Annotated in this window: 46 protein-coding genes, 1 tRNA gene, 1 other RNA gene and 2 pseudogenes (1 of these 50 only partly in view); 26 read left to right on the forward strand and 24 right to left on the reverse strand. The window is 70.6% G+C overall.

The window, feature by feature from the left end; genetic code table 11:
• Positions 1-689: 689 nt before the first annotated feature.
• Positions 690-1,172, forward strand: coding sequence for a hypothetical protein (locus ABZ098_RS38655; RefSeq protein WP_356598602.1), 483 nt, complete (start codon positions 690-692; stop codon positions 1,170-1,172).
• A gap of 1,612 nt (positions 1,173-2,784) precedes the next feature.
• Complete coding sequence (locus tag ABZ098_RS38660) at positions 2,785-3,168, forward strand: hypothetical protein (RefSeq protein ID WP_356598604.1); 384 nt, start codon at positions 2,785-2,787, stop codon at positions 3,166-3,168.
• Between the two features lie 99 nt (positions 3,169-3,267).
• Here ABZ098_RS38660 and ABZ098_RS38665 read toward each other — a convergent pair whose 3' ends face one another.
• From ABZ098_RS38665 to ABZ098_RS38685, 5 genes are all read right to left on the reverse strand, one after another.
• Positions 3,268-4,245 carry an endonuclease/exonuclease/phosphatase family protein gene (locus tag ABZ098_RS38665; protein ID WP_356598606.1) on the reverse strand — a complete coding sequence of 326 codons (978 nt, stop codon included), beginning with the start codon at positions 4,243-4,245 and terminating at the stop codon, positions 3,268-3,270.
• A 145-nt stretch (positions 4,246-4,390) separates the two neighbouring features.
• Positions 4,391-5,473, reverse strand: coding sequence for a M14 family metallopeptidase (locus ABZ098_RS38670; protein ID WP_356598608.1), 1,083 nt, complete (start codon positions 5,471-5,473; stop codon positions 4,391-4,393).
• Positions 5,474-5,475: 2 nt separating this feature from the next.
• Positions 5,476-5,796, reverse strand: a complete 321-nt coding sequence (locus ABZ098_RS38675; protein ID WP_356598610.1) for a hypothetical protein — start codon at positions 5,794-5,796, stop codon at positions 5,476-5,478.
• Positions 5,793-7,349 (reverse strand): S8 family serine peptidase, encoded by a 1,557-nt coding sequence (locus tag ABZ098_RS38680; protein WP_356598612.1) that lies wholly within the window; start codon positions 7,347-7,349, stop codon positions 5,793-5,795. Before ABZ098_RS38680 ends, ABZ098_RS38675 begins: the two co-directional genes overlap by 4 nt.
• Before the next feature lie 266 nt (positions 7,350-7,615).
• On the reverse strand, positions 7,616-8,005 hold the full coding sequence (locus ABZ098_RS38685; protein WP_356598614.1) for a hypothetical protein: 390 nt from the start codon (positions 8,003-8,005) through the stop codon (positions 7,616-7,618).
• A 336-nt stretch (positions 8,006-8,341) separates the two neighbouring features.
• On the opposite strand from ABZ098_RS38685, the gene ABZ098_RS38690 reads away from it, so the two are divergent.
• The 4 genes and pseudogenes from ABZ098_RS38690 to ABZ098_RS38705 all read left to right on the forward strand — a co-directional run bounded on the left by ABZ098_RS38690 (position 8,342) and on the right by ABZ098_RS38705 (position 11,973).
• Positions 8,342-9,187 carry a BTAD domain-containing putative transcriptional regulator gene (locus ABZ098_RS38690; protein ID WP_356598616.1) on the forward strand — a complete coding sequence of 282 codons (846 nt, stop codon included), beginning with the start codon at positions 8,342-8,344 and terminating at the stop codon, positions 9,185-9,187.
• A gap of 270 nt (positions 9,188-9,457) precedes the next feature.
• Positions 9,458-10,252: a peptidoglycan-binding protein gene (locus tag ABZ098_RS38695; protein ID WP_356598618.1), complete on the forward strand. Its 795-nt coding sequence runs from the start codon at positions 9,458-9,460 to the stop codon at positions 10,250-10,252.
• A gap of 30 nt (positions 10,253-10,282) precedes the next feature.
• A pseudogene (locus ABZ098_RS38700) lies at positions 10,283-10,530 on the forward strand (hypothetical protein); the annotation flags it as partial.
• 846 nt (positions 10,531-11,376) lie between these two features.
• Positions 11,377-11,973 carry a hypothetical protein gene (locus ABZ098_RS38705; protein ID WP_356598620.1) on the forward strand — a complete coding sequence of 199 codons (597 nt, stop codon included), beginning with the start codon at positions 11,377-11,379 and terminating at the stop codon, positions 11,971-11,973.
• Between the two features lie 40 nt (positions 11,974-12,013).
• Here ABZ098_RS38705 and ABZ098_RS38710 read toward each other — a convergent pair whose 3' ends face one another.
• Positions 12,014-14,092 (reverse strand): serine protease, encoded by a 2,079-nt coding sequence (locus ABZ098_RS38710; RefSeq protein ID WP_356598622.1) that lies wholly within the window; start codon positions 14,090-14,092, stop codon positions 12,014-12,016.
• An 829-nt stretch (positions 14,093-14,921) separates the two neighbouring features.
• Between ABZ098_RS38710 and ABZ098_RS38715 the strand changes: the two genes are divergently transcribed.
• Positions 14,922-15,107 carry a hypothetical protein gene (locus tag ABZ098_RS38715; RefSeq protein WP_356598624.1) on the forward strand — a complete coding sequence of 62 codons (186 nt, stop codon included), beginning with the start codon at positions 14,922-14,924 and terminating at the stop codon, positions 15,105-15,107.
• 1,104 nt (positions 15,108-16,211) lie between these two features.
• Positions 16,212-17,015: a hypothetical protein gene (locus ABZ098_RS38720; RefSeq protein ID WP_356598626.1), complete on the forward strand. Its 804-nt coding sequence runs from the start codon at positions 16,212-16,214 to the stop codon at positions 17,013-17,015.
• An 886-nt stretch (positions 17,016-17,901) separates the two neighbouring features.
• On the opposite strand, the gene trxB is transcribed toward ABZ098_RS38720, so the two are convergent.
• The 9 genes from trxB to ABZ098_RS38765 form a co-directional block, all read right to left on the reverse strand.
• Positions 17,902-18,849, reverse strand: coding sequence for a thioredoxin-disulfide reductase (gene trxB / locus ABZ098_RS38725; protein ID WP_356598628.1), 948 nt, complete (start codon positions 18,847-18,849; stop codon positions 17,902-17,904).
• Positions 18,850-18,878: 29 nt separating this feature from the next.
• Complete coding sequence (locus tag ABZ098_RS38730; protein ID WP_356598630.1) at positions 18,879-20,402, reverse strand: FAD-binding oxidoreductase; 1,524 nt, start codon at positions 20,400-20,402, stop codon at positions 18,879-18,881.
• 156 nt (positions 20,403-20,558) lie between these two features.
• Positions 20,559-21,353: a serine O-acetyltransferase EpsC gene (epsC, locus tag ABZ098_RS38735; RefSeq protein ID WP_356598632.1), complete on the reverse strand. Its 795-nt coding sequence runs from the start codon at positions 21,351-21,353 to the stop codon at positions 20,559-20,561.
• Positions 21,350-22,294, reverse strand: a complete 945-nt coding sequence (locus ABZ098_RS38740) for a 2-oxoglutarate and iron-dependent oxygenase domain-containing protein (protein WP_356598634.1) — start codon at positions 22,292-22,294, stop codon at positions 21,350-21,352. Before ABZ098_RS38740 ends, epsC begins: the two co-directional genes overlap by 4 nt.
• Before the next feature lie 27 nt (positions 22,295-22,321).
• Entirely contained in the window at positions 22,322-22,990 is a 669-nt protein-coding gene (locus tag ABZ098_RS38745) for a class I SAM-dependent methyltransferase (RefSeq protein WP_356598636.1), read from the reverse strand.
• Positions 22,974-24,038, reverse strand: a complete 1,065-nt coding sequence (locus ABZ098_RS38750) for a pyridoxal-phosphate dependent enzyme (RefSeq protein WP_356598638.1) — start codon at positions 24,036-24,038, stop codon at positions 22,974-22,976. Before ABZ098_RS38750 ends, ABZ098_RS38745 begins: the two co-directional genes overlap by 17 nt.
• A complete protein-coding gene (locus ABZ098_RS38755) occupies positions 24,035-24,997 on the reverse strand; it encodes an SUMF1/EgtB/PvdO family nonheme iron enzyme (RefSeq protein ID WP_356598640.1) in 963 nt (320 codons plus the stop codon). Before ABZ098_RS38755 ends, ABZ098_RS38750 begins: the two co-directional genes overlap by 4 nt.
• Positions 24,994-25,626 (reverse strand): GTP cyclohydrolase II, encoded by a 633-nt coding sequence (gene ribA / locus ABZ098_RS38760; protein ID WP_356598642.1) that lies wholly within the window; start codon positions 25,624-25,626, stop codon positions 24,994-24,996. The genes ABZ098_RS38755 and ribA overlap by 4 nt, the downstream gene beginning before the upstream one ends.
• Positions 25,623-27,545: a WD40 repeat domain-containing protein gene (locus ABZ098_RS38765; protein WP_356598644.1), complete on the reverse strand. Its 1,923-nt coding sequence runs from the start codon at positions 27,543-27,545 to the stop codon at positions 25,623-25,625. Before ABZ098_RS38765 ends, ribA begins: the two co-directional genes overlap by 4 nt.
• A gap of 276 nt (positions 27,546-27,821) precedes the next feature.
• Here ABZ098_RS38765 and ABZ098_RS38770 point away from each other — a divergent pair, with 276 nt between their 5' ends.
• Genes ABZ098_RS38770 through ABZ098_RS38785 form a run of 4 tightly spaced genes read left to right on the forward strand, consistent with a single transcriptional unit; the run spans position 27,822 to position 34,309 of the window.
• Complete coding sequence (locus tag ABZ098_RS38770; protein WP_356598646.1) at positions 27,822-31,238, forward strand: ATP-grasp domain-containing protein; 3,417 nt, start codon at positions 27,822-27,824, stop codon at positions 31,236-31,238.
• Positions 31,235-31,780, forward strand: coding sequence for an NADPH-dependent FMN reductase (locus ABZ098_RS38775; RefSeq protein ID WP_356598648.1), 546 nt, complete (start codon positions 31,235-31,237; stop codon positions 31,778-31,780). Before ABZ098_RS38770 ends, ABZ098_RS38775 begins: the two co-directional genes overlap by 4 nt.
• Positions 31,781-31,794: 14 nt before the next feature.
• Positions 31,795-33,090 (forward strand): ATP-grasp domain-containing protein, encoded by a 1,296-nt coding sequence (locus tag ABZ098_RS38780; protein ID WP_356598650.1) that lies wholly within the window; start codon positions 31,795-31,797, stop codon positions 33,088-33,090.
• Complete coding sequence (locus ABZ098_RS38785) at positions 33,083-34,309, forward strand: MFS transporter (protein WP_356598652.1); 1,227 nt, start codon at positions 33,083-33,085, stop codon at positions 34,307-34,309. Before ABZ098_RS38780 ends, ABZ098_RS38785 begins: the two co-directional genes overlap by 8 nt.
• 76 nt (positions 34,310-34,385) lie before the next feature.
• On the opposite strand, the gene ABZ098_RS38790 is transcribed toward ABZ098_RS38785, so the two are convergent.
• The 3 genes from ABZ098_RS38790 to ABZ098_RS38800 form a co-directional block, all read right to left on the reverse strand.
• Complete coding sequence (locus tag ABZ098_RS38790; protein ID WP_356598654.1) at positions 34,386-35,018, reverse strand: disulfide bond formation protein DsbA; 633 nt, start codon at positions 35,016-35,018, stop codon at positions 34,386-34,388.
• On the reverse strand, positions 35,005-35,385 hold the full coding sequence (locus tag ABZ098_RS38795; protein WP_356598656.1) for a hypothetical protein: 381 nt from the start codon (positions 35,383-35,385) through the stop codon (positions 35,005-35,007). Before ABZ098_RS38795 ends, ABZ098_RS38790 begins: the two co-directional genes overlap by 14 nt.
• Positions 35,386-35,612: 227 nt before the next feature.
• Entirely contained in the window at positions 35,613-36,062 is a 450-nt protein-coding gene (locus ABZ098_RS38800) for a GNAT family N-acetyltransferase (protein ID WP_356598658.1), read from the reverse strand.
• Positions 36,063-36,189: 127 nt separating this feature from the next.
• On the opposite strand from ABZ098_RS38800, the gene ABZ098_RS38805 reads away from it, so the two are divergent.
• The 5 genes from ABZ098_RS38805 to pcaB all read left to right on the forward strand — a co-directional run bounded on the left by ABZ098_RS38805 (position 36,190) and on the right by pcaB (position 43,238).
• Positions 36,190-37,167 carry an NADPH:quinone reductase gene (locus tag ABZ098_RS38805; protein WP_356598660.1) on the forward strand — a complete coding sequence of 326 codons (978 nt, stop codon included), beginning with the start codon at positions 36,190-36,192 and terminating at the stop codon, positions 37,165-37,167.
• A 214-nt stretch (positions 37,168-37,381) separates the two neighbouring features.
• The gene (locus tag ABZ098_RS38810; protein WP_356598662.1) at positions 37,382-37,936 is read left to right on the forward strand and encodes an SRPBCC family protein; all 555 of its coding nucleotides are present in this window, start codon (positions 37,382-37,384) and stop codon (positions 37,934-37,936) included.
• 96 nt (positions 37,937-38,032) lie between these two features.
• Complete coding sequence (locus ABZ098_RS38815) at positions 38,033-39,601, forward strand: AMP-binding protein (protein ID WP_356598664.1); 1,569 nt, start codon at positions 38,033-38,035, stop codon at positions 39,599-39,601.
• A 263-nt stretch (positions 39,602-39,864) separates the two neighbouring features.
• On the forward strand, positions 39,865-41,844 hold the full coding sequence (locus tag ABZ098_RS38820) for an FAD/NAD(P)-binding protein (protein WP_356598666.1): 1,980 nt from the start codon (positions 39,865-39,867) through the stop codon (positions 41,842-41,844).
• Positions 41,841-43,238 carry a 3-carboxy-cis,cis-muconate cycloisomerase gene (pcaB, locus tag ABZ098_RS38825; protein ID WP_356598668.1) on the forward strand — a complete coding sequence of 466 codons (1,398 nt, stop codon included), beginning with the start codon at positions 41,841-41,843 and terminating at the stop codon, positions 43,236-43,238. Before ABZ098_RS38820 ends, pcaB begins: the two co-directional genes overlap by 4 nt.
• Before the next feature lie 210 nt (positions 43,239-43,448).
• On the opposite strand, the gene ABZ098_RS38830 is transcribed toward pcaB, so the two are convergent.
• The 3 genes from ABZ098_RS38830 to ABZ098_RS38840 all read right to left on the reverse strand — a co-directional run bounded on the left by ABZ098_RS38830 (position 43,449) and on the right by ABZ098_RS38840 (position 45,560).
• The gene (locus ABZ098_RS38830; RefSeq protein ID WP_356598670.1) at positions 43,449-44,099 is read right to left on the reverse strand and encodes an HdeD family acid-resistance protein; all 651 of its coding nucleotides are present in this window, start codon (positions 44,097-44,099) and stop codon (positions 43,449-43,451) included.
• 93 nt (positions 44,100-44,192) lie between these two features.
• Positions 44,193-44,789 (reverse strand): HhH-GPD-type base excision DNA repair protein, encoded by a 597-nt coding sequence (locus ABZ098_RS38835; protein WP_356598672.1) that lies wholly within the window; start codon positions 44,787-44,789, stop codon positions 44,193-44,195.
• A 33-nt stretch (positions 44,790-44,822) separates the two neighbouring features.
• A complete protein-coding gene (locus ABZ098_RS38840) occupies positions 44,823-45,560 on the reverse strand; it encodes a siderophore-interacting protein (RefSeq protein WP_356598674.1) in 738 nt (245 codons plus the stop codon).
• A 76-nt stretch (positions 45,561-45,636) separates the two neighbouring features.
• Here ABZ098_RS38840 and ABZ098_RS38845 point away from each other — a divergent pair, with 76 nt between their 5' ends.
• From ABZ098_RS38845 to ABZ098_RS38865, 5 genes and pseudogenes are all read left to right on the forward strand, one after another.
• Positions 45,637-47,976: a penicillin acylase family protein gene (locus ABZ098_RS38845; RefSeq protein ID WP_356598676.1), complete on the forward strand. Its 2,340-nt coding sequence runs from the start codon at positions 45,637-45,639 to the stop codon at positions 47,974-47,976.
• Positions 47,977-47,984: 8 nt separating this feature from the next.
• Entirely contained in the window at positions 47,985-48,596 is a 612-nt protein-coding gene (locus ABZ098_RS38850; RefSeq protein WP_356598678.1) for a GNAT family N-acetyltransferase, read from the forward strand.
• Positions 48,586-49,053: a cupin domain-containing protein gene (locus ABZ098_RS38855; protein WP_356598680.1), complete on the forward strand. Its 468-nt coding sequence runs from the start codon at positions 48,586-48,588 to the stop codon at positions 49,051-49,053. The genes ABZ098_RS38850 and ABZ098_RS38855 overlap by 11 nt, the downstream gene beginning before the upstream one ends.
• Positions 49,050-49,817: pseudogene (locus ABZ098_RS38860) on the forward strand (SDR family NAD(P)-dependent oxidoreductase). Before ABZ098_RS38855 ends, ABZ098_RS38860 begins: the two are co-directional and overlap by 4 nt.
• 123 nt (positions 49,818-49,940) lie before the next feature.
• Positions 49,941-51,935, forward strand: a complete 1,995-nt coding sequence (locus ABZ098_RS38865) for a copper resistance protein CopC (RefSeq protein WP_356598682.1) — start codon at positions 49,941-49,943, stop codon at positions 51,933-51,935.
• On the opposite strand, the gene ABZ098_RS38870 is transcribed toward ABZ098_RS38865, so the two are convergent.
• A complete protein-coding gene (locus tag ABZ098_RS38870; protein ID WP_356598684.1) occupies positions 51,901-52,743 on the reverse strand; it encodes a DUF72 domain-containing protein in 843 nt (280 codons plus the stop codon). The two genes, ABZ098_RS38865 and ABZ098_RS38870, sit on opposite strands and share 35 nt — an antisense overlap.
• 31 nt (positions 52,744-52,774) lie before the next feature.
• On the opposite strand from ABZ098_RS38870, the gene ABZ098_RS38875 reads away from it, so the two are divergent.
• Positions 52,775-53,554 (forward strand): SDR family oxidoreductase, encoded by a 780-nt coding sequence (locus tag ABZ098_RS38875; RefSeq protein WP_356598686.1) that lies wholly within the window; start codon positions 52,775-52,777, stop codon positions 53,552-53,554.
• 33 nt (positions 53,555-53,587) lie between these two features.
• On the opposite strand, the gene ABZ098_RS38880 is transcribed toward ABZ098_RS38875, so the two are convergent.
• Positions 53,588-54,010 (reverse strand): hypothetical protein, encoded by a 423-nt coding sequence (locus ABZ098_RS38880; RefSeq protein ID WP_356598688.1) that lies wholly within the window; start codon positions 54,008-54,010, stop codon positions 53,588-53,590.
• Between the two features lie 120 nt (positions 54,011-54,130).
• On the opposite strand from ABZ098_RS38880, the gene ABZ098_RS38885 reads away from it, so the two are divergent.
• Positions 54,131-55,180, forward strand: a complete 1,050-nt coding sequence (locus ABZ098_RS38885) for a helix-turn-helix transcriptional regulator (protein WP_356598690.1) — start codon at positions 54,131-54,133, stop codon at positions 55,178-55,180.
• A 77-nt stretch (positions 55,181-55,257) separates the two neighbouring features.
• On the opposite strand, the gene ABZ098_RS38890 is transcribed toward ABZ098_RS38885, so the two are convergent.
• A tRNA-Ser gene (locus ABZ098_RS38890) sits at positions 55,258-55,345 on the reverse strand.
• A gap of 72 nt (positions 55,346-55,417) precedes the next feature.
• Here ABZ098_RS38890 and ffs point away from each other — a divergent pair.
• An RNA gene (ffs, locus tag ABZ098_RS38895) (signal recognition particle sRNA small type) lies at positions 55,418-55,516 on the forward strand.
• A gap of 78 nt (positions 55,517-55,594) precedes the next feature.
• Positions 55,595-57,027, forward strand: the 5' portion of a protein-coding gene (locus ABZ098_RS38900; RefSeq protein WP_356598691.1) for a DNA polymerase III subunit gamma and tau. The gene runs 1,036 nt beyond the window's last position; the window shows 1,433 of its 2,469 coding nt (coding positions 1-1,433); it begins with the start codon at positions 55,595-55,597; its stop codon lies off the right edge, out of view.

The following is a 57,027-nucleotide window of genomic DNA, read 5'->3' on the forward strand; positions in this document are numbered from 1 at the left end:
GACCGAGACCTCCACGCGGTGCGGGCGCCCGTCGTTGAGGATCCCGGCGAAGGGGCCCGCGGAGCGGGTTATGCAGCGCTGGCGCGCTGCATAAGAAACGGCTCCGCTGACGCTCCGCCAAATTCCCTCGCAAGCGAGGGAATCGAATTCCGCAAGCGGAATTCTGAGTGCGTGTCAATTCACGCAAGCGCGAATTGACGGAATCCCGCAAGCGGGATTCCTGGAGCTGGCAGCAAGGGGGGCTGCATCATGCGCGGGCCTGTGTAAGGCTTGGGATTCCCAGCCCCCACTCCTGCAACGGATGTGACGGATCATCGGGCTGACGGAGTGCCAGCCTCACTGCAGTGACAGGCTCCGCTGCGCTTCACCCGAACCCATCCCCAACTCCCGATGCTATCCACGCTTGCGACCAAAACCCGGCCAGCATGCACGTCAAACCGCCAAGGTAAGGCAGAATCCGTCGACGCATCATCCGGGGGGGGTGGACGCGCATAGTGGGTAATGCACCATCTTTGTTACCTGTGTAGCGTTTGGGCTCCAGCAAGCTGCCTACGGTCCGCACTGTGCTCACGGAGCCGCACGCGAAGCTGCGCGCGCCACGATGGGGTCCGGGCGTTCCGGGCGATGGCCGACCCCGGCGCAAAACTGGAAGTGCGCAAGGGGTCGGATGGGGAAGGGAAGGCCACGTCATGACGTCCTCTGCCGAGGAATGGGTACCTCGCCGGAACGTGCTGTGGGGCAGCTTCAACGGTCTCGCGTACGTGCCGAGGCTTCCTCCCACCACCTACACGCTGCTGCTGCACATGATGACCGAGCAGGAACCGGGCGGCTTGGTCGTCGCCACGCACGACGAACTCGCCCACGGTCTCGCCATGGAACGCGGCATGATCAGCCGCGCGATGCCGCACCTGGTCGCCGCCCGGCTCGTCACCGTGGTCCGCCGCGGATGCTTCCAGCTCCATCCTGCGATCGCCGCCTTCAACGATCCCCGCGAGCAGCAGCGCGCCCTCAAGGCCCTGCCCCGGGACATGCAGCTGGACGTCGGCGACTTGAAGGATGAGTACGAGCGCCGCTTCCAGCTCCACCTGGATAAGAAGGTCCGCAAGGCCGAAGCGAAGGCCAAGGGAAACGTCACGCCCATCACCAAGTCGACGCTCAAGCGCGTTCACTGACCCGGCCGCATCGTGCAGCTGGGAGTCCGGCTTCAGGTTGCTCGACGAACGCCTGATCGCACCAAGCACTGTACGGAACTGCTTGGCGATGTCCGGTGGAGCACTCGCCTGCATTTGCTCACCCATAGGAACTATCACGGCAGCCGGCGGCCGGGCCCACGTGTTCGGTTCATCGTCGGGTGGGGCGCTCGCGCTGGAGGCAGCTGGCGCCAGCGTGCCCATCGACAGGATCGCCGCTCATGAGGTGTCGTATCTCCTCGGCGACGAACTGGTCGCCACCTGGCGGGCCTACATCAGAGATCTCGCTGTCGATAGCGCTGGATGAGCCGCCTGCGCCGTACCGGTGAGGTCTTCTGGGCCGGCTGAAGGCTGGACTGGCCGCGACTGAGTCATTCCGCCTCCCCCGCGCGCCGTCGATGCCTCAGTCATCACTCGCCTGCCCACTCGCCAAACCGCAACACTCAGTCACAGTAATTGCTCGCCATTCAAGGCCCCAAGTTCAGTAGTCGAAATCCATGTAGTCGATGTGCTGCTCACTTTTCTTTCTACCTCTGCCATGGGACTCCTGCGTCAACGACGTTCCGTGGACGCATTGGGAACGCGTACGCGGCACCTGATTAACCCAGGGCCAATGTCACCGGAACGGGGACGGAGAATGCTCAGGTAAGGCGACTTAGAACCTCGGCCCAGGCGGCTTGTGAACAAGATCCTCTGTGCCGCTGGTAGGGCAGGCGAGTCCTAGCCGCGCGAGGTGTACGGCTTTTCAGTCAGCTTCCTTTGGGAGAGAAATCATGAGTGAAGGTCCTCGAGTTACCGTGGACGAGGCGACGCAGGCGGCCCTATCCGGCGCCATCAGAGCCTTGGAGGAACGCAATTCCGACCGCAGTGGAATGTTCCCTGCCCTCACACTCGGAATAGTAGTCAATTTGCAAGAATGGGATGGGTCGCAAAGCACGGAAAATCCCTCACCCCCCGCGCCCGAAGGATAGACATGTCTTCCAGGGAACACGCTGCGGATGACCGTAACAGGGGCCATGATCCCTACTGCCCCAGCGCCCAGCCAGATATGTCCGGGGCCGTGGTGTTCGGCGTGGTAGCCGGAACAGCCAATGAGCCGCATGTGCGCTATCTGGACCAGCTGATTCCCGTAACGACAGAGGTTACGGATCTGGCCCAGCCAGTTGAGCCCGCCGAGGTGTTCCGTATCGGCGCCCCATGCGCAGGAAGTAGTTGTCGTCACTTCGACGGTGCCCAGTGCAGCTTGATTCAGAGGATCACACGTGTCTTGCCGCCAGAGACAGGTAGCTTGCCGGCCTGTCGCCTGCGGCCTCGTTGCCGCTGGTGGCAGGAACAGGGAGCAGAGGCCTGCCACCGCTGCCCCATGGTTGTAACCCTTCAACATCATCCGTCTCCTGACGTCATCGAGGTCGCGAGACCGCCCGATGAATCTCCTCCTGATCACACCCCATGAAGTGGTGTGTCCGGGCCGTGGCCCGGAACGCGCGGGTGTCTACTCGAGGCGCACATCCGCCTTTCAGGTGACCCGAGAATGAGGGGGCGGCGCTATGAACCCAGTCGGCAGACTGCCAACCAACCCTCCCAGGAGGAAGCGATGAGCGAAATCGTCAGTTATCTCCTAAGCGGGAACAACATCGAAGTCGAGTACCAAGATGGGGAACTCCGTCTCGATGGCGATGACCATTTTTTGAAGAGTTCTCGTCAATTGTCCGAGATAGATCTTACGCGAACGGAGACCGAGATCGGCACTCTTATCACAGGCGTGCTTCTCGATTCGTCTCGTAATGGCACCAAGGTCACAATTAGCGTGCTCCTGCCCGACACGCAATTTCCAGCAGAAGTGAATACTGCTGAAATAAAAAGTGTGGCCATCATCACGGATGACTATCACCACGTACTGGGGTCGCCGCCTCCCGTGCTGTATGACTACGAAATTCGACCACTAACTGGTACTGCGTTTCGAACCCCTCAGGGGTAGCACAGGGCTCGTGTTGGCTTGATGGGTGGATTCGGTGCCCGCGTCATGATTCGGGCCGTAGTGGCCGACAGCGTCCACGTCCGAGGACCGCGATATGGCTCAGCTGGCTGGAATCGCGAACTCTATCCAGAGGGGGAAGTGGTCGGAGACGTGCCAGGACAGGTCGTTGCGGGTGCCGTCGCCTTGGAGGGCGTCGACGAAGTCGACCTGGCCTCCGGCGACGGCTTCCAGGTTCAGGACGGGGCGGTGCTGCTGGCCCTTGGTGAACCAGGCGATCTGATCGTAGAAGTGCGCGGCGCCGGGCTTGTCGAAGATCGTGCGGGGCAAGCCTTCCAGCTGCGGGGCCGGGGTGAGGCCGGTGGAGGTGAAGGCCTCGAAGAGTGGGTCGCCGGCGCGGTCGATGTTGAAGTCGCCGAGCGCGATGAGGTTGTGGTCCCAGCCGAACTCACGTTCCGCCCAGCCGGCCAGCCACTTCGCGATCGCTTTGAGTTCCGGTACCCGGTCGACGGCCGCCGTGCCGTAGTCGACGTGCAGGGTGACGAGGGTGAAGGTCTGACCGGAGGAGAGGAAGCTGACGGCGTAAGGGGTGCGGGCGAACTGTCGCTCCAGACCGCTTGCGCTCACCCTGGCGTCCTGTTCGAGCGGCACCACCAGCTCGCAGGCCAGGCCTGACGGTTTGACCCGGTGGGTGTCGAACAGGAACGCCAGGCGCTCGTTGTTGCCGTCCTTGCCGAGGGTGACGTCGGTGAGGATGAACGCCCAGTCCTCGCCCAGGACCTTCAACAGGTAGCGCAGGGCACGTAGGTTGCCGCGGACCTCCTGCACCGCGACCACGTCGAACTGGCGGATCACCGTCGCGATCGCGTGGATGTCGGTGAAGTTCCGCTTCGGGGAAATGCCCTCGCCGGTCTTCCATGCCTTGGTCAGGTCCCCGAAGGCGCGCAGGTTCCACGTCGCGACCAGGAGATTCGAGCCATCCGCCTTTGCCGACACGAGGCCGTCGACCATCGCGTCCCACTGCGCGAGGTGTGTCGCGACTGTCTGCGGCGGGGCCAGGTTGTCCACTTCAGGCGGCATGCTCTCCTCCTCAATTGGACAGGGGCTTCTTGAGCGTGCACGTTTTTGGATCGGCACGGCTTCCTCGATCTCGGCAAGCCGATGGACGCGGACGGTGTCGGTTCACTCCGGGACGCGAGGCGAGCCGGTCCAGGACCAGCGCCCGCTACGTGCCGTCAGTGACCTCGGGAGCGTTCAGCGCGAGTGCCAGCAACGCGGCGGAAACCTCCTGGATCACCTGTTCGGCCTCGCTGAACGCTGGTTGGAAGCTGTCACCGCACTCGATCGTGTAGCCAAAGACTTTCGTAGCGGCGGGGTTGGTGAGGTGCCGGCTGTAGGCGTAGTCGTCGCTCGTCCCCGAGGTGGGGTACAGCCCGTACGCTGCCTGGACTTTGTAGTCGACACCGCGCACTGCACGTACCGCGTCATTCATCCGTTCCGCCAGTTCGACCGAGATTTTCAGATCTCGTTCGGGGATAAATTCGCCGATGCTGTCGTCCGGTCGCCCTCGAATGCCGTCGAGACTGGGGTTGCGGAAGTTGTCCGCCGGGGTTGTGCACTGGTTCTGGTCGGAGCCCCAGTTGTGCAGGATCACCGGGACGGCGCTGTGGACGTCGGTCATCCACTGGATCTGCGGATAGGTGTCGAGAGCCCAGACCACGTTGCGGGTCTCGGGCTCCGATGCAGCGGCTGGCCCTCGGTAGACCTGCGGATTGCATGGTTCGCTCGACGTGTGGACGTCCGCGTCCGGGGCGAACTTCGAGGTGTGATCCCACAGGAAGTCGAAGTTCCGGTTCAGATCCACGCCAATGCAAGAGGAGCCTGTGGACCCGGCAGGTGCCGGTCGGCGGTTCTTGCGCCACGTTGCGGAAGTGGTTTGGCTGAAAGCCCGGCCGTCGGGGTTGACGCAGGGGAAGAAGAACAGGTTGAGGTTCTGGACGACCTGTGTGACCTGCGCCGCCGTAAACGTCGATGCCCCGTACCCGAGCCCTGTGGCACGGTCGTGTGCCTCGAGTACGTCTGCTGCCAAAGAAACCAGCGCGTCGGGTGGAACCCACTCCCGGGCGTGGATCCCGCCCAACAGCAGGATGGCCGGTACTTCGTCGGCCTGGCGTGTCCCGACGCGCAACAGCCTCGTTGTTCGGCCCTCGTGGGTGAGGTGGGGCGGGGTGATGACCTCCGAGGCGTCGGGGTAGGCGTCGTGCAGGCTGGTGATCGCCGATTCGATCTCGGCCACGCTGAGATACACGTTCACTCCTTCCGACCGAGGCCGTGTGGGACTGCGTCCCGCTGTGCGAAGCGGTCACCGTCGCCCACCTCTTCCTTGAGGCTGCGCCAGATTTCCGTAACGTTTTCGATCACGGTGATGTCCACCAGCGGTGCCGATCTGGCTGCTCTGGCCTGTTCAAGCTGCTCCTGGCGGAAGTAGAGGTCCAGGCCCACGCCCGCCTGAGTGTGGCGCGCGATGGCGCGACAGCCGATATCGGGCTGCGTGTCGTGGAGGAACTCTCTGAGGGCTTGGGCGTTCTCGGCGAGAACGTGGCAGCGGATGACATCCTGTTCCTGGCTCATGGCGTCATCCCGTCCGCGAGCGCAACGGCCCGGGATGCGTTGACCCGTCCGAAGCCGTAGTCGTCATTGTGGCCGGCTGCGTCGTAGTGGACTTGTGGTCCTCCGATCTTGTCGGCCGACTCGTGCATCACCTCGCGCAGTTGGTCTCTGGTGAGGTGGGGGTTCACCGACAGTGCCAGGGCGGCGCACCCGGCCGCGCACGGAGCGGCGAAACTGGTGCCGGTGCTGGTTCCATATCCGCCGCCGGACTTGGTGCTGAAGACCTTGACACCGGGTGCGATCAGTTCGACCTCTGGGCCTCGTGCCGCGTTGTCCTCCCGATCCTGATTGTTGGAGCGCACAACGGCGATCACGTCCGGGTGGGAGACCACTTCGTCCTTGGTGACGTCGGCGTTCTTGCCGTTGCTCGCGGCCCAGAAGATCGCCAGCCCTTTTCCTTGGCGGCCGTTAGTGGCCGCGAATTCGAGCGCGAGGTCCAGGGCGCTGGTCAGATCCCAGTCCGCGCCGTCCGGGCCCAGACTGCTCACCAGGATGTCTGCCCCCCTGTCAGGGGCAATCCCGGGGACTTCCGTGGAGGGGACGGCCGCGTATGCCACTGCGCGGGCGAGCGTTGTCTGCGTACCGACCTGGTCTTTGAGACATGCCAGGAGCATCAGGCTGCACTCGGGTGCGGCGCCGGTACCGCCAGCACCGTTGTTGTGTCTGGCTCCGACCATACCGGCGCAGAAGGTGCCGTGATCCTTGTCAGGCATCCCCGAGGTGCCCGGGACGAAGACTGTGTCTGCTGCTGTGTCGTCGAAGAATCCCGACAGCGGATCCACGCCGGGGGCGAGGTCTGGGTGCTCCGTGTCAAAACCGTTGTCTATGACAGCGACTCGTATCCCAGCCCCGAAGGTGCGGTCCCAGGCCGACTCGATATGGACGTCGGCGTCCGGGGTGCCGCCGCCTGTGCCGGCGTTCCTCCATTGCCACTGCTGGGCGTACCGGGCACCAGCGGGCCTGAATCGCGCGGGAACGTGTTCGATGAACGATGGTTCAGCGAAGACGAAATGGTCGTTGTTGTGGAGGGCGACGGAGGCCTCGAGGGCGTCGTGTGACGCCGTGGCGCGCACCTCATAAAGGTTCTCCGCGAAGCGGAGTTTGTTGACGATGGTCAGACCCACCGATTCGATCTCGCGTCTGGCCTCTTCCTCCGAAAATATCGGCTGCAGTTGCACAGTCAGGGCGTCGGTCGCGATACCGATCCTGCCGTTGGAGCGCCGGATGACGTTACCAGTCGCCTCCGTGCCGGGGATCTCCTCCCCTGCGGTGAACGCTTCGCGCGTCTCCGGGTTCGGCCTGACAAATCGCCAGTTCGCACGGGCGAAGGCGTCGCTCGTCTCGTCGTCGACGCCTGCCTCGCGTACCTGCTCGCGGGCGCTGCTCCCCAGTGCCACCGCCTCGGCGGCTTCTTCGCCAAGGGTGTGAAAGTCAAAGCTAAACTTGACCGCGATTACATCGTCGAGTTGTTCCGCCTCGACGAGGTGACCACGCTGATAGTACTGACGTGACATGATGCCTCTTTAATGTCGGGGCAAATCCCTGGCCGGTGACGACAGGCTCCTGCCCCACAGCGCGAGGTGCAATTCCGCTCTGCCGGGTCAGAGTTCTGCGTCGTGCGCCCAGTGCACGAACGGCGCAGGGACCGGATCACCTGTCCTGGCTTCCGGTCCCTGCTTTGACTTCTCCAACGCACCGACCTTTCCGGAGGTCCGGAAAGGTCGACAGAATTCCGGAAACTGATCCCCGTGATGCGTTCAGGCGCTGGTCAGATGGCTGCCTACCAGCTGACTCCGACACCAATGCCGAAGGCACTGACGCCCAGGGAGAACCTTTCCTGGTCATCAGGCGGCTTGATGGATTCTGCGATCAGGGCAGAGCGGACAGGAACTCCGGAGCTGCTTCGCCACTGCATTTCCAGGTCGAGGCCGTTGGCCAGCCTCCAGAATGGTTCGAAGAGGTCTTCTGCGCGCACGTCGTCCCTCGTGACGCCTTGAGCGTCCGCAGCGTCCCTGACATGGGCAACGAAGGTTTCCTGGTTCTTGAGTTTGCTGAGGGATTCCAGGATCGAGTCCGACATTGCCTTGCTCATGAGCTGGACGACTTTCTCATAAGCCTCGTAGTCGGCGTCCGTTTCCGCTGCTCGCGCGGGTGCCTGTGTGGCCGCCATAACGTTTCCTTTCTGGTGCCGCTCCCCCGGCGATGTCACGCGACGCCAGCTTGGCGATATAAAGCGGCGGTTCCGCGTAACTGCTACCTGGGAGGGAGCTCCTGATGCTTCACTCCTGAGCATCCCCCGCCCCTGTTCGGGCGATATGGACGGCACATGCTCATTAGCGTGACGTGAGCGTTTCCTAGGTATCAACGGCACGTCATCGCCGCAGGCAGCGGCCTCGGGTACAGAGGTCAAAGAAAATGTGAGCGGCAGGCTTGTCCGGGCTCCACCTGCGGCAATGAGCTGACCAACCGGATGCGCTCGGCACATGCCGACGGCACAGTGGTGCACGTGCTTGGAAACGAAGCTTCGGCCGGGGTCTCCCTCGAACTGCTGGGTGCCTTCGAGCTCACCTGCTGTGGCAGCAGGGTGCCGGCACCTCTTGGAGCTCAGCGACTGCTGGCGTTCCTAGGTCTCAGACCCGACGGCGTCCACCGCAGCGCCGCAGCGGAGCAGTTGTGGCCCGACTACCCGTGCCACCGGGCCGCAGCCAACCTCCGCTCGGCGCTGTGCCAGGGTCGGCGTGCCTGCTGTGTCACTCTGATCGAATGCGTCGGGCAGCGCCTGCGGGTATCGCCAGTGGTCCAGGTTGATGTGCTCCGAAGCCGCGACGTGGCACGACAGATCATCGACGGGCCGGCACCACCACCCGCCGAGAGCGAAACCCTCATAGAAGAGTTCGCCCGGGAGCTGTTGCCGGGCTGGCCTGATGAGTGGCTGCAGTCGGACCGCGGACGCTGGGACCAAATGCGCCTGTACGCCCTGGAAAGCCTGGCGCAGCAGCTGCTGACCGCCCATCAGTATCTGCCCGCCCTCCAGGCTGCCCTGACAGCCACCGCAATCGATCCGATCCGGGAGACCGCCCACCGCACCGTCATCGAGATTCATCTCGCCGAAGGCAACGTCGCCAGCGCGGTGAGGTGTTACCAGCAATACGAGGCTTACCTTCAGCGGGAGCTCAGGGTCAGCCCGTCGCCTCAAATGACCGATCTGCTGCAGGGGCTGCCGTGCATCCAGGCGGACCGGTACAGAAAGCAGCTCAGTGCGCCGCCACAGGCCGCAGCACCGGCATCCGACCGGCTGCGGGGACAGGCCGGCGGCTCACGCGCACCAGGACGTGGCCGCAACGCTTCGTGAACGCCACGGCAAACACAGAGCTGACGGCAGGAACCTAGGATGGTGAGCCATCCAGAAGAGGGATAAGCCTGAGCAATCCGGGCCCGCCGAGAAACCTGGCACCCAGGACCGCCGGGTGACACCGATGGCGGGCGGCGTGCCGAGTCGGACACGTCCGGCGAACGTTGGCTCATATTTTCCCACGCACAACCAAGGCCCGGTCGGCACGAGCAACGCCCTGGGCGGCCCTTCACCGGGCGACTCAGATCGGTAAATCGAACGTGCCAGACGATGCAGCGCACCCTCTCGCTTTTCCTATCAAACTCGGAGGTACCCATGCCCTGGGAAATGACTCAAGAGATGGAATCCGGTGACGTGGTCAGCATACTGGGGATAGATCACGTGTTCTACGAAGACGTGATGCGAACGAGAGGGACTCCCTCCTGGAACAACAATAATCCCGGAAACATCGTCTCCTCCGGAGAAGCAGAGAATTACGGCGCCTACCACGGAAAGCGCAACGACATATTTGCGATTTTTCCAAGTGAAGAGCAAGGGCTCTCCGCTGTTCGGCAGTTCCTGTTGAGGCGCAAAGAGAAGACGATTCTGCAAATGATGCACATTTACGCTCCCAGCGGACACGGTTCAAACAATCCCGAGGTCTATGCCCTGCAAGTCGCGACAGCCTTGGGTGTGAGCACGAATACGCTCGTAAGCCAGATGAGCCAAGACCAAGTAGCCGATTTCGCCAGGGAGATCAAGCGCATCGAGGGATGGCGTGAAGGACAGGTCCATGGTCCGGATGACCTGCCGGACGACGTGAACCATTGGCTGGCCAAGTTTTCCACGCGAGCCGAGCGCCGAGCGGCCGACCAGCCCTTCGCCAAGCAAGGGTCTCCAAAATCGGAAGGAATCAAGAACATTCAACAGCGCTTGAATGATCTCGGACGGGTGCCCGCTCTTGTCGCCGATGGAATATTCGGCCCCAAAACCGAAGCGGCCGCGAAATGGTTCCAGGCGGGACATGGACTCTCTGTAGACGGCATCGTAGGAAACAACACGTGGAAAAAGCTTGCTCAAGGATGACCAGCATGCGCAACGGGCAGATACCGCCTCATCTCAGCCTTTGCGCGCTGCGGGCCGCCGAGAAGAAGACAGACCTGCCTCACCAAGTCCCCTCGGTCCCTCGGTGCGTTGCTCAGGCTGCTGCGTCGGCAGGAGGCGGGTGTGTGCCGTCCGGGGCGGCCCTGGTCGCCGCTGGAGGATCGGGTGCTGCTGCTGGTCGCGTACTGCGCACAATCCTCACGCTGCAGCAGTCAGCCCCGCCGTTCGGGGTGTCGAAGTCTGCAGCCGCTCGGATCGTCCGCTGCACCTGACCGCAAGGTGGCGGAGGCTCACTGCGGACCACGCACCGCCACCGCATTCGCCGAGGCCCGGCGGCGTCGCCGCTCATCGCCACCACTGCCGTGGCCGCGGTCGCGAACGCGACGGCGGCGCTCATCACCTTGCGCATGTTTCCCCCCTAGCGGGTGGCCTGAGTCGTCGCAGGCCGAGCTTCGATTTGACGGGATCAGCCTGTTCCGGGGGACTGTCGGGGTCGACGGGTTTCCTGTTGCCCGCTTGGGGGGCGGCCGGGAAACCCGGTGTGAGCTGGGGATTCGCGGACGATGGTCGACCGGTGGGTCGGACGAGGCGACCGGCCGGGGTCAGAGGGTGATGACTCGGCGAGCAGGAGCCTGCGCGCGTCCCGGAGGGCGCCATCGTGGCCTCAGAATCGCTGACCCGCTGGAGCGGTTCCCACAACTCATTCGGCACGAGCCGCTCAACGGTCGAGACCACGTCCGACAGCCTCGCCCTACCGGGGGAAGCGAGCAGGCTCGTGATGATCAACGTGGACGTGGGCGGCGGGGACCGGCTGGGCTCTGGCCGTACGAGGGCCAGGTCAACCGGATCACGCTGATGCAGTCCGGACGGCGAAGGGTGTGGTTCCCCACCTCGTTCAAGGTGCGGCTCGCCTGGGAGTGGCCAGAGCTGCGCGAGCGCCGGCCCTCCCGCGCGGCGTCCGACCCTAACCGCCGTACGCCCCGCGGTAGGACACGGGTTGACGGGCTTGAAGTGAACGAAGCCACCCCACGTGGCCGGAGGGGCGAATGGGGGAACCTAGCATCCCCTCGGCTGACAGATGGCAGATTATTGGAATCCATGACTGCATGGATGATGGACATGCAACCAGCGAAGAGCCCAGACCGAAGCCGCTGTCAAAGCGTCTCGGAACATGGCTGGGTGTGACGGCGAGCGCTGCTGGCGTCCTAGCCGGGGTGCTACTCGTGATGGACCGCTGGGGGCCCAAGGACATCTCTCTTACCGAGTGGCGGACCCGAGCCAATACTGTTTGCGATAAATCCCTGAACCTATCTCCAGCACTCAACGCGTACGCGTCATTCTGGGAACTCGCAAATGAATCCGATTCACTTCCAAGCGATCAATTCGAGAGCCGGAAAGAATCGGTTGCAAATTCATTTACCCAATTGGCCGATAGAGCGCGCAGCGTCAAGGCCGACCTGAGCAGCATCGAGAGACCCAAGGGGCACGAGGCCGAGGTCGATCAACTCATCGAGAGCATTAATCACGGCAGTGAAATGACCTTTAAGCTTGCAGACGATCTGCGGGATACCGCCAATCCAAGCGAGGTCATGGCCATCTATGGCGATCGAGTTGAAGTTCTTAGCTCGACTGGAGATGAGCAGCGAGATCTTTTCGAAAAGCTCGGCGCCAAGCAATGCTATGTTGATAGCTCGGCAAACTGAAAAGCGTGCTGGAAGGCTGGTTCGCGGCAACTACGAGCGGTCACGGAGTTGACGGGCGGAGAAATTCGTCGATCGCCTTGGCGACTTCCGGGTGGGCGAGGTATTCCTCGATGCTATGGGCTCGCTCGCTCGCGTTCACCACGGCGTGTTCCTCCGTCAGCTTGCCCCAGCGGCGCTCCAGCGGACAGCCGATGGCCACCGCATCAGTCGGGCACCATGCGTTGACCCAGTTCTCGACGGCGTCGGAGCGGCGGGTGCCCGGTGGGATCAACCGGCTGTAGACCGCGTCCATCCCCAGCGGGCTGCCGGCGGTGACCAGCAGAGTGACTTTCGTTCTCTTGGGGAGTCGGTTGGCAACGAGGTCCATGCCGACCACCGTGCCGAGGCTGTGGGTGACCAGGACGAGCTCGCCGTCGGGCGGAAGCGTCTCGGCCACGCAGTCCAAAACAGCCGTGCGAATGGCGTCGTCCCGGAGGTACGTGTCCACATCTCGGAAAATGGTCGCAATGGTCAAGGCGTCGACGCCGGTCTTGGCCGCCAGCCAGCTCAGGGCGCCATGGAGGGATCCGACCACTGTGCTGCCCAGATTCTCACTGGCTGGCTGGCCGTTCTGCGGCATGCCGTCCAGGGCCGCTGCTTCCAGGACGAGCTTTTCATACGTACCGTTCACGGACTCCGTGGCGTACGCCTCCGCGGCCGCCACGGCCGGCGCGTCGGCATAGGAGATGGGAATGGCCTCGTGCTGCCCGATGGCTTCGGCAATGCGGTCGCCGTAGAACGGGAACCAGACGTTCTCCGGAGCGACGGTGGAACGGCCCGCGCGGGTGAGGCCGTGGTTCAGTCCCCCGGTCCAGCGGCGGCGAAGGTCTGCAGGGTTCTTCCCATGTTGGCTTCGGCCGTGCAGGAAGATCAGGTGCCGCCGCCCTCCGAAAGCATCCTCCGGGGCTTTCAGACCGATGTGAGGCGCGGCGGAAGCGCGGGCGGCTGCGAGGTGTGAAGGGCTACCGACTGCGGCGGCCTCCTGCGGGGGGCGGCTAGCCGGCGCAACCAGTGCCTCCACCGGACCGGCCGCGAATTCTTGCTGGAGGCCGGATTCTGGACCCATCTCGGCCAGCAGCGCACGCTGCTCGGGAGCCAATGGCAGCGCGGCCAAGTGCTTGAGGATCGAACTGGTGCGGGCGCCCTCGTTCGAGACGTAGTCGACGGTGTCGTCACTGTCGATGCCCTTCCGCCAGGGCTGACCGTCCTTGCGCAGGATGTGGCCTTGGCTGTCCGTGTTCGGCACGCCTTGGTGGTGCAGTGCCACGACCTCCCACTGGTCGTTGTAGACCGGAGAGCCGGAGTTGCCGGGCTCGGTGTCGGTCCGGTAGTGGAGGAAGTCCTCCAGCCTCTGCACCACCGCGTTGTCCCGGACAGCGATCTCCTTGAGGCGGCCCATCGGGTGCCCGATGACGTTCACCGGGTCGTTCACAACGATCTTGCCCTGCTCGATGATGAGCCGGTTCCATCCGAAAATCTCGCCCGGGAGGCGACCGTCGGCGGCGGGTTTGACCGCCACCAGCGCGTAGTCGAGGTGCTTGTCCGCCACAAAGAATGTGTCGGAGTCGAGTTGGTACCGGATCACGGTGTCGCGTGCATTGTCGATGGTGACCTGGGCGTTGAACTCCAGGAAGCAGAGCTGCGCCGTCTCCGCGTTCGGGAACACGTGGTGGTTGGTGAGCAGTAGCCGCGGTGAGACCAGGAATCCGGTGGCGTGCGGTTGTTCCAGGCCGTTGCGGAGGATCGAGATCCGGGCGACGGTGGAGCCCGCGCGGACGCCTCTCGGCAAGAAGCTCCACGGCTGGAGGTCCATGGTGAGCCCGACGATTCGCTCCAGAGTCTCGGACCCGTCCAGCGCCTCCGCGTAGATACTCTCCACCGCCGCTGTGGGCGGGACCCCACCCTGGTCAAGAAGCCGTTTGGCCCGGTTGGCGATCGCCTGCGGAGTATCGGGGTACTTCACACCCGCCGCCAGCTTGTCCTCGATCACCTCCCGCTCCGCGGTCGCGTCGCGATACCGCTTCGCCGCCGCGGCGGCCTGCTGTTCTTGCAGTTGCCGGGTTTCATCCGTTGCTGGCATGTCGGTCACCGTTCTGTACGGGCGAGGTGCGGATTTTCTTCTAGAACGTCAATCGCCGAGTCCGGCATTACTCAGGGAGCGGACCGCGGTTTTGCCGACTCAGGATTTCGCCCTGTCAGAAATGACGCAGATGTCCTGGCGAGGCTGTGCACGCTGAGCGCCGACCTGCCTCAGATCACGGCGATCAAGCGCCCCGAGCGCAGATAGGCCTGCCATCGGGACGGGCCCGAAAGACAATCCGTCCGTCCGGTATCGCTCACCGAACAAGCCCGGCTTGCCCGCCTACCGTCGCCCCCACGAGCATGCCCCGACCCTGTGAGGCCAACGTTGCCCGGATGGGGCAACAGGCGTTCCTCAAACGTCGCCCACGCGCCAACTGCGCGTCGTTGACGCAGATGGCGCTCGCCTCGACCATGCAGGTGGAAAGGCCGGAAAAGCCCCGGCGGCCCGGGCAGGGCCACAGCAGCTCCTCGCGAAGGATCGAGGCTGACGCTGCCCGACCTCCACAACCAGCGCAGTCGGCCGTCAGCCGACGTCGGAAATGGCGGCCCGGCAAGGCTCGACGCAGCAGCCAACATCTGCTCGAGCGTGGGATCGTCAGGGCGTCTGATCAGTCCGTAGGCACCTGATCTGCGCAGCTAGGAACTTGAAGCCGCTTCAGCTGGTCGGTCGCCATCCGCTCGTGCGCGGAGTCGACGGCCGGAGAGTCTGTTGCATCGCGATTGGGCCACTGGCCGCCGCGGAAGTACGGGGCCCCCACCAGGTAAGCCTGGCCGGCACTGGCCGGGGCCCTTCACGGATCGAATCCAACGATGCAAGGCGACCCGTCATGGACGACGGTAACAAGAACGACGACACGAACAACATGAGCGGCGAGCCGGAGAACCGCACGGCGCGCCTTCGCAGCCGACTGCGGGAGTGGCAGATCAGGCAGCAGGCCGCCCGCGGCTTGGCCTACGGCATCGGGAGCGGCGCGGTCAGCCTGCTCGTGCTCTGGGCACAGCACCGGTACTGACGGCGGCCGGGCGGGCCCCGCTCCCGAAAAGGCCCGCCGGCATCGTCGAGGAGACCGGCACCCGCACCTATGCGCTCAGCGAACTGATGGTGCGCGTCCCGTGGCGCAAGACCGGCGCCGCCCGCCACCTGCACGACGCCCTACTCGAGGCCGCCCCGAGGGGCGCCCCCAGGAGCACCAACCTCCATGCGCTGTACGAGTCATGGGGCTGGCGCACGCTGAGAGACCTGCGCCCCCGCATCCCCGAGGCCGCTCTTCCACGCCACGCTGCTCGACCTCCCGCAGCCCTGACGCGTGCGGCCGCGAGCTGGGGTGTAACAGAATCCGGCCGCCGACGTTTCCCTGCTGTGATGATGCGAATGACGTCCCGCTCCGTACAGCCAAGCCCAGCACAACGCATTCCACGACTGCGGGCCCCAGCCACACACAGCAGTCTGCATCCATGGGGCGCTCGGTTACCCGCTCGCGCCCCCCAGAAATGGGAACGTCGGCGGTGACCTGGGAAGACAACCCGGAGCCCAAAAATGGGAACGTTCCGAAACCGGCCCTCATTCCCTCCGTAGCTTCCCTCGAGTACCTCTCATGAGCATCCTTTGATCAAGCGTCTCGGGTGTCCGGGGTAGCGGACTCAGCGGAAGCGAAGCCGCAGAGCTGAAGACGCCTTGCGCGAGAACGGAACAAAGGAAGGAAGCGGTGTCCCGAAATCTGAGGCTCCTCGTCATACTCGCGACATGTGGTCTAGTCACGTTCACCGCCCTGACGGTCACTCTCTTAGCGATGGGCGTAAACCCGACTTTGATCGGCACGCTCATCCTGGCGATCGTGGTGGGCGTGAACCATCTCCTCCAGTCCATCACCACCAGCAGCAGGGACGTGTCCCGGTCCGTCGAGAGCAGCTCCGCGAGCCGCAACGCTCTGGGAGAGGAGACAGAGCAGCAGGCTCAGACCACAGGACACCCACGTATGACGCCTGGGGTGGTCAGGAGCGAGTCGAAGGGGACCGTCATACCGGAAGACAGCCGGGTTGACCCTTGTGACGCAGAAGACGGTTTCCCCAACCACTCGTTCCCGGAGCGCTAGATGCCAGGTCCGACCCTCGGAGCTATGCGCGAGGGCATCTCCCCCGCACACCAGTTCTGGCTCGACCTGATTCGCTGTCACGTCCGGTTGGCCAATCTGAGTTGTCAAGACATTGCAGAAAAGGCGAAATGCTGTCACGGGGAGCAGGTTTTCGCCAGCAAAGGGAAGGTGTCTGAATTCCTCCGCGCAGTACCGAAAAGACACCCCAACTGGAAGTACGCGTTCGCGGTCCAACAGATCTTGGGATCCTCGACAGTGTCCAGAGAAACCCTTGCCCGGCTCTGGGTCGACGGCGCCCGCAGCGACAAGAGGGACGACAAGTGGATTGCGCGTTCCTTCCATGACGTCAGGCTTTGGTCACCCGAAACCAGTAAGTTCGAGCAGGAGTTCCTGACGAGGTATCCGCGGAAGCCCGTGCGGGCCGGAGCTGCCGTCGGTGGTCTGGCTGCCGTCCTGCTCATGACGAGTGTTGCTGGTTTCGGGTACTTCGACCGGAACCAGCCTGACCCGCCTCCCCGCAACATCCGCATGTACATCCAACCGGAGACGGTCGGCAGCACTCTCGGGCTCCAGAAGGTCACCCTGCACGGGGATCTGGCCGTCGACATCCCGGGCTCCGAGGAGACGGCCTACATCAGGCGAGGAGAGACCATCTACCTGGGCTGCTTCCGCCCGGACAACGCCTTCGGGATCGCCGGCACGACCGCCAGCGTCGGTCCGCAGGCACTTGCCCGCGCCGGAGTCCGTGACTCCGACTGGTACTTCACGAAGTGTCAGGGCCCCTCCGTCATGCCCTCCAGCGACTCCCCCTCCCAGGAGGCGAAGTAGGAGGCAGGGCAAGGCCGGTCACAGAGCGACGGAAATCTTGCGGACCTCCCCGTACACATGGGGAGGGTCCTCACAGAGCATCGCGAGGGGGCTTTGTTGTGCTCAGTACGGTGGCGGGCCTGGCGCTGGTCGCGGAGGCGGGCCGGCGCCGCGGCGGCGATGCCGCCTGGGCTGCGTACGCAGCACCCGAGGTCGACGAACAGGTGAGCTCGGAGGCCTGTTGCGGATCCTCCAGATCAGCCCGTGCCGCGACCACCAGGTCGACGGCTTCCGCAACCAGCACATCCGTACGCCGGGCGTACGAGCACGCCGGGCACAAACCCGCCGCCTCCGCCAGCCCGCAGTCCGCGCACGGCGCCAACTGCCGCGACCGCTACCCGCCGCTCCTGCGCCGCGGCGGTCGCACGGGCATGCCGGACCTGGGCGCGATCGGCCTCCGCCGCGGTGTGGGCGCGCAGCCGCCGCTCGTAGACGGCCCGGAGCTCGGCAGTGCCCACGTCCCTCAGGTCCGCCGCGGTCTCCCTGCGGATCCTGGCCCGCACCGCGCGCCGGTCCGCGATCACCGAGGCGCAGCAGGGGCAGTCCTGCCGGGTGTCCAGGCGGACCCCGTCGTCGCACCGCACGTCCGTACGGGCGGGCCGCCGTACCAGGCCCCGCCGGATCAGCCACCTCTACGCGCTGTCGACCAACGCCGCGCCGCCGGTCTCCTCCAGCCGGTCCGCCAGCAGACCAGGTTGCGGATCCGGATGCGGCAACAGGCCTGCCAACCGGGTCAGTTCCTCCGCCACAGCAGCCTGGGGCTGGTCCTGCTGCCAGCTGGACAGCTGCTCCCGCAGCCCCGTGACCGGCTCCAGAGCCTCTCGCAGACGACGGAACGCGGTGCGGGTCAGCGGGTGGTGGACAGGTGGCGTTCGGTGTCGAGGGCGGCTGTGCAGCCGGTGCCGGCGGCTGTGATGGCCTGGCGGTAGGTGTGGTCGACCGCGTCGCCGGCGGCGAAGACGCCGGGGAGGCTGGTGCGGGTGGAGGGGGCGGCGACCTTGAGGTAGCCGGCGTCGTCGAGTTCGAGCTGGCCCTTGAAGAGGTCGGTGCGCGGGTCGTGGCCGATGGCCACGAACAGGCCGGTGACGGGGAGGGTGCGGTGTTCGCCGGTGACGGTGTCGCGCACGGTCAGGGAGGTGAGGCGGTCCTCGCCGTGGAGTTCGGTGACCTCGGTGTTCCAGGCGAAGGCTATTTTCGGGTCGGCGAAGGCACGTTCCTGCATGATCTTGGAGGCGCGCAGGGTGTCGCGGCGGTGGACGATCGTCACGGACCTGGCGAAGCGGGTGAGGAAGGTCGCCTCCTCCATCGCCGTGTCGCCGCCGCCCACCACCGCGATGTCGCGGTCCTTGAAGAAGAAGCCGTCGCAGGTGGCGCAGGAGGATACGCCGCGGCCGGAGAAGTCGTCCTCGCGGGGCAGGTTCAGTTTGCGGTGCTGGGAGCCGGTGGCGACGATCACGGTGCGGGCACGGTGTGTGGTGCCGGTGGTGTCGGTGACGGTCTTGATGTCGCCGGTGAGGTCGACCGCGGTGACGTCGTCGTCGATGATCTCGGCGCCGAATCGTTCGGCCTGGTCGCGCATGCGGTCCATCAGGTCGGGGCCCTGGACTCCCTCGGGGAAGCCGGGGAAGTTCTCCACCTCCGTGGTGGTGGTGAGGGCGCCTCCGACGAGGAGGGAGCCGGCGAAGACGAGGGGGGCCAGCTGGGCGCGGGCGGTGTAGAGGGCGGCGGTGTAGCCGGCGGGGCCGGAGCCGATGATGATGACGTCGCGTACGTCGTGGTCGCCGGTGCGGGTCACGGTGGGTCCTTCGGTCGGGTGGGATGGGTTCAGTCGATGGCCTGGGCGAAACGGAAGAAGCGGGCGGGGTCGTAGGTCCGCTTGACGGTCTGCAGGCGGGCGTAGTTCCTGCCGTAGTAGGCCTGGCGCCAGGTGGTGAGGGCCGGGTCCATGTAGTTCTGGTACGACTCGTGGTTGGAGTGGGCGTCCATGGTGGCGTGGGCCTTGTTCACCCAGGCCTGGGCGCGCTCCCGGTCGTTCTGGGCGGGGTCCGCGGTGGGCAGGGTGACGGCGTAGCCGGCGTTGAGGACCGCGTCGCGGTGGACGAACGCGGTGGCGGTGGGCGAGATCTCGTTGATGCGGCCGCCGTAGGGGAACAGGCCCAGGAAGCGGAACTGGCCGGGGCTGGGGTCGGCGGTGAAGGCGTCCAGGGCGGCCTGGGCCGCGGCCGGGGTCCAGGGCTTGGCGAAGTACTGGTTGCGCTGGGTGGTGTGGCTGTCGCGGGGCAGCTGGGCTTCGGGGGTGAAGCCGATGCGGTGGCATTCGGCGGCGGTTTTGTCGCCGCATCCGAACACCTGCATCATCGCCTGGGTGTAGGGCAGTTCACTGCTGGTGCGGCTGGTGCCGGGGTGGCCGATCGCGGTGGTGAGGCGGTCCAGGAGGCGGTCGCAGTCGCTCTTGGTGCCGTGGTAGCCGCCGGTGAGCACCACGGTGGGCTCGGTGCCGGCGGGGGCGTCGGTGGAGTGCAGGAACATCAGTTCGCCGGCGAGTTCGCGGGGTGCCGACGCCATCCAGTCCTGCCAGGCGAGGATCACCTGGAGGGCGTCGCTGTAGCGGAAGTTGAGGTTGAAGAGGGTCAGGACCGGGATCTGCACGGGCCGTACCTCGTAGTCGGTGACGATGCCGAAGTTGCCGCCGCCGCCTCCGCGCAGGGCCCAGAACAGGTCGGGGTTGTCGGTGGCCGAGGCGCGTACCGTGCGGCCGTCGGCGAGGACGACGCGGGCGGAGACGAGGCGGTCGGCGCCCATGCCGTACTTGCGGGAGGCGTAGCCGAGGCCGCCGCCCTGGATCCAGCCGCCCATGGCGACGGTGGGGCAGGTGCCGCCGGCCACCTGGATGCCGTACGGGGAGAGGGTGTTGACGATGTCGACGCCCTGGCTGCCGGGGCCGAGGCGGACGGTGGATTTGTCGACGCGGACGGTGTTGATGCGGGAGACGTCGATGACGAGACCGGGGCTCGTGGAGTAGCCGGCGGCGCTGTGGCCGCCGCTGCGGACCGCGGTGGGCAGGCCGTTGTCCTGGGCGAAGCGCACGCACGTGGCGACGTCGCTTTCGGTGGCGCAGTAGGCGACGGCCTGCGGGTGGACGGCGTCGAACTGGGCGAGCTGGAGTTGCCGGGCGGGGTCGTAGCCGGTGTCGTCGGGCAGGACGAGGCGGCCGGTGAGCTTGTTGCGCAGCGTGCTCCAGGGCACCGCGGTGCCGGCGGCCAGGACGAGACCGCCGGTGGCGGCGGTGAGCGCGGCTGCCGCGGTGGCGCCTGCCGAGGCCCGTATGAGGGAGCGTCTGCTGAACACGTGGATCACTCTCCGTTGTGTGTGGGCGGTAGCTGTGGGTGTCCCGGCGGGCGGTCGCGGTTGCGCGGGGACAGATGCAGCATCCGTGAGGACGGCGGGGGTTCGGCGGGATCGGGGCGGAGTTCGTCACCTCCGCCCCGAGTGGGGAGAGGGGGGTCAGCGGGGGCGCCTGCGGGTGGCCGGTGGGGACGTGGGCAGGTCGTGCAGGACCAGGGCGTGGGCGGCGATGCGGCGGCCGTCGCCGACGGTGACCGGGCCCAGGACGGAGGCGCCGGTACCGATGAGGACGCCATCGCCCAGGACGGGGTGACGGCGGCGTCCGCCGTCACTGTCGCGCAGCCATCCGCGGGAGCCGAGGGTGACGCCGTGATACAGCGTCACATCGTCGCCGATGACCACGGTTTCGCCGATGACGACCCCGAATCCGTGGTCGATGAAGGCGCGTCGGCCGATGCGGGCACCGGCGTGGATCTCCATGCCGGTGAGCAGGCGGGCGAGGCGGGTGAGGACCGCGGCTGTCAGCCGGTGCCCGCGCGTGTAGCGGCGGTGGGCGATCCGGTGCAGGGCGAGGCCCTGCCAGCCTGCGTGCAGCAGCGCCTCCAACCGACCGGAGCAGGACGGATCGCGTTCCAGGACGGCCTGGAGGTCCTCGCGGATCAGCCGTGGCAGCGAGGGCGTGCCGCCGGTGGCGGGGGGCCTCGTCGCGCGCAGGCGGACGCGTCGCGTCGCGGGGCGGGGGCCGGCGCCTCCCACCGCGCCGGCGGTGGTCGTCGTGGAGGCGTGCGAGCCGGTACGGGGCGCGGTGGGGTGCGGCTCGACGCGGCCGTCACCGGGCAGCGGGTGGGACGGCATCCCCGCGCCGGGTGTCGTGCCGCCCCCGGTCACCGCGCGAGAAAAGGCGGCCGGTGCCCTGCGCCCGGCACGGTCGGGGGCGGCGGGTGTGGACGTCATCGGGCCGCAGCAGGGACGGGCGCGGTGTCCAGGCGCTTGATGCGGTACATGGTGCGCTGGAACAGTTCGTCCGCGGTCAGGGTCGCGAAGCGCTGCGGGCTCGTCTCGGCGCCGGGAACGCGCAGCGGGGTCAGGGTGGTCCAGGGTGCCGGGTGGCAGAACTGGACGATGGACAGGCGTCCCTCACTCTGACCGGGCCGGGCCACCACACGGTGCACGGCGGCGCGGGCGAGGCCGTTGGTGAGCCGGTCGAGGACCATGCCGACGTTGACGACGGCGTAGCCGGGCGGCGCGTCGACGGCCAGCCACTCCCCGTCGACGAGGACTTCCAGGCCGGACGCGGTCGCCCTGGGCAGGGCGGTGATCAGGTCGAAGTCCTGGTGTTCCACCGCCCACACGTGCCTCTGCGAGGGGGCCTGCTCCATCGGCGGGTACCAGGTGGCCCGGTTGACGACGGGGCCGTCCTCCAGCATGTCGGTGAAATAGTCCGGGTGGGCGCCGAGCGCGTCGGCGAGGGCGCGGACCACGTCGTGCTGGAAGCGCACCATGCGGGTGTGCAGTTCGCGCAGCGCCGAGCCGATGCCGGGCACCAGGTGGTCGGGGAAGTACGGGTCGGGGTAGCGGGCGGGGTAGCGGACACGCAGCGGGTGCTGTGCGGGCAGCGGCGCTCCCCAGTGGAAGAGTTCCTTCCAGTCCGGTACGGCGCCCTTCTCCGCGTGTTCCACCAGGGGTGGGGTGTAGCCGGACTGGCCGTTGCTGCCCGCGACCCGGCAGGTGTTCTTGCTGTCGGGGTCCAGAGCGAAGAAGGCGTGCAGGAAGGCGTACGCCTCGTCCAGGAGGCTTTCGGGAACGGTGTTGCGGACGAGGAAGAACCCGTCGCGCAGTGCGCCGCGCAGGTGCTCTCGGCCGCCGGGCCGGTCCAGGTCGATTTCCTTGAGCATGGTCGGTCCCTTCACGGGTGACGGGGGTCAGCCGTCGCTCTTGCGGAAGGAGAGCACCAGGTACTCGAGCCAGTGGCCCTGGTACTGGAACTTCCGGTCGATCACCAGGCGGTCGGTGGGGGTGAGCCCGGCGCCGGTGTACAGGTCGGTGACGGTCCCTTCGGGCAGCCACCAGTTCAGGCGGCCGTCGTCGAGGGGGAGCTCGGTGATCTCGTCGTGGGGACTGAGGAAGACGCTGACGACGAGGACTCCGCCGGGCCGCAGCAGGCGGGCGCCGTGGGCGGCCCAGGCGGGCCAGTCGGCGCGCCGCTGGTGGTGCAGGCAGCCGTTGTCCACCACGAGGTCGAGGCCGGTGGACGTGAACTCCAGGAAGTCGCCCTGACGGAAGCGGGCCCGGCCGCGGGCGGGCGGCGGGGCGTCCCACACGTCCAGCAGGTCCAGGCCGGTGCTGTCGGCGTCGAGGTGCTCGGCGAGCTCGGTGGTCTGCCGGCCGCGGCCGCAGCCGACGTCGAGGATCCGGCGGCGGCCGGGGCCTGCGGCGGCCGGTGCCTGGGCGCACGCGAAGCGGGTCACCTCGTCGTTGGTGGCGGCGCCGGTCCAGGAGTCGCGGCCCTGGCCGTACCAGTGGTCGAAGGAGGCGGCGACGATGCGCCGGTAGGCGCCGTAGTCGGCCGGTGTGTCAGTGGTCGGCGGCATGAGCCCACTCCTCGGCTGTTCCGCGGCCTGCTGCGACGGCCACCGCGTGGCGGCCGCGCGGGGCCTGGTCGACGACGCGGGACGCGCTGAGCCAGGCGCCCGCGGCACTGCTGGAGACGGCGATCTGCTGGCTGCGGCGCAACTGCCGCATCGCCTCGAGCGCTTCGCCGTAGCCGATCTCGGTGAAGGTGAAGTCGTCCTCGTACGGGGCCAGCAGGGGTTGTCTCAGGCCGTGGCCGAGGCCGCCGGTGCCGCTCATGCGGCGGGCGCCGTCGGGGGCGCGGCCGTCGCCGTAGGGCGCCTCCGCGGGCAGGACGGCCAGGGGCGTGCAGCTCGGCCAGCGGGTGCGCAGGGCCTGGGCGGTGCCGACGAGGGTGCCGGCGGAGCCCACCGCCGCCGCGAGCGCGACGGGGCGTATCCCCTCCTGGGTGAGCCGGGCGGTGATCTCGGCCCCGGTGCGTTCGCGGTGCACGGCGACCGCCTCGGGGGCGCAGTGCTGCAGCAGCAGATGGCGTCCCTCGCGTTCGGCGATGCGCACGGCCTCGTCCATCGCGCCGAGGAATCCGCCGCCCTCGGGCCCGTGGGTGACGTGGGCGCCGTACCGGCGCAGGGTGGCGACGAGACGGTCGGGTGAGCCGTGCGGCACGGCCAGGTGCAGGTCGAGGCCGAGTGCGGCGCACATCTCGGCGAGCGCGAGAGCGAGGGAGCCGCCGGAGTACTCCACGAGCCGGACGTCCGGGGTGCCCGCGCGGGCCACGGCCGCGCACAACAGGGCGTAGGCGGTGCGGGCCTTGACGGTGCCGGTCAGGTTGGTGGCCTCCGCCTTCAGCCATACGGTGCCGCGGCCGGCCCGGCTGGGCACCGGGACCAGCGGGGTGGCGCCGATGGCGGGCCGCAGGTGGGCCAGGCGGGGCAGCAGTCGCAGGGCGCGCCGCTCCAGCGGGGCGAAGGGGGCCTCGATGTCGGCGCGGCCGGGGCGGCGGGCGGTGAGCGTCCGCTCGATGTCGGCGGGCCGCACGGCGGGCGCCGTCATCACCGGCGCGGTCATGACGGGCGCTCGCTGGTGGCGAGGCGGAAGCCGACGGGGTAGAGCGGGCCGGGGAAGGCGCCGTGGCGGCGGCGGGTGCGGGTGAGGTCGCCGAAGCGGGCGAAGCTGCCGCCGCGGGCGACGCGGTAGGTGCCCATCGACTGGACCAGGTGGTCGGCGATGTGCTCCCCGCCGGGGTAGGGGGCGTAGTCGTCGGCGGTGAACTCCTCCACGTTGCCGCCCATGTCGTGGGCGCCGAACGGGGCCTGGCCGGCCGGGAAGGCGCCGACGGGGGTGGTGGTGTGCACGCCCGACTCGCGGGTGTTGGCGGCGTCCGGGTCGAAGCCGCCGTCCCACGGGTAGGGGCGTCCTTCGGGGCCCTTGGCGGCGTACTCCCATTCGGCCTCGCTGGGCAGCCGCCACGGGTGACCGGTGCGCTCGCTCAGCCAGCGGGCGTAGTGGTCGGCGTGTTCGGCGCTGATGCCGGCGACGGGGTGGTTGGAGCGGTCCCAGGGGTAGGCGCCCAGGTACCAGGTGGTGGGGCGCTCCTCGATGCCGGTGTCGGCGAGGAAGTCGCGCCATTCGCCGTTGGTCACCGGGTAGCGGGCGAGGTAGAAGTCGGCGATGCGAACGGTGTGTTCGGGGGTTTCCTTGGCGATCCAGGACTCCTCCACGCCCTTGTCGGCCCATGCCCGGGTGACGTAGCCGATCTCCTCGGCGGGCAGGCCGATGGGGACGGTGGCGCCGGGCACGAAGCAGACGGCCGGGACGGCGGTGATGCGCGGATCGCCCAGCAGGCCCAGCATGGCTCCGGCGGCGAGCCGTTCGGCCAGGGGCAGCGACGGGTTCTCGACGGCGGCGGCCAGGCGCAGCCGGTCGGCGGAGGGCCGCGGGTGCGGCGACGGGTGGACGCGGGCCGGGTCGGCGAGGTCCGCTTGCTCCTGGAAGTGCGGGGAGCGGGCGATGTCGTCGAGGTTCATGCGCTCGCCTCCTTCAGCAGCGCGAGGGTGTGGCCGCTCTTGGCCTTGGCGGACAGGTAGCGGGCGTTGTCCTCGGTCAGGTGGACGGCGGTGGGCAGGACGGCCTCGACGCGGATGCCGAGCTCGCGCAGCTGGGTCACCTTGTCGGGGTTGTTGGTCAGCAGCCGGATGCGGGTCAGGCCGAGGGCGCGCAGCATGGCGGCGGCACCCCGGTAGTCGCGCTCGTCCTCGCCGCGCCCGATGATGCGGTTGGCGTGGAAGGTGTCGATGTCCTGGTCCTGCAGCACGTAGGTGTCGAGCTTGTTGTACAGGCCGATGCCGCGGCCCTCCTGGCGCAGGTAGAGCAGGACGCCGCCCTCGTCGGCCATGGCGGTGAGCGCCTCGTCGAGCTGGGGTCCGCAGTCGCAGCGGGCGGAGCCGAACACGTCGCCGGTCAGGCACTCGCTGTGCAGCCGTACCAGGGGCACGGCCGTGGGCGCGCCGGGCAGGACGCAGGCGATGTGTTCCTGGTCGTCGGGCAGGCCGTGGAAGGTGACGAGTTCGGCGGCGCGGCCCGCGGCGCGGTCCAGGGTGATGGGCACCCGGGCGCGGACCGAGGCGGTGTGCGGCAGTGCGGTGAGGGGGTTCATGCGGCCCTGCTTTCCATGGTGCGGGCGGCGGCGGCCCGGTCGGACGTCGTGGAGGCGGTGAGCAGCTCGCCCAGATGCAGCGAGTGCCGCACCTGTGGCCGGCCGGCGCGGTCGAGGCCGACGACGAGGACACGTCCGTCCCAGCCGGCGACGGCGACCGTGCCGTCGGTGAGGCGGAGCATGCAGGACAGGCCCTGGGCGAATTCGGCCAGGACGTGGCCGGAGGCGAGGGTGGTGGCCGAGTCGTCCCAGTCGACCTGCCAGGCGTACAGGCCGAAGTCGTAGGAGCCGGCCAGGACGACGGGGTGTTCGGCGTCGCCGAGGAGGGCCACGCACTTGACGGACTCGTCGGGGCCGAGGAGCGTCTGCACGTTCTCGGCGCGCCAGGTGCCGTCGGGCAGGCGGGTGAGCCGGCCGGCCTTGACGGTGTGGTCGCGGGAGGCGCTGGCGGCGGCCTCGGTGCCGAGCGCGGCGACGGCGTTGACGAGGTTGCCGTGCTCCCACAGCTTGCTGCGCCCGTGCGGCCCGCCCGCTTCGACGGTGCGGTCGGTGGCGGCGGACAGGAAGCCCTGGTCGACGGCGGTGAGGGACTTCACGGAGCCGTCGTGTGCCTGGATCCGCTCCACCACCTCGAGGGTGTCGTGGGCGAGGAGGAGGAACTCGCCGTTGTAGGTGCCGGCCACGAGGGTGCCCTCGTGGAGGGCGAGGGAGGGCACGGGGGCGCCGAGGTCGGTGCTGGTGGCCAGGGTGGTGCCGTCGTGGCGCAGGACGTGCCCGGAGTAGGTGCCCGCCCAGACGGTGGCGCCGTCGGTGGCCAGGGACAGGATCGGGCCGTCGGTGAAGGCGGTCGTGCGGACCGTCTCGGTGCCCAAGGCGTCGGTCGTGACGGCGACGACGAGGCCGGAGTCGGTGCCGATGAGCAGTTCGTCGCCGTGCTGGGCCAGTGCGTTGGGGCCGTGGGTGGCGCCGTCGGGGGCGGCGATCTCCTGCGCGGTGTGCAGGTCGTAGAGGTGGGGGCCGTTCCAGAAGCTGCCGGCGGCGACGACACCGTGGGCGACGGCCACCGAGCGCGGCCACACCCGGCGGTCCTCGACGCGGTGCAGTCGGGTGCCGACGACGTCGAAGTAGTGCAGGGCGCCGTCGTAGGCGCCGACGACGAAGGAGGAGTCGTCCTCGGCCCAGGCGACCGCGCGGGCCGCCGAGGTGGACACGGGCACGGTGCGCACCACGTCCAGGTCGGCGGTGAGCAGGTCGACGGCGCCGTCGTCGCGGGCGACGGCGAGCAGCCGGCCGGAGTGGGACCAGGCGCAGCCCTCGATGGAGGAGTCGTAGCGGCGGGTGCGGGGCTCGGCGGTGGTGTCGGGGTCGCTGACCGCGACCAGGCCGTCCTCGCCGACGGTGGCGACCAGGCCCTGTGCGCTGACCGACACCATCATGCAGTGGGCCTCGTGCGAGCCGACCTCGGCGATGAACGCGCCGTCGACGGCCGACCACAAGGTGGCGCGGCCGTCCTCGGAGACGCAGATGAGCCGCTCGCCGTCGGGCAGCCAGGCCACCGAGTTGATGTCGTCGGTGTGCCGGGCCAGCACGGTGTGCAAGGTGGTTTGGCCCTGTTCGCCGACCCGCCAGATCGCCACCGTCTTGTCGGCCGACGCGGTGGCCAGTACCTCGGGGTCGGCCGGGTTCCAGGCGGAGGCGTTGACCAGGCGGCGGTGGCGCAGCCGGGCCAGCGGGGTGGGGCGGGACGGGTCGCCGGTGTCCCAGACGATCACCGTGCCGTCGTAGGAACAGGTGGCCAGTCGCTGTCCGTCGGCCCTGAATCCCACGTGGGTGAGGGGAGCTGAGTGGCCTGATCCGTGGTCCGGAAGGTCAATGGTTCGCACGCCGTCTCGTCCTTTTTCTCGGGTGGCTCGGGTCACTGGGACTTCTCGGTCTCCCGGCTTCTCGAATTCCTTCGGTCATCGGGTTCGCCGAGCGCCGAAATTAGACGGGCCGCTTCCCGATTGGCGAGGGGCCGACAGGATTTCTGGCAACTTGCGATATTCGGGACGGCCGTGTTGACAGCGGGCCCGGTCCCCGTCAACGGGTGGTGGGAGAGGACTACTTGACCTATTCCGCTGCGCTTCCTTGAGAGGTCCGGCGGTCCGGGCGGACGCTGACGCGGAAGGCAGGACCGGGCCAGGGAGCTGAGCGGCGTGCACATAGTTCTGGTGGAGACGACGTCAGTCCGCGGATTCGACATGGTCGCGGAGATGGCGGACTCGGGAATCGAGGTGAGTTTTGTCACCGCGAACCTGGACGCCTATCGGGGGAAGCCGGGATTCGACCTTTCCTCGCGGGCCGCGCGCATCATCGAGGTGCCGTCCCTGGCCCGCGGGCAATTGGCCGACCGGCTGCGCGGCAGGCTCGGCCCCACTCCGGTCGACGGTGTGATCGGCCGCGACGAGGTGTATCCGTTCGCCGTCGCCGAACTCGCCCGGGACCTGGGACTGCCCCATGAGTCGCTGGCGACGGCCCGGATCCTCGGGGACAAGGCGGCGGTGCGCGCCCGCCTCACCGAGCACGGTGTCGGCTCGCTCGCCTGGCGGGTGGCCGGCACCGAGGACGAGGGGCTGGCGGCGGTGGACGAGATCGGGCTGCCCGTCGTGGTGAAGCCCACCGCGGGCGGCTGGTCGGTGGGGGTGACCATCGCCTGGAGCCGGGCGGAGGCGGCCCGCGCCCTGTCGGAGGTGCTCGCCGTGCCGGCGGGCCGCGACGGCGGGCCGCCGCGGGCGCTGGTCGAGAGTTACGCGGTGGGCCGGCACGTCAGCGCGGAGCTGCTGGTGCAGGGCGAGCGTGTGGTGCTGCTCGGTTTCGCCGAGCGGTTGCCCGCGCCGCCCGGTCAGGCCGCCGAGCTCGGCGGCCACTTCCCCGCCCGCGTCGAACAGGAGGCCGCCGCCCGTGCCTTCGTCCTGGACGCCGTACGCGCCCTGGGCATCCGGGCCTCGGCGGTCCACGCCGAACTGCTGCTCACGCCGACCGGGCCCGAGCTGATCGAGCTCAACGCCCGCGTCGCCGGACATGTGGTGACCCGTCAGATGTCGCTGGCGCTGGGACGCTCCCTCACCCGCGACCTGGTGGCGCTGGCCGTCGGGAACCCGGTGCAGGAGGCGGCGCCGCCGGAGACGGTCGTCGCCCTGCACCAGCTGTACAGCCCCGTGGACGCGGTGGTGCGGGGTGTGAAGCCGGTGGACGCGCTCACGCCCGAGGTGGTCGAGACGCACCTCACCGTCGAACCGGGCGACCGGGTCCGGGCCCTGCGCACCAACCACGACCGGTTCGGCTATGTGCTGGCCCGCGGCCGCACCGGCGAGGAGGCCGCACGCGCGGCCGCCGACGCCGCCGGGCGCATCCTGACGTCCCTGGAACTGGAGGCTGTGCCGCAGGCACAGCCGGCACCGCGTACGGCCACGCAGCCCGCCCAGGACGCAGATCCCGGCGGCTCCGATCATCTGCTGTTGCTGCTCGGCGCCGACGACCCGGCCGGGCACATCCTGGCCGCCGTCGGGGCGGTCACCGCGCGGTTGAGCGTGGTGTGGACCGGGGGGCCGGACGGTGAGCAGGAGGCACGGGCACTGTGGCGAGGGCACTACCGCGGTCAGTGGCACAGCGCCCGCTCCGGAGCGGACATCCGGGCCGCCGCCCGCGCCGTCCACGCGGCCGAGCCGGTGCGCGCCGCACTGACCTTCTCCCCCGTGCCCGTGGCACGGCAGTTGCGCGACGGCGCGCCGGCCGCGCCGCCCGTCGAACGCCCGCACGGGCACACCGTCGTGGTGGCCGCGCACCACGGCACCGCCCACCTGCTCGCCGTCGTCGACGAGGAACCACAGGCCCGGCTGTGCCCGTCGGGCCTGAGCGCGCCGCTGAGCGGATCGCTCGCCGAGCGGGCCGTGCGCGCGGTGCTCGCGGCCGGGGTGGAGGGCGTGGTGCGCTGCGTCTTTTCCGCGAGCGGTCCGGACACGGCCGCCGGCGCTCCGGACACGGCCCCGCCCGTCCTGCTGCCCGGCCTGGACGCGGCGACCATCGACCTGTACGACGCCGTGCACACCCGCAGCGTGGTCTGCGCCGCGGCCGAGGCCGCCCTCGGCCGCACCCCGCGCGGCACGAGCCGCGGCACGGTCGCCGTGCAGCGCGAGGTGCCGACGCCCGGCGGCCGCTTCCGGGTGGTGGAGGCCAGCACCGCCGAGGAACTGAGCTCCCGGCCCGGGCTGTTCAGGGCGCAGGTGTTCACCGGCGCGGGCGATGTCCACGAGGAGCCCGGGCCCGCCGTGTGGCTGCGGCACACCGTGGTCGCGGCAGACCATGAGCGGGCGAGGCGGGCCGCGGCACGGCTGGAGGACTCCCTCGTCCTGCGCACCGCCTCCCTGGACCGCACCCACGTCCTGCTGCTGGACCGGCTCGGCCCGTCCGCCTGGACCCTCCCGGACGACTGCGGGCCCGTGCTGCCCGCGGACCGTTTCCGGCTCAGCGTGCTGACGTCGGCGCCCGGGTCCGGGCCCGCCGAGCTGAGCGTGGGCGCCGACCTGGGCGACGACTTCGCGCTGGAGCACCTGGCGCGCGCCGTGCACGCGGCGCATCCGGTGCATCGCGTGGCCGCCATGTCGGAGCGGCTGCTCGAACCCGCCGCCCGGCTGCGGCGGTTGCTGAACGTGCCGGGTGAGGGGCCCGAGCAGGTGCGCCGCTTCCTGGACAAGGCCGTCATGAAACGCATCGCCCGCCGCCACGGCATCCGCTGCGCCGACGGGTTGCTCGCGCAGAGCCCGCAGGACGTGACGCAGATGTTCGACCGCCACGGGAAGATCGTCCTCAAGCCGCGGGCCGCCTCCGGCTCCCAGGGCGTGGCGGTCATCTCGTCCTGGCAGGCTCTGCAGACCTGGCTGCGCGAGGAGTTCGTCCCGGGCACGCAGGTGTGCGAGGAGTTCGTCGACGCCCCGATGTGCCACATCGACGCGGTCGTGCGCGACGGCGAGCCGCTGTGGAACGTCTCGCTCTACGAACGCGACACCATGGCCCTCCGGGGCGGCCGCCCGCTGTCGTCGGCGACCGTGGCCGACCCGATGGTGCGCGCGGCCGCCGGACGGCTGCTGGCGCAGGTCGTGGACGCGTGGCGGGTCCGCTCGGGCGTGCTGCACCTGGAGGCGTTCGTCACCGGGGAGCGCCTGACGTTCTGCGAGGTGGCCGCGCGGCCCGGCGGCGGCGGTGTCACGGAGGCGTTCCGCGCCACCAACGGCGTCGACCTGCGCCACGCCAAGATCCTCGCCGACGCCGGTGAGGACCCCCTCACCGGGCGCCGTGAGCCCGTCGCCGCGTACGCCGGCTGGACCGTGCACTACTGCGGTGGCGGACGGCTGCTGGAGTACGACGACTCGGCGGTGGCGCCGTACGCGTACTCCCGCTCCGTGCCGGTCCGCGTCGGTGACCTTGTGCCCGCCTCGACGTTCTCCGGCACCGGGGTGAGCACCCATGTCTTCGCCCACGACTCGCACACCGAGCTGTCGCGGCTGCTGGCCCGGGCCGAGCGCGAGATACGGGTCGTGACCGGCGGCCCGGCCGGCGAGGGGGCGGGGCGATGATCCTCGGCTTCCTCGGCAGCGCCGCCAAGGACTCGGTGACCCGCGAGATCCTGCTGCGGGCGGGCGAGCGCATCGACCGGGCCGGCGTCGGCTTCGAACTGGTCGACCTGGCGGTGGAGTTCCCGCAACCGCACGCGCTCCAGGACTACGACGACCCGCCGCCCGGCAGCCAGACCGCGCTGCTGCGCGCCCGTGTCGCCCGCGCCGACGGCGCCGTGCTCGCCACGCCCGTCTACCACGGTTCCTACAGCGCGCTGCTGAAGAACGCGCTGGACCACCTCACCGGCGACGCGCTGGCCGGACGGCCGGTCGGCCTGATCGCCGCGGGCGGCGGCCCGCGCGGCGCCGGTACCGCCTGTGACCAGCTGCGCACCGTCGTCAGGGCGCTCAGCGGCTGGGCCACGCCCACCCATGTGGCCACCACCGCGGCCGACCTGACCCCCGGCGAACCCCTCGCCTTCCTCGACCGGCGGCTCGACGTCATGGCCGGCGAACTTCTGTCCTTCGGCGCGTCCCGCGCGTCCTTCCCCGTCCTCAGCTGAAAGGCCTCACCATCATGGGCTCCTCCCACCTTCTGCTCCTCGCCGGGATCGGCGGCCACGCCCCTGAGGAGGCTCTCGGGTCGCTTGCCACCCTGACCGACACCGTCAGTGTCGTGTACATCACCGCCTGGCGCCCCTCCGATCAGGTCCGCGCCGAGTGGGAACGGCGCGGTCTGCGCGGCGAGTTCCTCGACGCCCCGGATCTGGACGCCGCGGTCGAGGCCGCCGTCGCCCTGCACGGCAGGCTGCCGCTGCACGGCGTGGTCACCTACTCCGAGCTGCTGTTGCGTCCGCAGGCCGAGATCGCCTCCCGGCTGGGCCTGCCCGGCAATGCGCCCGAGGCGGTGGCCGTCGCCCAGTCCAAGGCGCGCCAGCGCCTGGTCTTCGCCGAACACGGCGTGCCCTCCCCCGAGTTCGAGGTGATCACCAGCGAGCGGGACCTGGCGGCGGCCGCCGCCCGCGTCGGACTCCCCGGCGTGTTCAAGCCCTCCCTGGGCGCGGGCAGCCAGAGCGTGAAGCTGGTGTCCACGTACGCCGAGCTGGTCCACGCCTTCACCGTCGGGCGTGCCGAGAAGACCGCCTTCCTGCAGTCCGACGAGGCGTATCTGCTGGAGCAGCGGATGGCGCTGGAGGCGGACGGCGACAGCGGATACGCGGCCTACTGCAGCGTGGAGTCGCTGCTGGCCGACGGCACCGTCCACCATCTGGCCGTCTCCGACCGGCTGGCGCTGGAGCACGGCTACGCCGAGGAGGGCGTCGTACTGCCCAGCCGACTGGACGAGGCCACCCAGGCGGCCGTCGTCGATGTCGCCGAGCGGGCGATCCGGGCGATCGGGCTGGCCTCGGGCGCGGTGCACACCGAGATCGCGCTGACCGCCGACGGGCCCCGTGTCATCGAGGTCAACGCGCGTGCCGGCGGCCCGCTGCCCACCATGTTCAAGGTGGCCGCCGACTACGACTACGCCGCCGAGATCGGCCGCAGCGCGCTCGGCCTGCAGCCGACCGGGATGCCGGAGTTCACCCGGGTGGCCCTGCTGCGGTTCCTGCCCATCCCGCTGGGCAACTGGCGGGTGGCCGCGCAGACCCCCGTCGAGGAGGTGATGCGTGCCTTCCCCGAACTCGTCTACGTCTCCCCCCGCTTCGCGCCCGGCCAGCGCGTCAGCCGGCAACGCACCCTGCACCTGGCCAGCTTCATGGTGAGCGCCCCCGACAGGGATACCGCCCGGGCCGTCACACGACAGGTGGAGCAGGCGCTGGACATCCGGCTGGTGCCGGGTTTCGGCGCGACGACGGGGGCGGATCGTGACTGATTCCGGCGCCCGGCAGGCGGCGTCGGCTCCGGCGCGCAGGTTCTACGCGGTGGGGCTGTGCGACGCCCTGGGCCTGGGCATGTATCTGTCCTTGTCGGTGATGTTCCTCCACCAGGCTGCCGACCTGACGAACCAGCAGATCGGCATCGTGCTGGGCACGTCGGGGGTGGCGTCCTTGCTGGGCGCGATGCCCATCGCCCGGGCATCGGAACGGATCGGCATCCGCGCCGCGCTGGGCGCGCTGTTCGTGATCCGCTGCGCGGCCTTCCTCGCCCTGTCGGCGGTCTCCTCCTTCGGGCAGGCGCTGGGCGCGGCGGCGGTGGCCGGGCTGCTGAGCCGCGGCATCGGCCCGCTGATCGAGTCCGGGCTGATCAGCCGGGTCGGTGACGCGCAGGCCGTGGACACGCTGGCCAGGCTGCGCACCCTGCGCAACGCCGGCATGGCGGCCGGGGCACTGCCGGCGGGCGCCGCGATCACCGCGGGCGAGCCATGGGTGTACCGGGCGGTGCTGGTGGCCTCGGCCGCGCTGTTCCTGTGCTGTGCGGCGATCTGCCGAGGCTTTCCCGCCTCGGCCGCCGCGCCGGGCGGGCGGAACGAGCGGGCCAGGATTCTGGGCAACCGGCCTTTCCTCGGCATCACCGCGCTGTACGGGGCGTTCACGCTGTCGGCGCTGCTGCTGGGCATCGGGGTGCCGTTGTGGATCGTGCAGCGCACCCAGGCCCCGTCGTGGAGCGTGACGCTGGTCCAGTTGCTGAACACGGTGATCGTCGTGGTGTTGCAGGTACGGCTGAGCAGGGGCTCGGAGCGGTTGGCGCGGGCACGCGGGCTGATGTGCGTGGGGGGTCTGCTGGCGGGGCTGGGCGCGCTGGTGGTGCCGTTGACGGTGCTGGGCGCGGGGCGGCTGGATCTGGTGGTCGTGGTGGCGGCGGCGGTGCTGCTGTCGCTGGGCGAGCTGCTGATCACCGCGGGCACGACGGGTGCGGCGCTGTCGCACATCCCGGCGGGCCAGAAGACCAGTCATCTCGCCGCCCTCAACCTGGGTTTCGCCGTGACGACGGTCGTCGGCCCGCCGCTGATCAGCACCACCGTCGACTGGGACTGGGCCGGCTGGGCGGGCTGGGCGGTGTTCTTCTCGGTCCTCGGACTGCTCGCCCTGCGCGTGCCCGAGCCACAGACCCGTGTACGGCAACGCGAGCAGGTGACGGCCGCGGCGGTCTGAAGGGGCACGACACCACCCGGCGCGGGCGCCGGGTGGTGTCGTGCGGTGGGCCGGGTGTCGTGCGCGGGCCCGGGGGTCAGTCGAAGACCGGGCCCTGGGTGCGGGATCGTTTGAGTTCGTAGAAGCCGGGACCGGAGGCCAACAGCAGCAGGCCGTCCCACAGGTCCAGCGCCGCCTTGCCGCGCGGGGCCGGGGTGACGACCGGGCCGAAGAAGGCCGTGCGGGTACCGTCGGGGCCGGGCAGGGCGATCACCGGAGTGCCGACCTCCTCGCCGACCCGGTCGATGCCCTCCTGGTGGGAGGCCCGCAGTTCGCGGTCGTAGGTGCCCTGGTCGGCGTACTCGATCAGGTCCGCCGACAGGCCCGCCTCCTGGAGCGCCGCCGCCATCGTCTCCCGGCCCGGGCCGAGGCCCTGGCGGTGGATGCGGTCGCCGAGTGCGGTGTAGAGGGGGCCGACGACGTCGTCGCCGTACTTCTGCGCGGCGGCGGTCACCACCCGCACCGGGCCCCACCCCTCGGTCAGCAGCCGGCGGTAGCGCTCGGGCAGGTCGTCGCGGCCCTCGTTCAGCACGGCCAGGCTCATGACGTGCCATCGGATGTCGAGGGCGCGGTGTTCGGCGACCTCCAGCAGCCAGCGGGAGGTCATCCACGCCCAGGGGCACACGGGGTCGAACCAGAAGTCGACGGGCGTCGGGTCAGTCGCGGGCACGGTCCTGTCCTCCTTCCCGGTCGGCGATCCGCTCCAGCAGGGCGCGGGCCGTCGTCCTGGCCGCCGTGGCACCGGGGGCAGGGGCCTCGGCCACGGCGAACAAGTGCCCGAGCAGGGCCGCGAGCCGGCCCTCGCCGGCGTGGTGGACGGCGACGGCGCCCTCCCAGAGCGTGGCGCGTATGCGGTCCGCGGTCAGTTCGTGGTCTCCCGCCGATGCGAGGAGCAGGCGACGGGCGAGCCGCGCTTCCAGCGGGCCGGGGGTCCAGGATCCGTCGGCCAGATCCTGTGCCAGGGCGGCCGTCAGCTCGGTGAGCCGTCGGACGGCCAAAGCGTCCTGCCCGCTCGGGACAACGGTGGTGTGGGTCATGTGAGTGGCTTTCCGCTTCCTCGTCGTGCCGGGTCGCGCCGCATACGGCAGTCCGCGGCACACGTGCCGGGCGCTGCGGCGTGCCCACACGGTCGGCGACAGCGGTCGAGGCTCGACCAAGGGCCGACCAAGGCGGGGGCCGGTGGGCAGGGCGCGCGGGAAGCGGCCCCGGCGGGAGGGCTGACAGGGCGGCGGGGACCGCGGAGTGCCGGGCCCGCGCCCCTTCCTCAGGTGGCGGTGACGTCCAGGGTGAAGTGCAGGGCCCGGATGTTCATTCCGCGGGCGTGGTAGAAGCGGTGGGCGTCGAGGTTGGTGGTGCCGGAGTCGAGTTCGACGCGGTGGCAGCCCGCGGCACGGGCCCGCTCGGTCAGGTGGGTGACCAGGGCCCCTCCGATGCCGGCCGAGCGGCGTGCGGGGTCGGTGACGAGGTCGTCGACGAAGAGGATCCGGCCACGGCTGGTGGCCAGGACGCGGTGCGTGGCCACCGCCGCGCAGTGGCCGTGGGCGTCGTGGGCGGCGGTGAACACCAGGCCCTGCGCGTGCGCCTCGGCCGCGAACCGGTCGAAGTCCTGCTCGGTGAGCGCGGGCCGCAGGGCACGCATCAGGGGCCGTACGTGCGCGGACATCCGCCAGTCGCCGGGGAGCACATCGGTCAGGAGGACAGACACGGCGCACATCGTAGGGGCGCCACGGCCCTTGAGCGGGGCCGAGTTGACACACCATCGCGGCGACCTGACGGACCGTGCCCCGCGATCGCCGCCGGGTCTGCCGCGGGCGTCACGGCCGGTGCCAGACTCGGCGACCATGCGTGCCGCTTACATAACCCAGCTCGGCTCCCCGGACGTCATCCGTCACGGCGAACTGCCACCGCCCGCGCCCGGCCCGCACGACGTGCTGGTCGACGTCGAGGTGAGCGCCGTCAACCATGTGGACACCTTCGTGCGTTCGGGGGCCTGGCGCACCCCGCTCGAGTTCCCCTTCGTCATCGGCCGTGACCTGGTCGGCACGGTGGCCGCGGCCGGCCCGGCCGCCACCGGCTTCCGGGCCGGCGACCGGGTGTGGTGCAACAGCCTGGGCCACGACGGCCGCCAGGGGGCCGCCGCCGAGCAGGCGGTGGTGCCCGTGGACCGGCTCTACCACCTGCCCGACGGCGTGGACGCGGTGGACGCGGTGGCGCTCGCCCACCCGGCCGCGACCGCGCACCTGGCGCTGTTCACCCACGGACGGCTGCGCGCCGGCGAGACCGTCGCCGTGCTCGGTGCCGGCGGCAACGTGGGCAGCGCCGCCGTCGTGATGGCGGTCCGGGCGGGCGCCCGGGTGATCGCCGTCGCCTCCGGCCGCGACGAGCCGTACGTACGGTCCCTGGGCGCCGACCACGTCGTCGACTACCGCTCAAACGACGTCGCCGGGCAGATCCGGGCCGCCGCCCCGCACGGCGTGGACGTCCATGTCGACACCTCCGGCCGCAACGACCTCGACACCGCGGTGGACCTGCTGGCCGGCCGGGGCCGGATCGTGGTGCTGGCCGGGCTGCGCACCCGCCCGGTGCTGCCCGTGGGGCCGCTGTACCTGATGGACCGCTCCGTGCACGGCTTCGCCATCTCGCACGCCGACACCGCCCAGCTCGCCGACGCGGCCCGCGGTGTCAACGGGCTGCTGGCGGCGGGCCTGCTGCGCCCGCGCGCCACCGAGGTGTTGCCGCTCGGCGACGCGGCCGAGGCCCACCGCCGCCTGGACGAGGGCAAGGTGCACGGCAAGCTCGTGCTGCGCGTGCGCGACTGAACAGGACGGCGGCCATCGGTGCGCACGGCCGGGTGTACGGCCGTAGCGAACCGCTGCCGGTGAAGGCGTCGCGTAGGGCCTCGCGGCGCCTTCTCGTGTTTCCCGCACCGAAATGATTTACCGTCAACTCACCGGCTACGCACCGGAATGGAACTTGACGGACCCCGGACGGCTTCATTGCTCGGCTTTGGCGGGGATCGGCAGGATTGCCGCCATGACAGCGAACACCGAAACCGTCATCAACAATTCCCCGCTCTTCGAACTCGACGCCCGCATTCGCATTTCCGCGAGCCCGGCACAGACCTACTCCGTGGTCAGCGACCTGACCCGCAGCAAGGAGTGGAGCCCGGAGTGCATGGGCGGCGAGTGGATCGAGGGTGAGCCCTCGGCGGTCGGCTCGGTCTTCCGCGGCGAGAACCTGCGCAGCGAGGACGTGGTCGGCTGGGCGCCGCTGGTGCGCGGCACCTGGTACACCGAGGCCCGTGTGGTGGCCGCCGAGCCCGGCCGGACCTTCCGCTGGATGATGCTGACCCACGCCCGTGAGGACCAGGAGTCGATCTGGGGCTTCGACATCGAGGACGCCGGCGACGGCACTTCCTGGCTCGTCCACCACTTCCGGATGGGCAAGGCCACCGCCGGCATCCACAAGATCGTCGCGGATCTCGACGAGGACGCCCGCAAGCGGTTCGTCGCCGACTGGACCGCGAAGCTCGAACAGGACCTCGACGACACCCTGGCCCGTATCAAGGACGTCATCGAGAAGAACTGACGCCGCACGCCGCACACCCGCGCCGGCAGGCCGTCAGTTCCGTCATCAGACACACCCCTTCAGGAATTCCGCAGCCATGGACGAGAGATCGGTTACATGTTTCTCCAGCGAATAGGAAGCAAGGGAATTCGGCTTGGCACGCTGTTCGACCGAGCGGCGGCCCGGCATCCGGCGAATTTCGTGATCCTCGACCACGACCTGGACATCGCCCCCCGCCTCGGCCGGCGCGCGACGCTGACCGAGCTGGCCGACCTGGTGGACGACTTCGCCTCCCGGTTGTGGTCCGTCAAGGTGCGTCCCGGGGACCACGTCGTGGTGCACAAGAGCGACGGCTTCGACATCTCCCTGCTCGCCTGCGCCATCGCCCGCACCGGGGCGATCCCGGTGCTGCTGTCGCCGAAACTGGACGGCGCGACGGTCGCCGAACTGCTGCGCCGGGTCGGGCAGCCGTTCCTCGTCACCGACCGGGACAAGCTCGAACACGACCTGCCCGCCGAGGTCTTCGACCTGTCCCGCGAGGTGCTGCTGGCCTCGGGCGAGTACGAGGGAGCGACGTCGTTCGCCTCGCTGGCCGGCGCCCCGCGGGTGCCCGCGGTGTCCATGCCGATCGACCACCCCACGCTCATCACCCACACCTCCGGCACCACCGGCACACCGAAGCTGGCCGTGCACACCGGTATGAGCTTCCAGTCCCGTTACCGGCCGCAGGCCACCGTCGTGCGCACCTCCGTGCGCCGCAGCGAGCCCATCGCCATCCATGTGTCGTTCGTGCACTCGCGGATGTTCACGGCGATGCCCATCTCGATCCTGCAGGGCCACCCGCTGATCATCCTCAAGGACGACGACCCGCAGACCGTGGGCGATCTGTTCACGCAGATCCCGCCCGGCTTCATCGAGGCCCACCCCAACACCTTCCTGCGCTGGGAGGTGCTGGCCGACGACCCGCGCGGGCCGCTGGCGAACGTGAAGTACTTCTCCTCCACCTTCGACGCCATCCACCCGCGCACCGTCAACACCCTGCTGAAGGCCTCCCGCCGCAAGGGCCGGCGTTTCGCCCAGGCCTACGGGCAGAGCGAGGTCGGTCCGATCGCCGCGCGCACCTACTCCCTCAAGGACGGCGCCGACTTCAACGGCCGCTGCGTCGGCGTGCCGTTCCCCGGCATGACCGGGGTGCGGGTGGTCAGCCGCAACGGCGCGCCGGTCTCCAAGGAGAACCCCGGCTTCATCGAGGTCAGGAGCGACGGTCGGATCGTCACCTACCTCGGTGAGCACCAGCGTTGGCAGAAGCAGGTCAACGACGGCTGGTGGCGCATGGGCGACCTCGGCTACCGCACCAAGTGGGGCTGCCTGCACCTGCTGGACCGCGAGGTCGACGAGATCCCCGGTGTCCAGTCCACGCTGGAGATCGAGGACAAGCTCTTCACCCGGCTTCCGGAACTGGTCGAGGTCATCATCATCCCCGGCCCGGACGGACGTGCGGTACCGGTGGTGTGCACCCGCGACGACGCACCGCTGGACGAGATGGCCTGGAGGACCGCGGTGGTCGATCTGCCGGCCCTGGGCGATCCGGTCCAGTGGCGGCTGGACGACCTCCCGCAGACCGCCACCACCAAGATCAAGCGCCTCGAACTGGCCCGCCTGCTGGCGGCCGGTCCCGGCGAGTAGCACCATCCGTCGGACCGGGCGGGGTAGGCCCCCGGGCTCCGAGAGCCACTGCCCCTACGGCGGGCCGCGCGCAGGCCACCGGCCCAGCGCCCTTCCGGCCGCCCGGTCCACCCCGCTCACCGACGTCGTGACCGTGACGTCCTTCGGCCCGCACGCCGCCGTCAGTACCCGGGCCCCGGTGCCCCTCACCCCTCTCGTCCGCGGCAGGTGGCCGGTCGCCGCTCCGGCCGCCGGTCGCCCTCGCCCAGAAACGGAGTATCCGCATGAGCAGCACCCTCGAGGTCTGCATCATTGGTGCCGGCCCTCGCGGGCTGTCGGTGCTGGAACGGCTGCTGGCCAACGAGCGCCGCACCCCCTCGCACGGCGCGGTCACGGTCCACGTCGTCGACCCCTCGGCGCCCGGCGCCGGAACGGTGTGGCGCACCGGGCAGTCGCAGCATCTGCTGATGAACACGGTGGCTTCGCAGATCACCGTCTTCACCGACGACAGCGCCGAGATCGACGGCCCGGTGGAGCCCGGCCCGAGCCTGTACGAGTGGGCGCAGGGCCTGGCCCTGCTCGGCGACCCCGCCGAGGTCGAGGAGAGCGTCCTCGCCGAGGCCCGGCGCCTGGGGCCCGACTCCTATCCCACCCGCGCCTTCTACGGCCGCTACCTCCAGGACTGCTTCGAGCACATCGTGCGGTCCGCTCCCGCCCATGTCGAGGTCCGGGTGCACCGCTCGCGTGCGGTCGCCGCGGCCGACACGCACGGCGTGCCCGGCGGCCCGCAGGGGATCCGCCTGGAGGACGGCACCCGGCTCAACGAACTGGACGCCGTCGTGATGGCCCAGGGCCATGTCCCGGCCCGGCTGTCGGCGCGCGAGGCGCGCACCGCGAGCCTGGCGCGCATCCACCACCTCACCTACATCACCCCGGCCAACCCGGCCGACCTGGACCTGACCGGCATCCGGCCGGGACAGAACGTGCTGCTGCGCGGGCTCGGCCTGAACTTCTTCGACCACATGGCCCTGTTCACGCTGGGCCGCGGCGGCCGCTTCGAGCGCACACCGGGCGGCGGGCTCGTCTACCGCCCCTCGGGCAACGAGCCGCGGCTGTACGCCTTCTCCCGGCGCGGCGTCCCGTACCACGCGCGCGGCGAGAACGAGAAGGGCGCCACCGGCCGCTACTTCCCCCGCCTGCTGACCGCCGAGTACATCGCGACGCTGAAGGAGCGCTCCGCGACCGGCCGGCCGGTCAACTTCGGCGAGGACCTGTGGCCGCTGATCTCCCGCGAGGTGGAGAGCGTCTACTACGGCGCGCTGCTGAGCGAGCGCGGCGACGGCGCACGCCGGGAGGAGTTCACCGCACGGCTGCTCGCGCTGGATCCGGCCGCCGATCCTGCCGCCCTCCTCGACGCGTACGGCATCCCGGCCGAGGAGCGCTGGGACTGGGAGCGCCTGTCGCGGCCGTACGGCGAGCGGGAGTTCGCCGACCGGGAGGAGTTCACCGGCTGGCTGCTCGCCCATCTGCGGCGGGATGTCGAGGAGTCCCGCAAGGGCAATGTCAGCGGTCCGCTCAAGGCCGCCCTGGACGTGCTGCGCGACCTGCGCAACGAGGTCCGCCTCGCGGTCGACCACGGCGGCCTCGAGGGCAACTCGCACCGCGACGACCTGGAGGGCTGGTACACGCCGCTCAACGCGTTCTTGTCCATCGGCCCGCCGTCCTCCCGTATCGAGGAGATGATCGCGCTGATCGAGGCGGGCGTGCTGACGCTGACCGGGCCGGGCACGCAGGTCCGCATCGACACCACGGCCCAGGTGTACGTCGCGACGTCCACCGCGGTGCCGGGCGAGCCGGTGCGGGCGACCGCGCTCATCGAGGCCCGGCTGCCCGAGCCGGACCTGCGCCGCACCGGCGACCCGCTGCTGCAGCACCTGCTCGACACCGACCAGGCGACGCCGTACCGGATCGCGGGCGCCGGCGGTTCCGCCTACGAGACCGGCGGGCTGGCGGTCACCGAGCGTCCCTACCGGCTGCTCGACGGCCGCGGCCGCGCCCACCCGCGGCGCTTCGCCTACGGCGTGCCCACGGAGTCGGTGCACTGGGTGACGGCGGCCGGCATCCGGCCCGGCGTCGACTCGGTGACCCTCGGGGACTCCGACGCGATCGCCCGCTCGGTGCTGGCGCTGCCGCCGGTGGCACATGTGCCCGTCGGCGTGCGCCCGGTGGACGCCGACAGCGAGCTGTCCGGGGTGATCGTGTGACCTCCTCCCCCGACGACCTCACGGACGCCGGGCTGCTGTCGCCGGTCAGGGCCGGCACACCCGTCGAGGCGGCCACCGGCGACGGGGCCTGGCTGCAGGCCATGCTGGACGCCGAGGCCGCCCTGGCCCGGGCGCAGGCCTCGCTCGGCACGCTGCCGAAGGAGGCCGCCGAGACCATCACACGGGCGGCCGACGCCGGCCGGCTGGACCTGCGGGGGCTGGCGCTGGCCGCCCGGGAGACCGCCAACCCGGTGGTCGGCCTGGTCAAGGCGTTCACCGCGGTGGTGGCCGAACAGGACGCGCAGGCCGCCGAGTACGTGCACCGGGGCTCCACCAGTCAGGACGTCCTGGACACCGCCACCATGCTGGTCGCCCGGCGGGTGCTCGGCATCATCCGCGCCGACCTCGTGCGCACCGCGCGGGCGCTGGCCGAGCTCGCCGAGCGGCACCGGGACACGCTCGCCGTCAGCCGCACGCTCGCCCTGCACGCCGTGCCGACGACGTTCGGGCTGAAGGCGGCGGGCTGGCGGCAGCTGGTCCTGGACGCCGAGGCGCGGCTGGCCCTCGTCCACGAGGGCGGGCTGCCGGTGTCGCTCGGCGGGGCGGCCGGCACGCTGGCCGGCTATCTGGAGTACGCGGCCGTCGGCGACGACGGCCGGCGGCCCGAACCGGGCGTGTACCTGGATCGCCTGGTCGAGGCGTACGCCGCCGAGACCGGACTTGCCCGGCCCGTGCTGCCCTGGCACGCCCTGCGCACGCCGATCGCCGATCTGGCGTCCGCGCTGGCCTTCACGGCCGGTGCTCTCGGCAAGATCGCCGTCGATGTGCTGTCGCTGGCCCGCACCGAGGTGGGCGAGGTCGCGGAGCCCGGCGCGGACGGCCGCGGCAGTTCCTCCGCCATGCCGCACAAGCGCAACCCGGTGCTCGCCACCCTGGTGCGCGGTGCGGCCCTGCAGGTGCCCGCCCTGGCCGCCGCGCTCACCCAGTGCCTGGTGTCGGAGGACGAGCGGTCCGCCGGCGCCTGGCACGCGGAGTGGCAGCTGCTGCGCGAGTGCATGCGGCTGGCCGGCGGCGCGGCCCACACCGCGGTGGAGCTCGCCGAGGGGCTGCGGGTCAGGCCCGAACGGATGCGGGCCAACCTGGACATGACGGCCAGTCAGGTCGTCACCGAGCGGGTGGCCGCGTACCTCGCCCCGCTGCTCGGCAAGGCCGGGGCCAGGAAGCTGATGACCGAGGCCGCGCGGGTGGCGGGCCGTAGTGGCCGCCCGCTGGCCGAGGTGCTCCCCGCTCTGCCGGGATGGCCGGCCGCGGCCACGGACGAGCTAGCCGAGCTGTGCGACCCGGCCGGTTACACCGGAGCCGCCGCCCTGGTGGACCGTGCGCTGCGGCACTGACCCCACACACCCCACCCCCCGCCTCATCGGGGCGGCCGGGTTCGGGGCGGTGCCACCACCGGCGTACAGCGCTGCCGGCACCGAATCCCCGACCACGTGCCCCGCCCCGCAGGCCACAGCCTCCACCCGGCCACCCTCGGCCGCACCACCCCCGGGCCTCGCGTCCGGGTGCGTCGGGCGTCTGTGTCGGCAGGGGCGGCTGTGGCCGGGTCACACCGTGTGGGGTACCTGGCGGGCTCGGGCGCGGATGTTGAGGGCCGTGATGATCTCGACGGCCCCGACGACGACCAGCCAGATGCCGCCGACCAGGGTGAGGACGGCGACCGACTCGAAGGGGGAGTCGATCAGCACGATCCCGGCGACGAAGGTGAGCACCCCGAGGGAGAGGTGCCAGCCGCGGGCCGGCATCGAACGGTCGGAGGCGGCGGCCAGGGTCTGGGTGATGCCGCGGATCAGCCAGCCGATGCCGATCCACAGCGCGAGCAGCAGGATCGACCGCATCGGGCCGCGCAGACAGAACAGGCCCAGCAGGATCGACAGGGTGCCGCTGATGAAGGCGAGGACGCGCAGGGCGGTGGTCCTGTGCGTGCCGAAGGCCGCGACCAGCTGGAAGACACCGCTGATCAGGAGGTAGACGCCGAAGAGGACACCGGCCGCGAGCAGGGAGGCGCCGGGCCACACCAGGACCAGGACGCCGAGGACCAGGGAGGCGGCACCGGTGAGCAGGACGGCCTGCCAGGCCGCGTGGGCGAGGGTGTGCAGGGGGCCCTCGAGCGGCGGTTCGGGCGCGTGCGGGGAGGTGCCCGGCGGGTGGCCCGCGTGGACCCGGCGGTCGTCGAAGCGGTCGTCGAACTCGGTCATGGTCCATGCTGGGACCGCCGTGCACGGCGCGGCCACCCGGGCGGGCCACCTGGCTGACCAGGACCTCCCGGCTGAGCAGGACCTCCCGGCGGACTATGACTTCCTGGTCGCCTTGGCCGCCTTGGCCGCCGCCTTCATCTCCTGCTTGTGCGCGCGGACCTTCGTCAGCGACTCGGGACCGGTGATGTCGGCGACGGACCGGAAGGACTCCGGTTCGCCGTAGGCGCCCGCGGCCTCCCGCCAGCCCTTGGGCCGGACACCGAGCTGCTTGCCCAGCAGCGCCAGGAAGATCTGCGCCTTCTGCTTCCCGAACCCCGGCAGCTCCTCCAGCCGGCGCAGCAGCTCGCGGCCGTCGTCCACGCCCTTCCAGACCAGCTCGGCCTCACCGTCGTAATGCTCGACGAGGTACTGGCACAGCTGCTGGATGCGCTTGGCCATCGAGCCCGGGTAGCGGTGCACGGCCGGCTTCTCGGAGAGCAGCGCGACGAACGCCTCCGGGTCCTGCGCGGCGATGTCGTGCGCGTCGAGGTCGCTCGCGCCGAGGCGGTCCGCGATGGTCCGGGGGCCCTTGAACGCCCACTCCATCGGGACCTGCTGGTCCAGCAGCATCCCGACCAGCGCGGCGAGCGGGGAGCGGCCGAGGAGCTCGTCGGCCTCGGGGTCCTGGGCGAGGTGAAGGGTGACGTCCATGTCCCCGATCATGCCCCCGTCGGCAGCGCGCCTCTACCGGGAGCCGGCGGGCTGGTCCCGCCAGTAGCCGAGCGCGTGCACCCGCTGCTTCGGCACGCCGAGCTCCTTGCGGACGTACGACGCCAGGGTCCGGGTCGTCGTCGTGTCGCAGGCGATCCAGACGTACGCGTCCGGGTGGCTCTTCAGCAGGCCGGGCAGGTCCGCCTTCACCTGGGCGACCAGGTGCGCCCCGGAGTCCAGGCGCAGGACCCGGCGGACCTCGTGGCGGGACGGGTCGGTGCGGAAGGGGAGGCCCTCGTCGCCGCCCTCGAACCAGACGGTCGCGGGGGACGAGTCCAGGGCGTCGAGGAGGGAGTTGAGGGCGGGCAGGGAGGCCGGGTCGCCGAAGGCGAAGACGTGCGTGGGCTCGGGGTCGGGACGGTCGAACCCGGTGCCGTGGACGGTGGCCTCGACGGTGTCGCCGGGCTTCGCGGTGCGGGCCCAGTCGCTGGCGACGCCGTCGTGGAGCGCGAACTCCAGGGTGAAGGTGCCCTTCTCGGGGTCCGGGTCGACCAGGGTGTAGGCGCGCTGGTGCGGCTTGCCCGCGGCGGAGAACCACAGGCGCACCCACATCGTCGGATGGACTCCGGTGGCCGCCAGCATCCCGCCGTCGGTGAGATGCACCCGCCGGTACGCGTCGGTGACGTCCTCGGCGCCGGTCACGGTGAACACGAAGTCCTTCGCCCGCAGCAGTCGGAGGACCGCTCCCTCCCAGCCGTGCCCCTGCCCCATGGTCTTTCACCCTTCGCGTACGATTCCCCCACCAAGATACTTAGGTAAGCCTAACTTAAGGGAAGCGGGTTCGAGGGTGAGTATCGAGATCCACCGCGACGCCTGGGGGATTCCCCACCTCCGCGCGGGCAGCGCGCGTGAACTCGCCCGCGCCCAGGGCCGGGTCACCGCCCGCGACCGCGCCTGGCAGCTGGAGGTCGAACGGCACCGCGCGCAGGGCACCTCGGCCGCCTTCCTCGGCGCCGGGGCCCTCTCCTGGGACACCCTCGCGAGACGGGCACGCCTGGCCGACACCGCGAGACGCTGTTTCGCCGCGCTGGAGAGACAGGACCCGGAGACGGCCGAGTGGGTCCGGGCGTACGTCGACGGAGTCAACGAGGAGCTGCCTGCCACCGAGGCACCCGAGTTCGCCCGCGTCGGCCTCGCCCCCGGGCGCTGGGAGCCCTGGACACCGCTCGGCGTCTGGCTCGCCACGCACATCCTCTTCGCCGGCTTCCCGGCCAAGCTCTGGCGGGACGAGGCGATACGGCACCTGGGCCCGGACGCGGTCGGTCTCTTCGCCGCCGACGGCCCGGGCACCTCCGGCAGCAACGGCTGGCTGGTCGCCGGCGCCCGCACCACCACCGGGCACGCCGTCCTCGCGGGCGACCCTCACCGCTTCATCGAGGATCCTGGCGTCTACCAGCAGATCCGGCTGGCCTGTCCCGAGTTCGACGTCGTCGGTCTCGCCGTACCGGGCGTCCCCGGCATCGCCCACTTCGGCCACACCGGCACGGTCGCCTGGTCCATCACCAACGCCATGGCCGACTACCAGGACCTCTACCGGGAGCGGCTGCGCCGCACGGGGGCCGGCGTCGAGGCCCTCGGCCCGGACGGCGCCTGGCACCGCGCCGCCCGTCACACCGAGACCGTCGAGGTGGCGGGCGAGGACCCGGTCGAGATCGAGGTGATCGAGACGGAACGGGGCCCGGTGGTGGCGGGCGGCCCGGAAGGACTGGAGGGGGGAGGAGTGCTGGAGGAGCCCCCGGCCTCGGACGCCTCCCGGCCCGGCCTGGAGGAGCCTCTGGCCTCGGACGCCTTCCGGCCTGGCCTGGAGGAGCCTCTGGCCTCCGGCGTCTTCCGGCCTGGCCTGGAGGAGCCCCTGGCCTCCGGCGTCTTCCGGCCCGGCCTGGAGGGGCCCGAGGCCTCGGACGCCTTCCGGCCCGGCCTGGAGGAGACCCCGGCCACGGACGCGTCCAGGCCCGGCTCCACCCCCACCCCCGCTCCCGCACCGGCATCCACTGCCACCCCCCTCGCCCTCTCCCTCCGCTACCCGCCCCGCGTCACCGAGGACCTCGGCTTCAGCGCCCTGCTCCCTCTCCTCCGCGCCCGCCGTACCGCCGACGTGGACCGTGCCTTCGACCTGTGGGCCGAGCCCGTGAACGTCGTCCAGGCCGCCGACACCGAGGGCGGTCTGCTGCACCGGGTCGCCGGAACCGTGCCGGTGCGCGCGGAGGCCAACCGGCTCCGGCCCGTGCCCGCGTGGGAGCCCGGTCACGAGTGGCAGGGCCGGCACGACACCCCCCGCGCCGGGCTCACCGACGGCGTCGCCGTGATGGCCAACCAGCGGGGTCCCGCCACCCCACTCGGCGTGGAGTTCGCCCCGCCGCACCGTGCGGACCGCATCACCGCCCTGCTCCGGGAGAAGGAGCGGTGGTCGGCCGCCGACATGCCCCGGATCCACATGGACACCCATCTGGCCTCGGCGCAGCCCCTGTTGGACCACCTGGAGGCCCTGGAGGGTCTGAGCCCCGCGGCCACGGCCGCGAGGGAAACGATCCTCCGCTGGGATCGCCGCATGACCGCGAGCAGCACGGAGGCCGCCCTGTACGCCGCCGTACGCAGCGCGGTCGTACGACGGCTCGCCGCCCACCCCGCGTTCGCGGCCCTGGCCGACCCGCCCGCCTACCCCGACGTCCTCCTCCCATGGCTCGGCCTTCTTCCCCGGGTCGCCTTCGCGCTCGAACACCTCCTGCGCGCCGAGGAGTTGTACGGCATCGACCGGGCCGGGATCGTGCGGGACGCCGTGGAGGACGTGGCCGCCGAGCCGCCTCGGGGCACCTGGGGCGACACCCACCGCCTCGCCCCCTGGCAGGCGCTCCCCGAGGACGACCGGGACGCCCCCGCCCTCTCCGGCGACCACGACTGCGTCCTGTGCACCTCCGCGGTGCCCGGACTCACCGACCTGGCCGCGCGGGGCCCGGCCGCCCGTTACGTCTGGGACCTGGCCCGCCGCGAGGACAGCCTCTGGGTGGTCCCGCTGGGCGCCTCCGGCCTGCCCGACTCGCCCCATCACCGCGACCAACTCCCCCTGTGGCTGGCGGGAGATCTCGTCCCGGTCGTCACCGACTGGCAGCACCTGACGAAGGAAGACTGAGGAGCCCGATGTCCGACACCCCCACCCGTGAAGCGGTCCACACCCAGACGGTGGACGGCTTCGGCACCGTCCGCGTCCTGCGCCTGGACCCGTACGGCGACGCCGCGACCGTGCACGCCTGGGTGCGCGAGGAACGCGCCGCGTTCTGGGGCATGAACGGCCTCACGCGACAGCAGGTGGCCGAGATCTACGCCCACCTGGACACCCTCGACACCCACCACGCCTATCTGCTGGAGAAGGACGGCGAACCGGCCGGGCTCCTGCAGACCTACGAGCCGGAGGCCGACCGCGTCAGCGAGTGCTACCCCGTGCAGCCCGGTGACATCGGCATCCACCTGCTGCTCCCGCCCCCCGGCCCGGACGGCGACCGGCCCGGCTGGTCGAAGGCGCTGCTGTCCGCCGTGGCCTCGTACGTGCTGCTGGGCCTGGACAGGAAGCGGGTCGTGGTCGACCCCGACGTGCGCAACGAGAAGGCCATCGCCCGCTTCCTGAAGCAGGGTTTCGTGGCCGGAGACACGGTCGTGCTGCCGGAGATCGACCTGCCGGACGTGCATCTGCCCGAGAAGCACGCCCAACTCGCTTTCCTGACACGGGAGGTAGCCTTCCCGGGTGACGCCTGACGACCTCGTCGCCCACTACGGCCTGGAACCCATCCCCCGCGAGGGCGGACTGTTCCGGCAGACCTGGGCGGGCGAGGAACGCGCCGACGGAAGACCGCACGGCACGGCGATCGTCGCCCTCCTCACCTCGGACGACTACTCCGCCCTGCACCGCCTGCCCAGCGACGAGATCTGGCACCACTACCTCGGCGACCCCCTGGACCTCCTGCTCCTCGCCCCGGACGGCACGACGGACACGGCCGTCCTGGGCCCGGACATACGCGACGGCCAGCACCCCCAGCTCACCGTGCCCGCGGGCACCTGGATGGGGGCCCGCACCCGCGGCGCGTGGACCTTCTTCGGCTGCACGATGGCACCCGGCTTCACCTACGAGGACTACGAGCACGGTGACGCGGCCGAGCTGACGGCGCGTTACCCGTCCGAGGCCGCGCGGATCGCGGGACTGTGCCGCCCATGAGACTCCTGGAAGGACAGGTCGCCCTGGTCACCGGCGCGGGCGGCGGCATCGGGCGGGGGATCGCGCTGCGGTTCGCCGAGCAGGGCGCGTCGGTCGCCCTCCTCCCTCAGAGGGGGCACCCCCAGCCGTACGGCGGTGGCGGCGGCCCGTGAAGCGGCGTCCCGTATCGAGGACTCGGGCCCGGGCCGTCGTAGTGGAGGCGGATCTGCGGGACGAGGACGCGTGCCGGCGGCTGGTCCGGGAGGCCGCCGCGTGGGGCGGCGGGCTGACCGCGCTGGTCGACAACGCGGGCGTGCAGCCCACCCAGCCCCTGCCGGGGATGAGAGCGGCGCGGTGGCGGGCCGTCGTGGACACCAACCTCACCAGCGTCTTCGCGTGCACGCAGGCGGCGGCCGAGGTCATGGACCCGGGCGGGTCCGTCACCCACATCGCGTCCGTCGAGGCCCGCAACCCCGCCCCCGAGCACGCCCACTACTCCGTCTCCAAGGCCGCGATCGTGGCGCACGCGCGGGCGGCGGCCCTGGAGTACGGTCCGCGCGGCATCCGTGTGAACACGGTCTCGCCCGGGCTGATCGACCGGGAGGGGCTGGCGCAGGCATGGCCGGAGGGGGTGGAGCGGTGGCTGCGGAAGGCGCCCCTGGGCAGGCTCGGGCGGCCCGAGGACGTGGCCGACGCGTGCGTGTTTCTCGCCTCGCCGCTCGCGTCCTGGATCACCGGGCACGACCTGGTGGTGGACGGCGGTCTCCGCCCGGCCGACCTGGTGAGCGCTGCGGGGTTCGCGTCCGTACCTATCGGGAAGACCGCGAGCCCAGGTACGGAGTAGTGACGTGAGGTGTGAGCGTGCGCGCAGCAGCACAGGCCGGCGAAGGCGAGGACTTCAAGGGCTGGTGCTGCTGGGCACCGTGCTGGTCCTGCTCCTCTTCGGCGGTGCGGGAGCGGCGTCGGCCCACGCGGCCCTCCGGTCCACCGACCCCGAGGACGGCACCGTCCTCAAGTCCGCCCCCCGCGACATCACCCTGACCTTCACCGAGTCCGTCGGCCTGCTCGACGACTCCTTCCGGGTGCTCGACCCGGACGGCAAGCGCCTGAAGGTCACAGACGCCGGGCACGGACCGGGCGGCTCGGAAACCGCCCGGGTCACCCTGCCCGCCAAGCTCGCCCAGGGCACCTACACGGTGGCCTGGCGGGTGGTCTCGGCCGACAGCCACCCGGTCTCCGGCGCCTTCACCTTCTCCGTCGGCAAACCCTCCCCGGCCATCGTGGTCGCGGACACCGGCCCGACCGAGGACCCGGCCACCGAGAGCCTCTTCAACATGGGCCGCTACCTGGCCTACCTCGCCGCCGCCCTGCTCATCGGCACCGCCGTCTTCCTCGCCGCCTGCCGTCCCCCGGAGCCGTCCCGGCTGGGCCGCCTGCTGTGGGCGGGCTGGGGCACCCTGCTCGGCTCGACCGTGTTCCTGCTGGTGCTGCGGGCACCGTACGAGTCGGGGGCGGGCCCGTCGGCCGCGTTCTCGGCGAAGGCCTTCGAACGCACCCTGACCACCCGCCCCGGCGAGGCCCTCCTGGTCCGCCTGGCACTGCTCCTCATCGCGTACTTCTTCGTCGTACGACTGCTGCGGCTCGGCGAGTCGAGGCTGCCCCGCGCGTGGCAGGCGGCGGGCGGCGCGCTCGCCGTGGGTCTCGCGCTGACCTGGGCCGCCGCCGAGCACGCGTCCGCCGGGATCCAGGTGCCGGTGGCGATGACGTCCGCGGTGCTGCACGTGCTGGCGATGGCGGTCTGGCTGGGCGGTCTCGCGGCCCTGCTCCTGACGCTGCACCGGGCCCCGGCACGGCTCCCGGCCGCCGTCGTCGCCCGTTTCTCCCGGCTGGCCTTCGCCTCCGTGACCGTCCTCGTCGGCACCGGCGTCTACCAGTCCTGGCGAGGCCTCGGCTCCTGGGACGCGGTCACCGGCACCACGTACGGCCACCTGCTCGTCCTCAAACTGCTCGCGGTGACGCTGCTGCTGGCGGCGGCGAGGCTGTCACGGCGGTGGACGGGACGGTTGGTGACGGTCGCGTCGGAGTCGCAGGCGCAGGCGCAGGCGCAGGCGGAGGCGGAGGCGGGAGCTGCGGCTGGGTCTGGGCCTGGGGCGGTCGTGCCGGAGAAGGTTCCCGAGCGGGTGGGCGGCCCGGCGTCGGCCTCCGACGAGACGCAGGCGCGGACGCAGGCGCAGGCCCTGGCGCAGGCGGAGACGGTCGTGCGGGAGAAGCTGCCCGAGCGGGTGGGCGGCCCGGCGTCGGCGTCCGAACCGGCGCCTGCCACCTCGGCGCCTGACGCCCCAGCGTCTGCCACCTCGGGGCCTGACGCCCCAGCGCCTGCCACCTCGACGCCCGTCACCCCGGGACCGGCCGCACCGGCCTACCGGCACGGTCTGCGCCGTTCCGTCCTCGCCGAAGTGGCCGTCGGGGTCGTGGTCCTGGTGCTGAGCACCGTGCTGAGCGGCACCCTGCCCGGGCGGGCGCAGGCCGAGGCGGCCGAGGCGGGCCCGGCCACGGGCGGACTGCCCGCAGCGTCCCTGACCACCGTCCCCTTCTCGGTGGGCGGCGCCACCGGCAAGGTGCAGGTCACCCTCGACCCGGGCCGCACCGGCGACAACTCGGTCCAGGCCATCGTCTACGCGGCCGACGGAGGCCTCGCCACCGTGCCCGAACTCCGGCTGTCCTTCACCCTCCCGGCCAAGGACATCGGCCCCATCGACGCCCGGCTGACGAACAAGGGCGGTTACTGGGGCACCAACGACCTCACCCTGCCCCTCGCCGGCGACTGGCGGATGAAGGCGACGATCAGGGTCTCCGACGTCGACCAGATCAGCGTGACGAAGACGGTGCGGATCGTGGGCTGAGCAGATCGGCCATGGTCTCGGCGGCATGCACGGCGGCTGCCGCACAGCAGTTGTTGAACAGCACGTGGAGCTCGTCGGACCGCTCGGCCAGTGAGTGCAACCGCGGTACCCACTCGGCGAGTTCGGCGCGCGTGTAGTCGTACCGGAAGCGCTCCTCCTTGCTGCCGCGGCCCCAGGAGGAGCTGCGCCCGTGGAAGCGCACGACGGACAGCCGGGGCGAGGTGACGGGGGTGACCGGCGGCAGGGAGGCGGGCAGCCCCTGGCGCATGTCCACGGCCACGGCGGCGAAGTCGTACTTGGCGAGCAACGCGCAGGTGAGGTCCTGCTGCCCCTCCTCCCACCAGGACGGATGCCGGAACTCCAGGTGGACGGGCCAGCCGGCGGTCCGTTCCGCGGTCTCCTCCAGGAACCGCTCCGCCCGCGCCCCCGGTCGCAGCCAGGGCGGGAACTGGAACAGCACCCCGCCGAGCCGCCCGGCCTGGCGCAACGGCTCGATCCCGGCGGCGAACCGCGCCCACACCTCGTCCAACGGGACGTCGGCGAGGGCGGGTTGCTTCGCCGGATGCCCGGTGAGCGACGCGTACGCCTTCACGTCGAACACGAAGGAGGCGGGCGTGCGCTCCACCCACAGAAGGCTGTTGCGCTCACTGGGCAGGGCGTAGAACGTGCCGTCCACCTCCACCACCGGGAACCGCTCGGCGTAGTACCGCAACCGCCCCTCGGCGTCCCGCCGCCCCGGCGGGTACCAGCCGCTGCGGACGAGCGCGGGATCGGTCCAGGAGCAAGTGCCGACGAGAATGCGGGTCATGGGAGCCCGGGTACCGACTTAGGGTGCGGGCATGACTTCCCAGGCGTATCTCTCCGAACTCTTCTCGCTGGACGGCCGGGTGGCGTTGGTGACCGGCGGGAGCTCGGGCATCGGCAGGGCGATCGCGGGGGCGTTGGCGCGAGCGGGGGCGAGCGTGGTGATCGTGGCCCGCCGGGAGTCGGAACTGGCAGCCACAGTCGCCGATTTGACCTCCGAAGGCTGCCGGGCGGCCTGGGTGAGCGGCGACCTGAGCACGAGGGAGGGTGTCCGTACGGCGGCGGAGGCGGCCGCCGCCCTGTTCGGCGAGCCGGACATCCTGGTCAACTCCGCGGGGATCAACCTGCGTCCACCGATGAACGAGCTCACCGACGACGTGTGGGACACCACCATGGCGGTCAACCTGGAGGCCCCCTACCTCCTGGGCCGGCGCTTTGGCCCCGGCATGGCCCGGCGCGGCTTCGGCCGGATCATCCACATCACGTCCCAGCAGGCCCACCGGGCCTTCGTGCAGAGCGGCGCCTACGGCGTCTCCAAGGGCGGCCTGGAGTCCCTGGCCCGCTCCCAGGCCGAGGCCTGGTCCCCGCACGGTGTCACCTGCAACACCCTCGTCCCCGGCTTCGTCCTGACCCCCCTCAACGCCCGCCTCGCCGACGACCCGGCCCGCGTGGCATCCCTGGCTGCCCGCACGATGACCGGCCGCAACGGCCTCCCCGACGACTTCGCGGGCGCCGCGGTCTTCCTGGCGAGCGGCGCCTCGGCCTACGTCACGGGGCAGTCGATCTTCGTGGACGGGGGATTGTCGGTGCACTGACCGAACTCGCCGCAGGGCCCCCGGACTGGTGGGTCACCCGGCGGAGCAGAGACCGTCCGTCGGGCAGAACATGGCCCACACGGCGTTGTAGCCGGACCGCACGGTCAGGGAGGCCGGATCGGGTCCGCCGTTGACGCCGGAACCCGGGTCGGGCGTGGCGGTGAAGGTGACGGTGGTGCCGACCGGGAAGCTCGCGGAGCACGGGCCGGTCGAGTTCGCTGGGGGCTCCTCGGAGCTGTACGGGTCCCAGGCCGTCGTATGGCAACTGATCCCGGCGGGGCTGCTGGTGACCGTGCCACCGCCCCAACCGTCGATCCACGCGTACACCGTGCTCGTCTGGGTCACCTGGAGGACCTGGGCGGTCTGGGCCCCGGCCGGGGCGGCGGTGGCGAGGCCGGCCGCGGCGGCGAGCGCGGCGGCGGCCAGGACGACAGGGAATCTCGACGTCTTTCTCATCGGTGGCTCCTCGGTGGCTCCTCAGTTGCCTTCCGACGTCTTCTGACGCTTCCATGCTTGACCTGGTACGGAGCACGGCCCATCCCAGAAATGTGGGGAATCGCGACGTACGCTCGAATCATGGCCGTCCCTGTCGTGCCGTACGCGCGGTCGCACGAGCGGATCGTCCGTCTCTGCGAGGCGGGCGGCGACTCCCGGACCCTGCGCGAACGGCTCCTCGGCGAGCTGCGGACCGCCATCGGCTTCGACGCCTACGGCTTCCTCCTGACCGACCCCGAGACCGCGGTGGGCTGCTCCCCGGTCGCCGACGCGCCGTGGCCGCCGGAACTGCCGAGGACGACCCGCCTCAGATACCTGACCGCGGCCAACCGCTGGACGACCCTGGACGGCGTGGCCCTGCTGAGCCGGCTCCCCGATCCGGCCGGCAGCCGCCTGTGGCGCGAGGTGCTGCGCGACCACGGCGTCCGGGACATCGCCTCGCTGGTCTTCAAGGACCGCTTCGGCTGCTGGGGCCACCTCGACCTGTACCGCCGCGACCGCCCCTTCAGCGCCGCCGAGGCCGCCTGCCTGGCCCGCCTGACCACCCCGGTGACCAGGGCGCTGCGTCGCCGCCAGGCGGAGACCTTCGTCGTACGGCCGCCCCACGCGCGGCTGCCGAGCCCGCTGGCCCTGCTGCTCGACCCCGACCTGCGGGTGCTCGCCCAGACCCCGGCCACGTCGGCCTGTCTGAGCCGACTGGTGCCGCCCGGTCCCGGCCGCCCGGCGGTGCACGCGTGCGTGTACGACGTCGCCGCCCAGCTGCTGGCCGTCGAGGAGGGCGTCGACACCCACCCGCCCCGCTCCCGGCTCCACCTCGGGGACGGCCTGTGGCTCACCCTGAGCGCCGCGCGCATCGGAGGCGTGCTGCCCTCGGACCGCCGACACAGCATCGCCGTCACCCTGGAGGAGACCACCCCGGCGGAACGGCTCGCCCTGTTCGCCAGATCCTTCGCCCTGAGCCCCCGCGAGGCCGACGTCCTCGACCACCTGGCCAAGGGCGGCGACAGCCACACGGTGGCCCACCGCATGTCCCTCTCCGAACACACCGTCCAGGACCACCTCAAGTCGATCTTCACCAAGACCTCGACGAACAACCGCGTGATGCTGCTGGCACGGGCGCTGGGGGCGTGAACGATCGAGGCCCGAGAAAAACGTCGAAGGGCCCCACCTCGCGGTGGGGCCCTTCGACATCGTGCCCGGTGAGGCACTGGCGGAGGATACGAGATTCGAACTCGTGAGGGGTTGCCCCCAACACGCTTTCCAAGCGTGCGCCCTAGGCCTCTAGGCGAATCCTCCGCGGCAAACAATACAAGACGTTGAGGAGTGCTCGCGAACTCGTTCCCACCCGCTGCCATCGGGTACTGTTTGGGCAGCCCCTCACGCGGCGCTATCTGACTGAACTCCCCCAGGGCCGGAAGGCAGCAAGGGTAGGTCGGCTCTGGCGGGTGCGTGGGGGGCGTTCGCGTTACCGGGTGTTCCCGGGTGTTCCCGGGAGGAGTGTCCGCGCGGGTCGGGTTGTCAGTGGGCGCCTATAACCTCGTATGCGTGTCGTCTCTCGCGCTGTACCGCCGCTATCGCCCGGAGTCATTCGCCGAGGTCATTGGGCAGGAGCATGTCACCGACCCGCTGCAGCAGGCGCTGCGGAACAACCGGGTCAATCACGCGTACCTGTTCAGCGGTCCGCGCGGATGTGGCAAGACGACCAGCGCGCGCATCCTCGCCAGGTGCCTGAACTGCGCACAGGGGCCCACACCCACCCCCTGCGGCGAGTGCCAGTCCTGCCAGGACCTGGCCAGGAACGGCCCGGGCTCCATCGACGTCATCGAGATCGACGCGGCGTCCCACGGTGGTGTGGACGACGCCCGTGAGCTGCGGGAGAAGGCCTTCTTCGGACCGGCGAGCAGCCGGTACAAGATCTACATCATCGACGAGGCCCACATGGTCACGTCGGCCGGGTTCAACGCGCTGCTGAAGGTGGTCGAGGAGCCCCCGGAGCACCTCAAATTCATCTTCGCCACCACCGAGCCCGAGAAGGTCATCGGGACGATCCGGTCGCGGACCCACCACTACCCCTTCCGGCTCGTACCGCCCGGCACCCTGCGGGAGTACCTGGGCGAGGTGTGCGGCAAGGAGAACATCCCCGTCGAGGACGGGGTGCTACCGCTCGTCGTGCGGGCGGGGCAGGGCTCCGTGCGTGACTCCATGTCCGTCATGGACCAGCTCCTCGCCGGAGCGCGGGAGGAGGGTGTGACATACGCCATGGCCATCTCCCTCCTCGGCTACACCGACGGCTCCCTCCTCGACTCCGTCGTCGAGGCCTTCGCCACCGGTGACGGTGCCGCCGCCTTCGAGGTCGTCGACCGGATCATCGAGGGTGGCAACGACCCGCGCCGTTTCGTCGCCGACCTGCTGGAGCGGCTCCGGGATCTGGTCATCCTCGCCGCCGTTCCCGACGCCGCCGAGAAGGGGCTCATCGACGCCCCCGCCGACGTCATCGAGCGCATGCAGGCCCAGGCCGGCACCTTCGGCGCGGCCGAGCTCAGCCGCGCCGCCGACCTGGTCAACGCAGGTCTGACGGAGATGCGCGGCGCCAACTCGCCCCGCCTCCAGCTCGAACTCATCTGCGCGCGCGTGCTGCTCCCCGCGGCGTACGGCGACGAGCGCTCGGTGATGGCCCGCCTCGACCGCATCGAGCGGGGCGTGAACTTCTCGGCCGGTGGCGGCGCCCCCGCGATGGGGTACGTGCCGGGGCCGGAGGCGCACGGGGGAGCGGGAGCCGTCCCCGGCCCCTCGACGGCCGCCCTGCCGTCCCCGGGCGGCATCCCGGCCTCGGCCGCGGTGCCGCCCGGCGGCGGTCCGGCCGCGGCCCGAGCTGCGGTCCGGGCCGCGGGCGCGGGCAGCACCGGCGGCCCAGGGCCCTCCGACGCCCCGGGCAGCGGCGTGCAGGGCGGTGGCGTCCCCGGTGGAGCAGGTGCCCC

Source organism: Streptomyces sp. NPDC006335 (assembly GCF_040612795.1).
In the GTDB taxonomy this organism is placed as follows: Bacteria; Actinomycetota; Actinomycetes; order Streptomycetales; family Streptomycetaceae; genus Streptomyces.

Excerpts from the sequence above, each read along its gene's own strand:
- ABZ098_RS38740 (WP_356598634.1), bottom strand. The coding sequence starts at position 22,294 with ATGCTCAAGGAAATCGACCTGGACCGGCCCGGCGGCCGAGAGCACCTG.
- ABZ098_RS38665 (WP_356598606.1), bottom strand. The coding sequence starts at position 4,245 with ATGCCGCCTGAAGTGGACAACCTGGCCCCGCCGCAGACAGTCGCGACA.
- ABZ098_RS38870 (WP_356598684.1), bottom strand. The coding sequence starts at position 52,743 with ATGACCCGCATTCTCGTCGGCACTTGCTCCTGGACCGATCCCGCGCTC.
- ABZ098_RS38885 (WP_356598690.1), top strand. The coding sequence starts at position 54,131 with ATGGCCGTCCCTGTCGTGCCGTACGCGCGGTCGCACGAGCGGATCGTC.
- ABZ098_RS38655 (WP_356598602.1), top strand. The coding sequence starts at position 690 with ATGACGTCCTCTGCCGAGGAATGGGTACCTCGCCGGAACGTGCTGTGG.
- ABZ098_RS38710 (WP_356598622.1), bottom strand. The coding sequence starts at position 14,092 with ATGCCAGCAACGGATGAAACCCGGCAACTGCAAGAACAGCAGGCCGCC.
- ABZ098_RS38745 (WP_356598636.1), bottom strand. The coding sequence starts at position 22,990 with ATGCCGCCGACCACTGACACACCGGCCGACTACGGCGCCTACCGGCGC.
- epsC (WP_356598632.1), bottom strand. The coding sequence starts at position 21,353 with ATGACGTCCACACCCGCCGCCCCCGACCGTGCCGGGCGCAGGGCACCG.
- ABZ098_RS38880 (WP_356598688.1), bottom strand. The coding sequence starts at position 54,010 with ATGAGAAAGACGTCGAGATTCCCTGTCGTCCTGGCCGCCGCCGCGCTC.
- ABZ098_RS38820 (WP_356598666.1), top strand. The coding sequence starts at position 39,865 with ATGAGCAGCACCCTCGAGGTCTGCATCATTGGTGCCGGCCCTCGCGGG.
- ABZ098_RS38675 (WP_356598610.1), bottom strand. The coding sequence starts at position 5,796 with ATGAGCCAGGAACAGGATGTCATCCGCTGCCACGTTCTCGCCGAGAAC.
- ABZ098_RS38780 (WP_356598650.1), top strand. The coding sequence starts at position 31,795 with ATGGGCTCCTCCCACCTTCTGCTCCTCGCCGGGATCGGCGGCCACGCC.
- ABZ098_RS38750 (WP_356598638.1), bottom strand. The coding sequence starts at position 24,038 with ATGACCGCGCCGGTGATGACGGCGCCCGCCGTGCGGCCCGCCGACATC.
- ABZ098_RS38720 (WP_356598626.1), top strand. The coding sequence starts at position 16,212 with ATGCGCGAGGGCATCTCCCCCGCACACCAGTTCTGGCTCGACCTGATT.
- ABZ098_RS38800 (WP_356598658.1), bottom strand. The coding sequence starts at position 36,062 with ATGTGCGCCGTGTCTGTCCTCCTGACCGATGTGCTCCCCGGCGACTGG.
- ABZ098_RS38660 (WP_356598604.1), top strand. The coding sequence starts at position 2,785 with ATGAGCGAAATCGTCAGTTATCTCCTAAGCGGGAACAACATCGAAGTC.
- ABZ098_RS38830 (WP_356598670.1), bottom strand. The coding sequence starts at position 44,099 with ATGACCGAGTTCGACGACCGCTTCGACGACCGCCGGGTCCACGCGGGC.
- ABZ098_RS38685 (WP_356598614.1), bottom strand. The coding sequence starts at position 8,005 with ATGGCGGCCACACAGGCACCCGCGCGAGCAGCGGAAACGGACGCCGAC.
- ABZ098_RS38805 (WP_356598660.1), top strand. The coding sequence starts at position 36,190 with ATGCGTGCCGCTTACATAACCCAGCTCGGCTCCCCGGACGTCATCCGT.
- ribA (WP_356598642.1), bottom strand. The coding sequence starts at position 25,626 with ATGAACCCCCTCACCGCACTGCCGCACACCGCCTCGGTCCGCGCCCGG.
- ABZ098_RS38680 (WP_356598612.1), bottom strand. The coding sequence starts at position 7,349 with ATGTCACGTCAGTACTATCAGCGTGGTCACCTCGTCGAGGCGGAACAA.
- ABZ098_RS38840 (WP_356598674.1), bottom strand. The coding sequence starts at position 45,560 with ATGGGGCAGGGGCACGGCTGGGAGGGAGCGGTCCTCCGACTGCTGCGG.
- ABZ098_RS38810 (WP_356598662.1), top strand. The coding sequence starts at position 37,382 with ATGACAGCGAACACCGAAACCGTCATCAACAATTCCCCGCTCTTCGAA.
- ABZ098_RS38715 (WP_356598624.1), top strand. The coding sequence starts at position 14,922 with ATGGACGACGGTAACAAGAACGACGACACGAACAACATGAGCGGCGAG.
- ABZ098_RS38755 (WP_356598640.1), bottom strand. The coding sequence starts at position 24,997 with ATGAACCTCGACGACATCGCCCGCTCCCCGCACTTCCAGGAGCAAGCG.
- ABZ098_RS38850 (WP_356598678.1), top strand. The coding sequence starts at position 47,985 with ATGTCCGACACCCCCACCCGTGAAGCGGTCCACACCCAGACGGTGGAC.
- ABZ098_RS38835 (WP_356598672.1), bottom strand. The coding sequence starts at position 44,789 with ATGGACGTCACCCTTCACCTCGCCCAGGACCCCGAGGCCGACGAGCTC.
- ABZ098_RS38695 (WP_356598618.1), top strand. The coding sequence starts at position 9,458 with ATGCAGCGCACCCTCTCGCTTTTCCTATCAAACTCGGAGGTACCCATG.
- ABZ098_RS38775 (WP_356598648.1), top strand. The coding sequence starts at position 31,235 with ATGATCCTCGGCTTCCTCGGCAGCGCCGCCAAGGACTCGGTGACCCGC.
- ABZ098_RS38815 (WP_356598664.1), top strand. The coding sequence starts at position 38,033 with ATGTTTCTCCAGCGAATAGGAAGCAAGGGAATTCGGCTTGGCACGCTG.
- ABZ098_RS38705 (WP_356598620.1), top strand. The coding sequence starts at position 11,377 with ATGGATGATGGACATGCAACCAGCGAAGAGCCCAGACCGAAGCCGCTG.
- ABZ098_RS38875 (WP_356598686.1), top strand. The coding sequence starts at position 52,775 with ATGACTTCCCAGGCGTATCTCTCCGAACTCTTCTCGCTGGACGGCCGG.
- ABZ098_RS38795 (WP_356598656.1), bottom strand. The coding sequence starts at position 35,385 with ATGACCCACACCACCGTTGTCCCGAGCGGGCAGGACGCTTTGGCCGTC.